General features: G+C 62.9%; 55 protein-coding genes. 11 read left to right on the forward strand and 44 right to left on the reverse strand.

Annotation, left to right across the window (positions count from 1 at the left end):
- Positions 1-22 precede the first annotated feature (22 nt).
- The 3 genes from BKY26_RS00410 to BKY26_RS00420 are packed head-to-tail and all read right to left on the reverse strand — an operon-like array spanning position 23 to position 2,060.
- A complete protein-coding gene (locus BKY26_RS00410; RefSeq protein WP_071688474.1) occupies positions 23-709 on the reverse strand; it encodes a DUF1194 domain-containing protein in 687 nt (228 codons plus the stop codon).
- Positions 706-1,134 carry a VOC family protein gene (locus BKY26_RS00415; protein ID WP_071688426.1) on the reverse strand — a complete coding sequence of 143 codons (429 nt, stop codon included), beginning with the start codon at positions 1,132-1,134 and terminating at the stop codon, positions 706-708. The genes BKY26_RS00410 and BKY26_RS00415 overlap by 4 nt, the downstream gene beginning before the upstream one ends.
- Before the next feature lie 20 nt (positions 1,135-1,154).
- On the reverse strand, positions 1,155-2,060 hold the full coding sequence (locus tag BKY26_RS00420) for a DUF817 domain-containing protein (RefSeq protein WP_071688427.1): 906 nt from the start codon (positions 2,058-2,060) through the stop codon (positions 1,155-1,157).
- Between the two features lie 89 nt (positions 2,061-2,149).
- Here BKY26_RS00420 and thyX point away from each other — a divergent pair, with 89 nt between their 5' ends.
- The 7 genes from thyX to BKY26_RS00455 all read left to right on the forward strand — a co-directional run bounded on the left by thyX (position 2,150) and on the right by BKY26_RS00455 (position 9,512).
- A complete protein-coding gene (gene thyX, locus BKY26_RS00425) occupies positions 2,150-3,055 on the forward strand; it encodes an FAD-dependent thymidylate synthase (RefSeq protein WP_071688428.1) in 906 nt (301 codons plus the stop codon).
- On the forward strand, positions 3,052-4,116 hold the full coding sequence (locus BKY26_RS19930; protein WP_131541729.1) for a hypothetical protein: 1,065 nt from the start codon (positions 3,052-3,054) through the stop codon (positions 4,114-4,116). Before thyX ends, BKY26_RS19930 begins: the two co-directional genes overlap by 4 nt.
- Before the next feature lie 617 nt (positions 4,117-4,733).
- Complete coding sequence (gene serS / locus BKY26_RS00435; RefSeq protein ID WP_071688430.1) at positions 4,734-6,026, forward strand: serine--tRNA ligase; 1,293 nt, start codon at positions 4,734-4,736, stop codon at positions 6,024-6,026.
- Positions 6,019-6,753 carry a hypothetical protein gene (locus tag BKY26_RS00440; RefSeq protein ID WP_131541730.1) on the forward strand — a complete coding sequence of 245 codons (735 nt, stop codon included), beginning with the start codon at positions 6,019-6,021 and terminating at the stop codon, positions 6,751-6,753. Before serS ends, BKY26_RS00440 begins: the two co-directional genes overlap by 8 nt.
- 75 nt (positions 6,754-6,828) lie before the next feature.
- Positions 6,829-7,614 carry a 5'/3'-nucleotidase SurE gene (gene surE, locus BKY26_RS00445; protein WP_071688431.1) on the forward strand — a complete coding sequence of 262 codons (786 nt, stop codon included), beginning with the start codon at positions 6,829-6,831 and terminating at the stop codon, positions 7,612-7,614.
- Positions 7,611-8,252 (forward strand): protein-L-isoaspartate(D-aspartate) O-methyltransferase, encoded by a 642-nt coding sequence (locus BKY26_RS00450; RefSeq protein WP_071688432.1) that lies wholly within the window; start codon positions 7,611-7,613, stop codon positions 8,250-8,252. The genes surE and BKY26_RS00450 overlap by 4 nt, the downstream gene beginning before the upstream one ends.
- Positions 8,253-8,381: 129 nt before the next feature.
- Entirely contained in the window at positions 8,382-9,512 is a 1,131-nt protein-coding gene (locus BKY26_RS00455; RefSeq protein WP_071688433.1) for a peptidoglycan DD-metalloendopeptidase family protein, read from the forward strand.
- Positions 9,513-9,565: 53 nt separating this feature from the next.
- Here BKY26_RS00455 and BKY26_RS00460 read toward each other — a convergent pair whose 3' ends face one another.
- From BKY26_RS00460 to BKY26_RS00485, 6 genes are all read right to left on the reverse strand, one after another.
- A complete protein-coding gene (locus BKY26_RS00460; RefSeq protein ID WP_071688434.1) occupies positions 9,566-10,408 on the reverse strand; it encodes an ATP-binding protein in 843 nt (280 codons plus the stop codon).
- Positions 10,405-11,310, reverse strand: a complete 906-nt coding sequence (gene tatC, locus BKY26_RS00465; protein ID WP_071688435.1) for a twin-arginine translocase subunit TatC — start codon at positions 11,308-11,310, stop codon at positions 10,405-10,407. The genes BKY26_RS00460 and tatC overlap by 4 nt, the downstream gene beginning before the upstream one ends.
- Positions 11,307-11,813 (reverse strand): Sec-independent protein translocase protein TatB, encoded by a 507-nt coding sequence (gene tatB / locus BKY26_RS00470; RefSeq protein ID WP_071688436.1) that lies wholly within the window; start codon positions 11,811-11,813, stop codon positions 11,307-11,309. Before tatB ends, tatC begins: the two co-directional genes overlap by 4 nt.
- A 41-nt stretch (positions 11,814-11,854) precedes the next feature.
- Positions 11,855-12,079: a twin-arginine translocase TatA/TatE family subunit gene (locus tag BKY26_RS00475; RefSeq protein WP_071688437.1), complete on the reverse strand. Its 225-nt coding sequence runs from the start codon at positions 12,077-12,079 to the stop codon at positions 11,855-11,857.
- Positions 12,080-12,221: 142 nt separating this feature from the next.
- Entirely contained in the window at positions 12,222-13,298 is a 1,077-nt protein-coding gene (locus BKY26_RS00480; RefSeq protein ID WP_071688476.1) for an ABC transporter ATP-binding protein, read from the reverse strand.
- A gap of 741 nt (positions 13,299-14,039) precedes the next feature.
- Positions 14,040-14,819: an SDR family oxidoreductase gene (locus BKY26_RS00485; protein WP_071688438.1), complete on the reverse strand. Its 780-nt coding sequence runs from the start codon at positions 14,817-14,819 to the stop codon at positions 14,040-14,042.
- 127 nt (positions 14,820-14,946) lie between these two features.
- On the opposite strand from BKY26_RS00485, the gene BKY26_RS00490 reads away from it, so the two are divergent.
- The 4 genes from BKY26_RS00490 (at position 14,947) to BKY26_RS00505 (ending at position 19,951) form a co-directional block, all read left to right on the forward strand.
- Positions 14,947-15,945: a Hint domain-containing protein gene (locus BKY26_RS00490; protein ID WP_071688439.1), complete on the forward strand. Its 999-nt coding sequence runs from the start codon at positions 14,947-14,949 to the stop codon at positions 15,943-15,945.
- Positions 15,946-16,120: 175 nt separating this feature from the next.
- A complete protein-coding gene (locus BKY26_RS00495; protein ID WP_071688440.1) occupies positions 16,121-17,728 on the forward strand; it encodes a peptide chain release factor 3 in 1,608 nt (535 codons plus the stop codon).
- Positions 17,729-17,797: 69 nt separating this feature from the next.
- Positions 17,798-18,280: a hypothetical protein gene (locus tag BKY26_RS00500; RefSeq protein WP_131541731.1), complete on the forward strand. Its 483-nt coding sequence runs from the start codon at positions 17,798-17,800 to the stop codon at positions 18,278-18,280.
- Positions 18,281-18,436: 156 nt separating this feature from the next.
- Positions 18,437-19,951: a DEAD/DEAH box helicase gene (locus tag BKY26_RS00505; RefSeq protein ID WP_083431260.1), complete on the forward strand. Its 1,515-nt coding sequence runs from the start codon at positions 18,437-18,439 to the stop codon at positions 19,949-19,951.
- Between the two features lie 8 nt (positions 19,952-19,959).
- On the opposite strand, the gene BKY26_RS00510 is transcribed toward BKY26_RS00505, so the two are convergent.
- The 35 genes from BKY26_RS00510 to BKY26_RS00680 all read right to left on the reverse strand — a co-directional run bounded on the left by BKY26_RS00510 (position 19,960) and on the right by BKY26_RS00680 (position 49,091).
- A complete protein-coding gene (locus BKY26_RS00510; protein ID WP_071688442.1) occupies positions 19,960-20,799 on the reverse strand; it encodes a HalD/BesD family halogenase in 840 nt (279 codons plus the stop codon).
- Positions 20,800-20,891: 92 nt separating this feature from the next.
- Positions 20,892-21,278, reverse strand: coding sequence for a hypothetical protein (locus BKY26_RS00515; protein WP_071688443.1), 387 nt, complete (start codon positions 21,276-21,278; stop codon positions 20,892-20,894).
- The gene (locus BKY26_RS00520) at positions 21,278-22,954 is read right to left on the reverse strand and encodes a ribonuclease J (protein WP_071688444.1); all 1,677 of its coding nucleotides are present in this window, start codon (positions 22,952-22,954) and stop codon (positions 21,278-21,280) included. Before BKY26_RS00520 ends, BKY26_RS00515 begins: the two co-directional genes overlap by 1 nt.
- Positions 22,951-23,730, reverse strand: a complete 780-nt coding sequence (locus BKY26_RS00525) for a type III pantothenate kinase (protein ID WP_071688445.1) — start codon at positions 23,728-23,730, stop codon at positions 22,951-22,953. The genes BKY26_RS00520 and BKY26_RS00525 overlap by 4 nt, the downstream gene beginning before the upstream one ends.
- A 19-nt stretch (positions 23,731-23,749) precedes the next feature.
- Positions 23,750-24,499, reverse strand: coding sequence for a biotin--[acetyl-CoA-carboxylase] ligase (locus tag BKY26_RS00530; RefSeq protein WP_071688446.1), 750 nt, complete (start codon positions 24,497-24,499; stop codon positions 23,750-23,752).
- A 3-nt stretch (positions 24,500-24,502) separates the two neighbouring features.
- Positions 24,503-25,939: an NADH-quinone oxidoreductase subunit NuoN gene (gene nuoN / locus BKY26_RS00535; RefSeq protein WP_071688447.1), complete on the reverse strand. Its 1,437-nt coding sequence runs from the start codon at positions 25,937-25,939 to the stop codon at positions 24,503-24,505.
- Positions 25,940-25,948: 9 nt separating this feature from the next.
- Positions 25,949-27,493 (reverse strand): NADH-quinone oxidoreductase subunit M, encoded by a 1,545-nt coding sequence (locus tag BKY26_RS00540; protein ID WP_071688448.1) that lies wholly within the window; start codon positions 27,491-27,493, stop codon positions 25,949-25,951.
- A gap of 10 nt (positions 27,494-27,503) precedes the next feature.
- On the reverse strand, positions 27,504-29,693 hold the full coding sequence (nuoL, locus tag BKY26_RS00545) for an NADH-quinone oxidoreductase subunit L (RefSeq protein ID WP_071688449.1): 2,190 nt from the start codon (positions 29,691-29,693) through the stop codon (positions 27,504-27,506).
- 6 nt (positions 29,694-29,699) lie between these two features.
- On the reverse strand, positions 29,700-30,008 hold the full coding sequence (nuoK, locus tag BKY26_RS00550; protein WP_071688450.1) for an NADH-quinone oxidoreductase subunit NuoK: 309 nt from the start codon (positions 30,006-30,008) through the stop codon (positions 29,700-29,702).
- 177 nt (positions 30,009-30,185) lie between these two features.
- Positions 30,186-30,794 (reverse strand): NADH-quinone oxidoreductase subunit J, encoded by a 609-nt coding sequence (locus BKY26_RS00555; RefSeq protein ID WP_071688477.1) that lies wholly within the window; start codon positions 30,792-30,794, stop codon positions 30,186-30,188.
- Between the two features lie 10 nt (positions 30,795-30,804).
- Positions 30,805-31,218, reverse strand: a complete 414-nt coding sequence (locus BKY26_RS00560; protein ID WP_071688451.1) for a carboxymuconolactone decarboxylase family protein — start codon at positions 31,216-31,218, stop codon at positions 30,805-30,807.
- Positions 31,215-31,709 (reverse strand): NADH-quinone oxidoreductase subunit NuoI, encoded by a 495-nt coding sequence (gene nuoI / locus BKY26_RS00565; RefSeq protein WP_071688452.1) that lies wholly within the window; start codon positions 31,707-31,709, stop codon positions 31,215-31,217. The genes BKY26_RS00560 and nuoI overlap by 4 nt, the downstream gene beginning before the upstream one ends.
- 3 nt (positions 31,710-31,712) lie before the next feature.
- A complete protein-coding gene (gene nuoH / locus BKY26_RS00570; protein ID WP_071688453.1) occupies positions 31,713-32,750 on the reverse strand; it encodes an NADH-quinone oxidoreductase subunit NuoH in 1,038 nt (345 codons plus the stop codon).
- 6 nt (positions 32,751-32,756) lie between these two features.
- Complete coding sequence (locus BKY26_RS00575; protein WP_071688478.1) at positions 32,757-33,128, reverse strand: hypothetical protein; 372 nt, start codon at positions 33,126-33,128, stop codon at positions 32,757-32,759.
- Positions 33,129-33,178: 50 nt separating this feature from the next.
- On the reverse strand, positions 33,179-35,188 hold the full coding sequence (gene nuoG / locus BKY26_RS00580) for an NADH-quinone oxidoreductase subunit NuoG (RefSeq protein WP_071688454.1): 2,010 nt from the start codon (positions 35,186-35,188) through the stop codon (positions 33,179-33,181).
- 242 nt (positions 35,189-35,430) lie between these two features.
- Positions 35,431-35,805, reverse strand: a complete 375-nt coding sequence (locus tag BKY26_RS00585) for a DUF5333 domain-containing protein (protein WP_131541732.1) — start codon at positions 35,803-35,805, stop codon at positions 35,431-35,433.
- Positions 35,806-35,955: 150 nt separating this feature from the next.
- Positions 35,956-36,249 (reverse strand): hypothetical protein, encoded by a 294-nt coding sequence (locus BKY26_RS00590; protein ID WP_127560873.1) that lies wholly within the window; start codon positions 36,247-36,249, stop codon positions 35,956-35,958.
- Between the two features lie 130 nt (positions 36,250-36,379).
- Positions 36,380-36,916: a hypothetical protein gene (locus tag BKY26_RS00595; RefSeq protein ID WP_131541733.1), complete on the reverse strand. Its 537-nt coding sequence runs from the start codon at positions 36,914-36,916 to the stop codon at positions 36,380-36,382.
- Positions 36,917-37,489 (reverse strand): hypothetical protein, encoded by a 573-nt coding sequence (locus tag BKY26_RS00600; protein ID WP_071688458.1) that lies wholly within the window; start codon positions 37,487-37,489, stop codon positions 36,917-36,919.
- Positions 37,490-37,575: 86 nt separating this feature from the next.
- Positions 37,576-38,010, reverse strand: a complete 435-nt coding sequence (locus BKY26_RS00605; protein ID WP_071688459.1) for a DUF3291 domain-containing protein — start codon at positions 38,008-38,010, stop codon at positions 37,576-37,578.
- A gap of 2 nt (positions 38,011-38,012) precedes the next feature.
- Positions 38,013-39,311: an NADH-quinone oxidoreductase subunit NuoF gene (gene nuoF, locus BKY26_RS00610; protein ID WP_071688460.1), complete on the reverse strand. Its 1,299-nt coding sequence runs from the start codon at positions 39,309-39,311 to the stop codon at positions 38,013-38,015.
- Positions 39,312-39,313: 2 nt separating this feature from the next.
- On the reverse strand, positions 39,314-39,544 hold the full coding sequence (locus tag BKY26_RS00615) for a DUF5337 domain-containing protein (protein ID WP_071688461.1): 231 nt from the start codon (positions 39,542-39,544) through the stop codon (positions 39,314-39,316).
- A 154-nt stretch (positions 39,545-39,698) separates the two neighbouring features.
- Complete coding sequence (locus BKY26_RS20470; protein WP_071688462.1) at positions 39,699-40,295, reverse strand: hypothetical protein; 597 nt, start codon at positions 40,293-40,295, stop codon at positions 39,699-39,701.
- A gap of 42 nt (positions 40,296-40,337) precedes the next feature.
- Positions 40,338-41,108: an NADH-quinone oxidoreductase subunit E gene (locus BKY26_RS00625; RefSeq protein ID WP_071688463.1), complete on the reverse strand. Its 771-nt coding sequence runs from the start codon at positions 41,106-41,108 to the stop codon at positions 40,338-40,340.
- A gap of 79 nt (positions 41,109-41,187) precedes the next feature.
- Positions 41,188-41,886, reverse strand: coding sequence for a class I SAM-dependent methyltransferase (locus BKY26_RS00630; protein WP_071688464.1), 699 nt, complete (start codon positions 41,884-41,886; stop codon positions 41,188-41,190).
- Positions 41,887-41,997: 111 nt separating this feature from the next.
- Positions 41,998-43,068: an NADH-quinone oxidoreductase subunit NuoE gene (gene nuoE, locus BKY26_RS00635; protein ID WP_071688465.1), complete on the reverse strand. Its 1,071-nt coding sequence runs from the start codon at positions 43,066-43,068 to the stop codon at positions 41,998-42,000.
- Positions 43,068-43,436 (reverse strand): hypothetical protein, encoded by a 369-nt coding sequence (locus BKY26_RS00640; RefSeq protein ID WP_071688466.1) that lies wholly within the window; start codon positions 43,434-43,436, stop codon positions 43,068-43,070. The genes nuoE and BKY26_RS00640 overlap by 1 nt, the downstream gene beginning before the upstream one ends.
- Positions 43,433-44,656: an NADH-quinone oxidoreductase subunit D gene (locus tag BKY26_RS00645; protein ID WP_071688467.1), complete on the reverse strand. Its 1,224-nt coding sequence runs from the start codon at positions 44,654-44,656 to the stop codon at positions 43,433-43,435. Before BKY26_RS00645 ends, BKY26_RS00640 begins: the two co-directional genes overlap by 4 nt.
- On the reverse strand, positions 44,653-45,522 hold the full coding sequence (locus tag BKY26_RS00650; protein WP_071688468.1) for a sulfotransferase family protein: 870 nt from the start codon (positions 45,520-45,522) through the stop codon (positions 44,653-44,655). The genes BKY26_RS00645 and BKY26_RS00650 overlap by 4 nt, the downstream gene beginning before the upstream one ends.
- Positions 45,523-45,530: 8 nt before the next feature.
- On the reverse strand, positions 45,531-46,145 hold the full coding sequence (locus BKY26_RS00655; protein ID WP_071688469.1) for an NADH-quinone oxidoreductase subunit C: 615 nt from the start codon (positions 46,143-46,145) through the stop codon (positions 45,531-45,533).
- A 30-nt stretch (positions 46,146-46,175) separates the two neighbouring features.
- Positions 46,176-46,700: a NuoB/complex I 20 kDa subunit family protein gene (locus BKY26_RS00660; RefSeq protein ID WP_071688479.1), complete on the reverse strand. Its 525-nt coding sequence runs from the start codon at positions 46,698-46,700 to the stop codon at positions 46,176-46,178.
- On the reverse strand, positions 46,700-47,065 hold the full coding sequence (locus BKY26_RS00665; protein ID WP_071688470.1) for an NADH-quinone oxidoreductase subunit A: 366 nt from the start codon (positions 47,063-47,065) through the stop codon (positions 46,700-46,702). The genes BKY26_RS00660 and BKY26_RS00665 overlap by 1 nt, the downstream gene beginning before the upstream one ends.
- 231 nt (positions 47,066-47,296) lie before the next feature.
- Entirely contained in the window at positions 47,297-48,160 is an 864-nt protein-coding gene (sigJ, locus tag BKY26_RS00670; RefSeq protein ID WP_227434855.1) for an RNA polymerase sigma factor SigJ, read from the reverse strand.
- A gap of 5 nt (positions 48,161-48,165) precedes the next feature.
- Positions 48,166-48,708, reverse strand: a complete 543-nt coding sequence (locus BKY26_RS00675) for a hypothetical protein (protein WP_071688472.1) — start codon at positions 48,706-48,708, stop codon at positions 48,166-48,168.
- Positions 48,705-49,091, reverse strand: a complete 387-nt coding sequence (locus BKY26_RS00680) for a hypothetical protein (RefSeq protein WP_071688473.1) — start codon at positions 49,089-49,091, stop codon at positions 48,705-48,707. Before BKY26_RS00680 ends, BKY26_RS00675 begins: the two co-directional genes overlap by 4 nt.
- Positions 49,092-49,346: the final 255 nt, after the last annotated feature.

Raw genomic sequence — 49,346 nt, forward strand, 5'->3', positions numbered from 1 at the left:
GTTTGAAACCAAGCTGAAAGGATCAGGGATCGAGCGCGCCGAGCACCATCACCCGCAGCTCGCGTTCCAGCTTGCGGCGCATGGCGGCTTCGAATTCCTGGTGATTGAGCGCGTGTTCCACGAAGGCCCCCGGGCCCCGGATGATCTCCTCTGCGAAATATTGCTCGATCTGTCGACTGGCCCCGCCGATGGCCAGCCCGTTCACGGTGACGCCATCCAGCGGAAAATGCTGGTAGGCCAGCGCCGGGGCGAAGCCATCGTTGTTCTGTCCGTCCCCCGCCACGTCCAGGGTCTGGAAAAGGCAAGGCGGGGCGCGCTCGAACATCGTGGCGGCGAAACCGATCGCGTAGCCGATGGCCGTTGGGAACTCTCCGGTCGTGCGCGGGGTTGTCTGCAATTCCTCCACGATCTCCAGCACCTGCGCGCGGGACGTCACCAGCCGCCAGTCAGAGATCACGTCCTGCTGGAAGCGCCCGGACCATTCATAGATCGCCAGCGCCACCGGGCCCGGCCCGTTCAGAAGCGGGTCGAGCACTTCGGGCGCCAGAAGCGCAGCTGCCAGCCCGTTGCGCTGGATCTGATGTTCGGCGTCATCGACCGACGCCGAGACATCCAGCGCCAGCAAAAGCGCCAGCCGACAGGTCTGCTGCGCGGCAGCCGGGCCCGAAAGCAGCGCCGTGACCAGCGCCAGGAGGGCGGCGCGGATCACCAATGCCCGGTATTGCCCATGCTGGCCCAGGGTTCCGCCGGGGGCAGCGCCTCGCCGTTTTGCAACAGTTCCACCGACACATTGTCAGGCGACCGGACGAAGGCCATGCGCCCATCGCGGGGCGGGCGGTTGATCACCACGCCATTGTCCATCAGGTGCTGGCACATTTCGTAGATATTATCGACCCCATAGGCGAGATGGCCGAAATGGCGGCTGTCCGAGGGCAGTCCATCATCGCCGTCCCAGTTATAGGTCAGCTCCAGCGGGCATTCCGGTTGTCCCGGCGCTGCCATGAACACATTGGTGAACCGGCCTTCCTCGCTGTCCCAACGTCGTATCTCGGTCAGCCCGAAAAGCGCGTAGAAGGCCATGCTGGCCTCCAGGTCTTTCACGCGGACCATGGTGTGTAGATATTTGAGAGCCATTCCAACTTCCCTGTTTCATCTCAGGGAATGGTAGCGCGGCCAGTGTCACTTGTCGCGTGGGGACCGCGATAAATTTCTCGTGGGGCGGGGCGCACCGGATGCGGCTTCAGCTCATCGCGCATGATGAGGGTCACGGTCACGAAGCTCACGTACAGCAGCAGGTACCACGACCCCAGCTTGCCAAGCGATACCATGTCGAACTGCCCCTGCCCCGCATAGGCCCAGGTGCGCGTGACGGTGCCGATATTCTCGGCGATCCAGATGAACACCGCCGCCAGCCCCGCCGCCACCGGCAGGGGCATCCAGCGCGGATCGGTGCCGGGGAAGAACCAGATGCGGGTGCGCCAGAACAGCAGCACGGTGGCGAGGAACAACCCCATGCGGATATCGGGCAGGAAATGGTGGGCGAAGAAGTTGCCATAGATGGCGCCCGCCAGCAGCAGCGTCGTCCAGAACGGCGGGTAAGGCGCGAATTCCATGTGGAAAATCCGGATCACGCGGGCGATGTAGCTGCCCACGCTGGCATACATGAAACCTGAGAAGAGCGGCACGCCCCCCAGTTCGAAAATCCCCTGTTCCGGGTAGTCCCACGACCCCTGCGCCAGCTTGAAGATCTCCATCACCGTGCCGGTCAGGTGGAAGAGCGCGATCACCTTCACCTCCTCCCATTCCTCCAGCCGCATCCAGACGAACGCCACCTGCGTTGCCACCGCGAAGAGGAACAGCGCATCGTATCGCGCCAGCGCCCAGTCCTCCTGCCACACGGCCTTGGTGCCGATAATGGCGACCAGGAACAGGATGCCGAACATCGCGGCCCATCCCTGTTTCAGCACGAACATGATGAATTCCGCCGCGTAAGGGTGCAGACGCGCCCGCGCCCAATCCCCCATGCGGCGTTCCAGGAAAGCGGTTCCGCGATCTGCCATGCTCAAAATGCCCCTTTATCTTGCGGTCCTGCGCCCCGGTGGGGCAAAATATGGGAAACGTGCGATTCCCCGAAGAAGAAAGAAAAACGATGCCGCTCAGCGACGATCAATTGGCCGATATCACCGCAGCCCGCGAAAATGCGCAACCCACTTTGCGCGCGGTGGCCCCGGGGATGGAGAAGCACCTTTATACCGCGCAGCCGGTTCTCGACCATGGCTTCGTGCGGGTGGTGGATTACATGGGCGACGATGCGGCCATCGTGCAGGCGGCGCGCGTCAGCTACGGCGCCGGGACGAAAAAAGCCCGTGATGACAGTGGCTTGATCCGCTATCTCATGCGCCACTGGCACTCCACCCCGTTCGAGATGTGCGAGATCAAGCTGCATGTCAAACTGCCCGTCTTCGTCGCGCGCCAGTGGATCCGCCACCGCACCGCCAACGTCAACGAATACTCCGCCCGCTACTCGATCCTGGATCGGGAGTTCTACATCCCCGCCCCCGACGCGCTCGCCGCGCAATCGACCGTCAACAACCAAGGCCGGGGCGACGTGCTGCAGGGGGAGGAGGCCGAGCGCGTGCTGCGCATCCTCAAGGACGATTCGACCCGCGCCTATGACAATTACCAGTCGATGTTGTCCCAGGACGGCCAGCAGGGTCTGGCGCGAGAACTCGCCCGCATGAACCTGCCCGCCAATGTCTACACGCAATGGTACTGGAAGACCGACCTGCACAACCTCTTCCACTTCCTGCGCCTGCGCGCCGATGCCCATGCGCAATATGAAATCCGCGTCTATGCCGTGGCGATTGCCGAGATGGTGAAAGACTGGGTCCCCGCCGCCTATGGCGCGTTCGAGGATTACCGGATGGGCGGGGTGAACCTCAGCGGCAAGGGCGTCGAGGTGATCAAACGGCGGCTCGCCGGCGAAGCGGTGACGCAGGAGACGTCTGGGATGAGTGCCGGGGAATGGCGGGAGTTTGTGGAGGTGTTTGGGTGAGGTGGGAAAAATCAAGAGTTCCAGAGCTATACTCGCGCTTTGAGGGCTTTATATACCAAATATTGCAATCGGAGGCCTCTGACAGATTCGAGATATTCAAAGAGTCACTAAATGATGATAGATTTCGAGCCGACTTCACTGTCAGAAATCTTAAAGTTTCTATACCTGTCGAAGTGAAAATTAGCGCTTCGGATTCCGGTGCAACGCGGCAAATCAGAAATGCCGCTAGGCATGTAGTTGGGCTACTCAAAAATGAAACGGAGGTTGGAATTGTCATTATCAACTCCAGACTGCCACTGAGAGCCAAAGAACAGCTCAAGGCTGAATTTCCGCATATTGTAGTTATTGATTTAAGCAATCTACTCTGGATCGTTGAGGGCACGGAGTTAGAAGATGAGCTTCTGGAAATCGCTCAAGAGATAGCCCCATTTTCAGAAGCCCAAGGCAGGGGCAACGAAATTCCTCCTGAGGAGCTCTTTTCGCTTGGCTTGCTTAACAGAAGAACTGAGCAGCCTGTTCTTGCTAATAGGAGAGATTCAGTTTCGTGTAGCGAGTTCAAGAATCTCAAAACTGGGCGTGAGGCTGCGAAGAGTTACGAGGATCTCTGTGAACGGGCGTTGAAAAATGTTTTCCGAGAACACCTAAGCGTTTGGTCGAAGCAGCAAAGATCAGACACTGGCATGTCCATTAACGATCTTGTGGTGCGAATAAACTCGAATCATGATTTTTGGGAAATACTTAGAGATCATTTTTCTTCTATTTATGTTGTTTTCGAATTCAAAAACTATAGAGCTCAGCTTGGGCAAGATCAAATCTTTTCCACTGAAAGGTATCTCTTCAAGACCGCGATGAGAGGGGTTGCAATAATAATTTCCAGAAAGGGATTCTCTGAGAACGCTGCGAAAGCCGCACGAGGTTCACTGAGAGAGCATGGGAAATTGATTATGGATGTCTGTGACGATGATCTCTGCGAAATGTTGCGTTTAGCTGAAGCGGGTGATGACCCGGTGATCGTCCTTTCGCGAAAGCTAGATGAAATGTTGGTTAGGATCGAACGCTAGTTGAAGCTAGCGTATGATGAGCAGTTCTGCCCACCCTCCTCCCCCCCTCAATCCCCTCCCCGCGCGGAATAAAGGCGAAGCCGCCGCGCCATCGCCGACGCGCCCCCACGCGGAGGCGATTTGGCTGCCACCTGCGCAGACGATTGAGGTCGCCCAGACTTGGCCGGGATAAAGCGCTCGGATCAGCGGTTGGATCGCCCCCGCGCGCGTCGTCTATGGCGCTTGGGGGTGCGTCGCGCGCCATCGCGTTCGGGGGGCTTACGCCGCGCCACTGGCGCGACGGTCCCCCCTCACCGCCCCCATGCGGAGGCGATTTGGCTGACACCTGCGCGGACGATTGAGGCCGTCCAGACTTGGCCGGGATAAAGCGCTCGGATCAGCGGTTGGTTCGCCCCCGCGCGCGTCGGCGATGGCGCTCCCCCTGTCACCCCTGCGCAGGCGAGCCTCCCCCCTTTCGCGGGCAGGACACCCCGCCCCAAACCCCCGATCTGTCTGTACGGGGGGTGCATGAGGGGTGTACGGGGGGTGTACGCATGGCGCCCCCCTCATTTCAGGGTTCAAACCCGCCCCGGTTTCGGGCATAGAACCTGCGAAACGCCCGCCGAAAGAGGCCCAGAATGCACGATATCCGCGCCATCCGAGACAACCCCGCCGCTTTTGATACCGCCATGGCCCGCCGTGGCCTGCCCGCGCAATCGCCCGCCATTCTAGCGCTGGATGAAGAGCGCCGTGCCTGCATTTCTGCGGCGGAATCCGCGCAGGCCGAGCGCAATGCGGCCTCCAAGGATGTGGGGAAGGCCAAGGCCTCTGGCGATGAGGCGGAGTTCGAACGGCTCCGCGCCTTAGTCGCTGAAAAGAAAGACGAAATCGCGCGGCTGGAGGAGGATGCCAAGGCCAAGGACGCGGCCCTGAAGGCGCTGTTGGAGGCGCTGCCGAACCTCCCCCATGAGGATGTGCCGGACGGAACGGACGAGGCCGACAACGTGGAGATCCATCGTTGGGGCACGCCCAAGGAATTCGCGTTTTCCCCCAAGGAGCACTACGAGCTTGCCGCCACCCAGGACGGCATGGATTTCGAGACGGCCGCCAAACTTTCCGGCTCCCGCTTCGTGATGCTGTCGGGCGGCGTCGCCCGCTTGCACCGGGCGCTCGCGCAATTTATGCTGGATATTCATACGGTTGAGAACGGTCTGACCGAAGTGAACCCGCCCGTTCTGGTGCTGTCGGACACCATGTATGGCACCGGTCAGCTGCCCAAATTCGGCGAAGACAGCTATCAAACCCGCGAAGGCTGGTGGCTGATCCCGACCTCTGAGGTGCCGCTCACCAATATCGTTGCCGGGCATATCGTCGAGGAAAGCTACCTGCCCCGCCGCTACACCGCGCATTCGCTCTGCTTTCGCTCGGAAGCCGGCAGCGCGGGCCGCGACACCTCGGGCATGCTGCGCCAGCACCAGTTCGAGAAGGTGGAGATGGTGTCGATCACCCATCCCGATCATTCCCGCGCGGAACTGGACCGGATGACCGATTGCGCGCAGGGCGTTCTGGAACGGCTTGGCCTGCCCTACCGTACCGTGGTGCTCTGCACCGGCGATATGGGCGCGGGCGCGCGGCGGACCCATGATATCGAGGTCTGGCTGCCGGGCCAGAACACCTATCGCGAGATCAGCTCCTGTTCCGTCTGCGGCGATTTCCAGGCGCGTCGGATGAATGCGCGCTTCCGCCCCACGGGCGGCGGCAAGCCGGAGTTCGTCCATACGCTGAACGGGTCCGGCGTGGCCGTGGGGCGCTGCCTGATCGCGGTGTTGGAAAACGGTCAGCAGGAGGACGGATCGGTCGATCTGCCCGAGGCACTGCACCCCTATCTGGGCGGCAAGACCCGGCTGGCCAAGGATGGCACCCTTGTCTGATCCTGCGCCAAGCGACGGCGGCACGCCCCAGATGAAGGCCATTGCGGTCGTCTGCGGCGCACTGGCCTTCGCGGCGGGGTCGGCCATGTCTTCGGGCTTTGGCGGGTTCGATCCGGCGGCTTTCCCCTATCCGGTCGAAGACCTGCCGCTCACCCCTGCGGGCTATGCGTTCTCGATCTGGGGTGTGATCTTTATCACGTTGATCCTGAACGCCTTTTACGGGCTGATCAAACGCGACACGGATGCAGAATGGGACGCCACGCGCTGGCCGCTCTTCGTCACACAAGCCATTGGCGCGGCCTGGATCGGGATTGCGCAGGTCTCTCCCGTCATGGCCACGATCACCATCTGGATCATGCTTGGCGGCGCGCTGCTGGCGTTGCGTGCGGGCCTGAAAACGGCAGAGACATGGTGGATGCACCTCCCGCTTGCCCTACTGGCTGGCTGGCTGACGGCAGCGTCCTGGGTGGCGCTGACGACCAGTGTCGTGGGCTTCACCGCCCTGACCCCGGCGGTCGGCAGTTGGATCGGCCTTGCAGGCGCGCTGCTCACCGCCATGGCGGTGCTACGCGTGATGCCGCAACCCGCCTATGCAATCGCAGCCATCTGGGCTTTGGTCGGCGTGATCGTTGCCAATCTGGGCGGCTCTACGGCCTTCGTGGCGGCCACCGGCGCAGGCGTGGCCCTGCTGGTGTGGGAGGCCCTGCGGGGCATCCGGACAGCCTGAACCCCTTTGCGCCCCTTTACCGGACCTGCCCCCTCGGCTAACAGGGCGTATCGGCAGGTTTTCAAAGGCGGTTTCATGCGCATTCTCATCACCAATGACGACGGCATCAACGCCCCCGGCCTCAAGGTGATGGAGGCCATCGCACGCGAGATCGCGGGCCCGGAGGGAGAGGTCTGGACCGTCGCGCCTGCCTTCGAGCAATCTGGCGTCGGCCACTGCATCAGCTATGTGCACCCCACGATGATTTCCCGCCTCGGGGCCAACCGCTACGCTGCGGAAGGCACGCCCGCCGATTGCGTTCTGGCGGGGCTGCATGACGTGATGAAGGACAGCCGCCCCGACCTGGTGTTGTCGGGGGTTAACCGGGGCAACAACGCCGCTGAAAACGTCTTGTATTCCGGCACCATAGGCGCAGCCATGGAGGCGGCCTTGCAAGGCGTGCCCTCGGTCGCGCTGTCGCAGTATTTTGGACCTGACAACCTGCAACTGGATGATCCGTTCGAGGCGGCGCTGCAGCACGGGGCCGCCACCATTCGCGCGCTTCTGGATCATGGGCACTGGGACGAGGAAGATTATCGCACTTTCTACAACGTCAATTTCCCGCCCGTCCCGGCCAGCCAGGTCAAGGGCCGCCGCGTGGTGCGTCAGGGCTTTCGGCGGGGCACGCATTTTTCCGCACAGCCGCACAGCGCCCCGAATGGCCGCCGCTTCCTGTGGATCACCGGGGGCAGTCAGCATAACCCGACCGCGCCGGACAGCGACGCACAGGCCAATCTCGACGGCTATATCTCGGTCACGCCGCTGCGCGCCGACCTGACGGCCCATGACCTGCTGGCCGATCTGAAGGCGCGGCTCGAATGACCTGGGATGCCGAGCAGAAAATGCAGTTCCTGTTCCACCTTCGTCAGAAGGGGGTGACGGACTCGCGCACGCTCGGTGCCATGGAGAAGGTGGATCGCGGGCTGTTTGTGAAGGGCCATTTCGAAGATCGCGCCTATGACGACATGCCCCTGCCGATCAGTTCCGGCCAGACGATCAGCCAGCCCTCGGTTGTCGGGATGATGACGCAGGCGCTGAAGGTCGAACCGCGCGACAAGGTGTTAGAGGTCGGGACCGGGTCGGGCTATCAGGCTGCAATCCTCAGCCACCTTGCGCGCCGGGTCTACACGGTGGATCGCCACCGCCGCCTGACGCGGGACTCGGAAAAGCTGTTTCATTCCATGGGCTTGAACAACATCACCGTGATCACTGGCGATGGCAGTTTTGGCCTGCCAGAACAGGCGCCCTTTGACCGGATCATCGTGACCGCCGCCGCCGAAGACCCGCCGGGGCCGCTGCTGGCACAACTGAAAGAGGGCGGAATCATGGTGCTGCCCGTGGGCCAGTCGGACGCGGTGCAGAGCCTGATCAAGGTCACCAAGACCGCGCAAGGTCTGCATTATGACGAGCTCTGCCCGGTGCGCTTCGTTCCGCTGATCGAGGGCATGGCGCAGGACTGAACGGCCTTGGGGCTGGAATCCCAAGGCGATTCGCGTGTAAAACCCTGCAAAAGCCGCGGGACCATTGCCGCGGCAAGACCCCGTGTCCAAGGGGCTTTTGAACCAGACAGAATTGAGGTTGCAGTGCCGATGACCAGATTTCCCATGCTCGCCCTGGGCCTGACCCTGCCGCTTCTGGCGGCCTGCAACACGCCGGGTGGCTTCGACTTCGATTTCCGAAACAACGGCATCAACGCCGCCGCGCCCGTCCGCGAGGCGGCCACCGCCGCCCGCCCTGAACCCGATCAGTTCGGGCTGATCACCTACCCCACCTATCAGGTGGTCGTCGCCAACCGGGGCGACAGCCTGAGCACGGTGGCCAACCGGATCGGCATGGATGCCGGCGAACTGGCGCGCTTCAATGGCCGCAACGAGACCGACATCCTGCGCGATGGCGAGGTCTTGGCCCTGCCCCGCCGGATCACCCCGCCGGGGGCGTCCGCCAGCACCACCGATATCACCTCCATCGCCTCGGCGGCTATCGACCGGGCGGATGCGGATGCACCGGCGGCACCTTCTGCGCCCGTGCTGCAGGTTCAGGGCGGGGCCGAACCCGTCCGCCACCGCGTGGCGCGCGGGGAAACCGCCTATTCCGTCTCGCGGCTTTATGGCGTGTCTGTGCGGTCGCTTGCGGATTGGAACGGGCTGGGGCCGGAACTGACAGTGCGCGAGGGCCAGTTCCTGATCATCCCGATCGTGCTGGAAGAGGCATCGGACTCCCCTGACGGCAATAGCCCCGGCAATTCCACCACGCCGGTGCCGCCATCGGCGTCAGAGCCGCTGCCGGAGGCGATCTCGACCGCGGAACTGCCCGAGGCCCCGGCATTGGATGCGCCCACCCCGACGCCCGAGGAAACGGCGGCGGCCAATTCGGAACCGCAGATGCAGCGCCCGGTGCCCGGCCAGATCCTGCGCCCCTACAGCGCCCGGAACGAAGGCATCGACCTGTCTGCCTCTGCCGGAACGCCGGTTCGTGCGGCTGCGGCGGGTGAAGTGGCGGCCATCACCCGCGACACCGATCAGGTGCCGATCCTGGTGCTGCGCCACCCCGGCAACCTGCTGACGGTCTATGCCAATATCGACAATATTCGCGTGGAACGGGGCGACACGGTCTCGCGGGGCCAGACCATTGCGGATGTGGGCGAAGGCGACCCCGCCTTCCTGCATTTCGAGGTTCGGCAAGGGTTCGAGTCAGTCGATCCGACCCCCTATATCGAATAACGAAAACGGGCACCCACTGGGTGCCGTTTTCTTTTTCGGTCAGTGGGTTGCGATCAGATCCTGACGCCCCTGCGTCCGGCCAGATCGGTGAAATACTGCCACGCCACCCGGCCCGACCGCGCGCCGCGCGTGGCCTGCCATTCGATGGCCTCGGCGCGCAGGGTTTCATCGTCGATCTCGACCCCATACGCGTCGCAATAGCCCCGGATCATCGCCAGATAGGCATCCTGATCGCAAGGATGGAAGCCAAGCCACAGACCGAAGCGGTCCGACAGCGACACCTTTTCCTCTACCGCCTCGGACGGATTGATGGCGCTGGAACGTTCATTCTCGATCATATCGCGCGGCATCAGGTGGCGGCGGTTCGACGTGGCGTAGAAGATCACGTTGTCGGGCCGCCCCTCGACCCCGCCATCCAGCACCGCCTTGAGCGACTTATAGTGCTGGTCGTCATGGCTGAAGCTGAGGTCATCGCAAAAGAGAATGATCCGCACGGGTGCCTTGCGCAGAATGGCCAGCAAGCGCCCGATCGACGGCAGGTCTTCGCGCTGCACCTCGACCAGTTTCAGATCCGGGAAATTCGCTTCAATCGCACCGTGCACCGCCTTGACGAGAGAGGATTTTCCCATCCCCCGAGACCCCCAGAGAAGGGCGTTATTGGCGGGCAGACCATCTGCGAACTGGCGGGTGTTTTCCATCAGGATATCGCGCGCCCGGTTGATCCCAAGAAGCAACGAGAGATCCACGCGGTTGACGGTCTCGACCGGGTCCAGCCGATCCGGGTCGGCGTGCCAGACAAAGGCGGTCGCGGCGGACCAGTCCGGCGCTGCGGCGGGCGCGGGGCGCAGACGTTCCAGCGCCTCGGCGATCCGTTTCAGGTCGCCGTTATCGCTCATTTCGAGCTATCCTCGGCTTCAGTTTCGGCAGAGGTGTCGGCCTCCTCCTCCTCATCGTCCACCCAAAGCCCCTCGGCCCGCAGGTCCTTCTCGCGCTTACGCTCCACCAGCTTCACCAACTGGATCGAGATCTCATAAAGCCCGTAGACAACGACAAAGAGAATGAGCTGCGTGATGACATCGGGCGGCGTCACGAGTGCGGCCAGAACCAGAATTCCCACCACAGCATATTTCCGAACGTTTCCAAGCCCTTCGGCCGAGACCAGCCCGGCCTTGCCCATCAGGGTCAGCAGCACTGGCAGCTGGAAACAGATGCCGAAGGCGAAGATGAACTTCAGCTCCAGATCGAGCGATTCCTTGACCGAGCCCAGGAAGATGGTCTGCAACTCTTCGTTCGAGCCGGGTTCGACGCCGGATTCCATCCCCGTGATCAGCGAGGTCAGCGCCGGGATCACGTCGGAAAACCCGATGAAGAACCGCATCGCCAGCGGCGTCACCACGAAATGGGCGAAGGCCGCACCTGCGAGGAACAACAGGGGCGAGGCAATCAGGAAGGGAAGAAATGCATTCTTTTCCGTCTTGTAGAGCCCCGGCGCCACGAAACGCCACATCTGGTAGGCAATGACCGGGAAGGCCAGGCCAAAGCCCACGACGACCGACACCCGGATCAGGGTAAAGAATTTTTCCTGCGGGGCCGTGAAGATCAGCCGCGGGTCTTCCCCCCGCTCCAACAGGATCGTGCGGATCGGTTGGAACAGAAATTCCAGGATCGGTTCTGCCACGGTGAAACAGGCCACCATGGCGATCACGAAGGCCAGCACCGACCAGATCAGGCGGGTCCGAAGCTCTGCCAGATGCTCGATCAGCGGAGCGGAGCTGTCTTCGATCTCGTCTTTTTTCATGTGTCGGCGGTTCCGGTGCGGGTCTCTGCCGGGGGCGGCAGGTCATCATCTGCGATGGCGGCTGCGTCCTCGGCGGCCTCGGCGGCGGCACTGGCGCGTGCGGCGGCCCGTTCCTGAGCGGCAGCAACGCGCGCCTCGGCCTCCTGTCGGCGCTGTTGCGCCAGTTTCTCGGTCTCGGTCAGGGGCCGGTCGGCTTCTGCCTCGTCATTCAGCGCAGATCCGGCGGCTTTCTTCACCGCCTCCATGCCCATCTTGCGGGGGCTGGTCACCTTGCGCAGGTCGCGGGTGATGTCGGTCGCCTTCTTGAGATCCTTGGCCATTTCGTCGAGCCCGGTCTCGCTGGCGGCGGCGTTCATGGTGGTCTGGAACTCGCGTGCCATGCCACGGATGCGCCCGGTCACCTGACCGAGCGTTCTGAACATCTTGGGAAGGTCCTTGGGCCCCACGACGATCAACGCCACGATGCCCACGACCATCAGTTCCCACATGCCGATGTCAAACATGGCAGTCCCTCAACCCGACTGTGCCGATCCCATGCAGGGGATCAGGCGTTTTCACGATCGCGTTCGGGGGTCACGTCGCGGGCCGCTTCGCCATCTTCATTGGCCGCGTTCTCGATTTCCTCGGTGCCGTCGCGGACGCCGCGCTTGAATGCGGTGATGCCTTTGCCCACTTCGCCCATGAGGCCCGCGATCTTGCCACGGCCAAACAGCACGAGGACAACAACCGCGATCAGCAGAAGGCCCGGCAGGCCAATATTGTTGAGCATGTCAGTCTCCCTTGTCCGGGGCGGTCATGACCCGCCTCCGTGAGTGTCACCGCATATACCTATGGATTCTGCGGGCCGGATCAAAGCCCCAATCTGTCACATGCAGGCAGAAAACAGCCGAAAGATGCGGCAATCGCCCGGATCACTTGGCAAAAACAAAACAACGGTCACGCCGGATCGTCAGCCAAAGCGCCATTCCGGGCTTGGGCAGGAAGACCGCGGGGACCGTTGCCTTGAGGATCTGGTTGTTGAAATCCATGCGGAATTCCACAAGGCTTTCATGCCCCATGAAGCGGGCCCGTTCGACCACGCCGCGCGCAGGCGCTCCGTCCAGGGGGGTTGGGTTCGGACCGCGTCCGCCCCGATCGAAGTCGATCTTGACGTGTTGCGGGCGGAAGATGATTTCGACCTCGGTGCCATCAGGGTGACCGGGGGCAAGGAACTGGCCGAAAGCGGTGTCGGTCAAGGCACCCTGAACGGTGCCGGTGATCACGTTGATATCGGAGAAAAACGCCGCGGCATCGCGGTCGCAGGGGGCGTTGTAGATGTTATAGGGCGCGCCCTGCTGAACGATCCGCCCGCCACGCATCAGCGCGATCTGGTCGGCCATCCGCATCGCCTCTTCCGGTTCGTGGGTGACCAGAACGACGGCGGTGCCCTCTTCCTTCAGCAGCTCCAGCGTTTCATCGCGGATGCCGTCGCGCAGGCGGTTGTCGAGCCCCGAGAAGGGCTCATCCATCAGCATCACGCCGGGACGCGGGGCGAGGGCACGGGCGAGGGCCACGCGCTGCTGTTCGCCGCCCGACAACATGTGCGGGGCCTTGTCGCCGTAGCCTTTGAGATCGACGCGGGCGAGCAGTTCCTCGACACGTTTGGCCTTGTCGGTTTTCGTGCCGGTCAGACCGAACGCGATATTCTGCGCCACGCTGAGATGCGGGAACAGCGCGAAGTCCTGAAAGATCAGCCCGACCCCCCGTGCCTCTGGCGGCAGGTGCAATGCGCCATCCGCGAGAACACGTCCATCGACGGAAACGCTGCCAGAGCTTTGCCGCTCGATCCCGGCAATGACCCGGAGCGTTGTTGTCTTGCCGCACCCTGATGGCCCGAGCAGGCACATGACTTCGCCCGGCGCCACCCGCAGCGAGACATCCCGCAAGACCGTCCGCCCCGCGAAATCACAGGACAGGTTCTGAACGGCCAGTCTGGGGGGCTGTTGCACGGGCGCAATTCCGATCAATTGTCTCGGATTTCGCAGCTATCAGCCCCGCACGCATGTTTCAAGCTCCCGTCAGGCGGGCATGTTGACGCCTTGTCCGGGAATGCGTGCTCGATCGGGATTAAGGTATTGTTTCAGCTTCCCCGCATATCATTATGGAATCCGGTACTGAATCCAGACTATGCACAGGGTTATCCACAGAAAATCAATGGATCGAAACAGCACTCGGCCCTCTCTTTCTGCACGGGACGGCCCTGCTGGCGCTTGCAGGCGGGCGAGAGCCGCTGAAAGGGTCCTATCCTTGGGATTCCGCCCAAAGAATCCCATTTATGATCAAAAATTTATTCGGATCTCAGGTCAAGAGCTGGCGAGAAGGCACAAAATCACCTCTTCCACGGCAGAATATCGTGATTCTGGAATCTTTTTGCTGAGTCAGGCTTTGATTGCACAACTTGAGTCCGTGAATCTGGAATCCATTTTCTGACAGTTTGACCGCCAGAACAAGCCTACCTGCCCGTATCCTCGGCAAAGACTCGTTGTGGTGTGCTAATTTGAGTCAATTTCACACATACAGGTGATCCACCGAAGACAACCCCGCGCGCCTTCAGTGTGTCACCAGATTGATCTGTTTGGGAAAGACAAGCCCTCCCGTCTCGCTGAGACGAGAGAAACTTGTTCGGAATCAGGATGTTATAGGCGGAGTCTCACACGAGACCCTGTCCGGAATCGACGAATTCGACGCCTCTACAGCGTCGCATTCGTCGAACCGCCGTCCAGAAGGATGTTCTGACCGACCATATAGCCCGCGTATTGAGAGCACAGGAACGCACAGGTCGCCCCGAACTCCTCTGCCGTGCCATAGCGCCCGGCCGGGATCGTCGCGGCGCGGCGGTCCATGGCCTCTTCCAGCGTGATGCCATCCTGTGCAGCGGCCGCCGTATCGAGCGATACGGCCCGGTCGGTCGCATGAATGCCCGGCAGAAGGTTGTTGATGATCACGCCTTTGCCGGCCACCTGCCGAGACGTCCCCGCAACATAGCCGGTCAGCCCGGCGCGAGCCGAGTTCGACAGGCCCAGAACCGCAATCGGAGCCTTCACGGATTGCGAGGTGATGTTCACCACCCTGCCCCATCCACGCGCCATCATCCCCGGCATCAGCGCTTTCATCAGGGCAATCGGGGTCAGCATGTTTGCGTCGAGCGCCCTGATGAAATCCTCACGCTCCCAGTCCTGCCAGCTGCCCGGCGGCGGACCGCCTGCGTTGTTGACGAGAATATCGACGTCACCGGCAGCTGCCAGCACCTTGGCCCGGCCCTCTTCGGTGGTGATGTCAGCGGCGATAGCGATCACCTCTACCCCATGGGCAGCGCGAATATCCTCTGCCGCCTTTTCCAGCGCCCCAGCCCCACGCGCGTTCATCACCAGGTTGACGCCATTGGCCGCCAGCATCTCGGCACAGCCACGTCCAAGCCCCTTGGACGAGGCGCAGACCAATGCGCGCTTGCCAGAAATTCCCAGATCCATGATCCTTTTCCCCGTCATTCATGTTTCGTTAACCAGTGCCTTACCATGCTGATATCGGCCCTGCCACCTTCTGACCGCTTGACGGTTCGCCCTGCTCGGGACTAGCCAAGGCGCAAAGGAATTCGTGATGTCCCGTCGTACCGCCCAGTTCAGCTTTCCCACCTATACCGCCAGCGACCTGATCGTGCATTGGGGGGCCAATGAGGGCGATCCGATTGGTGGCCTGCAGGACGTCGTGCCCGGCGACAGCTATCGCCTGTCCCGTGACGCGCAACCGCGGGCTCTGGCAATCTGGGATGGGCCGGAGGGCACCGAAGTGGCGGACGGCTCCGGCGTCGGGCAACCCGGCGACAAGGTTCTGCTGGAGGTCTGCCACAGCATGATGGCCCCCGAAGGCACCTTCGTGGAACTGCTGATCCTGACCGTGACCGGCGACGAAGACACCGCCCGCCATTTCCTGCCACTGGCCCCGATGACCCCGCGCGGGGAATACGAGCTTGTCGCATCAGAACCCGCATTGGCCGCGCAGCGGCTGGCCGATATCGCCAGCGTCAGTTTCATCGCGGGGACGCGGTTGACGATGGCCAATGGGCGGCAGGTGCCGGTGGAGGAGTTGCAGGCGGGCGACCGTTTGCTGACCCGAGATCACGGCCCGCAGGAAGTACGCTGGATCGGCCAACAGGTGCAGCGGGCCACCGGCGCCCTGGCCCCGATCCGAATCCGGGAAGGCACGCTCAACACCGCCAATGACCTGCGGCTTTTCCCGCATCATCGGCTGTTCATCTGGCAGCGCAGCGACGAGCTTGGGACGGGCCGGGCAGAGGTGCTGGTCAAGGCCGCGCATCTGGTCAATGGCGACACGGTGCGGCGCGAGGAAGGGGGCTTCATCGAAAGCTACCAGATCCTCTTTGGCGCGCATGAGATCATATATGCCGAGGGTGTCGCGGTCGAAAGCCTGCTGGTCACACCCCAGACCCGCGCCGCCCTGCCCGACGATGTGGAGACCGAACAGACCGATGCCGACCGCCTGCTGGCGGCCGATATCGAGGTCGATGACAAGGCGCTCACAGAGGCCGGGGACCCCGCCGAACGCCTGACCCGGGCCAGTCGCGGACAGTCGGATTAGGCGGGTCCGGTCGTCCTGTGTCTTCGTCGTGCGGCGCAGCCTGTGGGTGGGCAGGGCCCTGGAAACTCGACCGCCTGTCAAGGACCGGTGATCACGACGGACAACGCCCGAGGGCATTCTGCCCGAGCCCCGGATTTCCTTGCCAATCCGCATGGCTGCGCCTATACGCGCGGCCATGCTGGACACGCCCACGAACCGCCCCGACCTGCCGCCCGAAATCGCCCGCCGCCGGACCTTTGCGATCATCTCGCATCCCGATGCGGGCAAGACCACGCTGACGGAAAAATTCCTCCTCTACGGGGGCGCCATCCAGATGGCCGGACAGGTGCGCGCAAAGGGCGAGGCGCGGCGGACGCGCTCGGACTTCATGCAGATGGAAAAGGACCGGGGCATTTCGGTTTCGGCCTCGGCCATGTCCTTCGACTACGGCAAATACCGCTTCAACCTGGTGGACACGCCCGGTCACTCGGACTTTTCCGAGGACACCTACCGGACGCTCACCGCCGTTGACGCCGCGATCATGGTGATCGACGGGGCAAAGGGCGTGGAAAGCCAGACGCAGAAGCTGTTCGAGGTGTGCCGGTTGCGCGACCTGCCGATCCTGACCTTCTGCAACAAGATGGACCGCGAAAGCCGCGACGTCTTTGATATCATCGACGAGATTCAGGAAAACCTGGCCATTGACGTGACCCCCGCCAGCTGGCCGATTGGCATGGGCCGCGATTTCCTCGGCTGCTATGACCTGCTGCGTGACCGGCTGGAACTGATGGACCGCGCCGACCGCAACAAGGTGGCGGAGTCGATCAAGATCGAGGGGCTGGACGATCCGCTGCTGGAAGAACACATCCCCGCCGACCTGCTGGAGAAGCTGCGCGAAGAGGTGGAGATGGCGCGCGAGCTGCTGCCGCCGCTCGACAAGCAGAGCTTCCTCGAAGGACACCTGACGCCGATCTGGTTCGGGTCTGCCATCAACAGCTTCGGCGTAAAAGAGCTGATGGACGGCATCGCGGGCTACGGCCCCGAACCCCAGGTCCAGACTGCCACCCCGCGCGAGGTCGCGCCGGAGGAAAATAAGGTCACCGGCTTCGTCTTCAAGGTGCAGGCCAATATGGACCCCAAGCACCGCGACCGGGTGGCTTTCGTGCGGCTGGCCTCTGGCCATTTCCAACGCGGCATGAAGATGACCCATGTGCGGTCCAAGAAACCGATGGCCATTTCCAGCCCAGTGCTGTTCCTGGCAAGCGACCGGGAACTGGCGGAAGAGGCATGGGCGGGCGACATCATCGGCATCCCCAACCATGGACAACTGCGAATCGGGGACGCGCTGACCGAGGGTGAAGCGCTGCGCTTCACCGGCATCCCCTCCTTCGCACCGGAACTGTTGCAGACCTGTCGCGCGGGCGATCCCCTCAAGGCCAAGCATCTGGACAAGGCGCTGATGCAGTTTGCCGAGGAAGGCGCGGCCAAGATCTTCAAACCGACTTTCGGGTCGGGCTTCATCGTCGGCGTCGTCGGCGCGCTGCAATTCGAGGTGCTGGCCAGCCGGATCGAGCTGGAATACGGGCTGCCGGTGCGGTTCGAACCCTCTCAGTTCACCTCGGCCCGGTGGGTGCAGGGCGAGCGTCTGGCGGTGGAGAAATTCGCCGCCGCCAACAAGCAGCATATGGCCACAGACAATGACGGCGACCCGGTTTTCCTGACCCGCCTGCAATGGGATATCGACCGCGTGGGCCGGGATTACCCGGATGTGAAGCTGACGGCGACGAAGGAAATGATGGTCTGACCGGGGTGAAGAGTAACCGCTAAACCCCTGTTAATCTTCTGTTTACCTTTTGATGCGCATCTTGGCCGGATGTACCGGTATCTAGTGATTTGCGTGGGCCTCGCCGCCTGCGTAACTGCGGGCGGCGAGTTCGCCTCACCAGTCACGGGGATTACCGGTACATACTCCCGACAGGTCGTGATTTCGGACCATCCGCACCATGTACTCTATGGCCATGTGGTGGTGCTGACCGATGACAACGCTGCGCCGGTCCGGGCATTGGTGATCAGCCACAGGCGCGACGGGGTGCACCGGTTGCGCATCTCCGGGGCGTATCACTCGGGCCGCGAACTGCCCTTTCGGCGGCTCGATCACCGGCTCGGCTGCACGCATGGGCATTGCCGAAACGACGCGCTCGGCTTCATCGCGCTTGGCCCCGGTATGATCGAGCGCGCAACGCGCGAAGGGTTCAGCGCCCATCTGCTCGGCCCCTATGGCCGCATCGGGATTCACGCCCCGGCCGCGTTGTTCCGCGATATGACGACCCGTTCGCCACAACCGGACACGCCATAACCCCGCAAATCGGCTTGGATTTGACCATTTCGGCGTTTTGTTTTATGTGCATTCGCAGCATCGCGACACGCGCGATGTCCGAACCGCGGAGCGCGATGTGGCAGATGCGCTCCATTCACATGACGCGGGCAAATGACCCCGCCAGACTGGACGCATATGACGAAATTCTCTGATCTCAACCTTAATCCCAAGGTTCTCAAGGCCGTTGAAGAGGCAGGCTATACCGAGCCCACCCCGATTCAGGCCGGCGCCATCCCCCCCGCCCTCGAAGGGCGCGACGTGTTGGGGATCGCGCAAACAGGCACCGGCAAGACCGCCAGTTTTACCCTGCCGATGATCACCGCACTGGCCCGTGGCCGCGCCCGCGCCCGGATGCCGCGCAGCCTGGTGCTGTGCCCGACGCGCGAACTGGCCGCGCAGGTGGCCGAAAACTTCGACACCTATGCCAAGTATGTGAAGCTGACCAAAGCGCTGCTGATCGGCGGTGTCAGCTTCAAGGAACAGGATGCGCTGATCGACAAGGGCGTTGACGTGCTGATCGCCACGCCGGGCCGCCTGCTGGACCATTTCGAGCGCGGCAAGCTGATCCTGTCGGATGTGAAAGTGATGGTGGTCGATGAGGCCGACCGGATGCTCGATATGGGCTTCATCCCCGATATCGAGCGCATCTTCGGCCTGACGCCCTTTACCCGGCAGACGCTCTTCTTCTCGGCCACCATGGCGCCGGAGATCGAGCGGATCACCAATACGTTCCTGTCGAACCCGGAACGGATCGAGGTGGCGCGTCAGTCCACCACATCGGACACGATCACCCAGAAGCTGGTGGAGTTCAAACCCACCCGCCGCGATCAGACCGCCAAGCAGAAACGCGAGATGCTGCGGGCGATCATCAATGCCGAGGGCGAGGGCTGCACCAACGCGATCATCTTCTGTAACCGCAAGGTGGATGTGGATATCGTCGCCAAATCCCTGAAAAAGCACGGCTATAACGCCGAGCCCATTCATGGCGACCTGGACCAGTCGCACCGGATGCGCACGCTGGACGGGTTCCGCGACGGCTCGATCAAGTTCCTCGTGGCCTCCGACGTGGCGGCCCGTGGCCTCGACATTCCGAATGTGAGCCATGTGTTCAACTATGACGTGCCCGGCCATGCCGAGGACTATGTTCACCGGATCGGCCGCACCGGGCGCGCGGGCCGCAAGGGTACCACGGTCATGATGGCCATTCCCGCCGATGACAAGCTGCTGGCGGCAATTGAAACGCTGATCGGTCAGCCGGTCCCGCGGGCCGAGGCCCCCTGGCAGCCCAAGGACACGCGTCGCACGTCCTCTGAGGAGGACACGACCGAGGACAAGCCCAAGCGCGGGCGTGGCCGGTCCCGCAGCCGCAAGGCGGATGATGCCCCCAAGGAGCAGCCGGTCGAGGAAGCACAGGCAGAGGCCCCGGCATCGTCCGAACGCAGCGAGCCGCGCCGCAAATCCGAACCCCGGCAGCGGTCCGGCGGTGGCGGGCGTCGCGGTGGCAATCAGGTCGTCGGCATGGGCGATCACATGCCCGACTTCATCGCGCTCAGCTTTGCAGAGCGTCGTGGAGAGGCTGCAAAGCCCGCTGAAGCCACGGAAACACCTGCCGAGGATGGCAACGGCGACGAAAGCGAGTCCGCCGCCTGAGGCGCCTCTCAGTCGATCAGCGCATCCCCCCGCTGCCCGGCCCGTTCGTGATGGATGGGCAGCGTGCGCCCATAAAGCTGGCGGGTGCGTTCCGGCGCGCCCACCATGTCGGGCTGATCCACATAGGAAAAGATCGCCACATAGCGCGGGCGGCTGCCCCTTAGCGGCGCGACCCGGTGCAGGGAATAGCGCCCCTTGAACAATTGCAGGTCACCGGGTTCGAGGGTCAGCACCGTCACCCGGTCTGACGTGCCGTTCAGAACGCGGGACACCTCGTCGAAATTCTCGTCCGTTTCGCGGATCATCGGGGCGTATTCAAAGGCCCCGCCCCCTTCCGCATTCTGAATGGCCAGCGTCACGGTGAAATTGTTGGTGTCGAAATGCCAGGGGAAGCCATTGCCCTCGCCCGCCGCGTTCACGATCACATCTGCCAGCGGGTCGGCATAGCGGTAGAACCTGGTTTCCTGAAGGCAGTCGCGGATGAAATCGTCAAACCCCGAGCTGTCGTGGATGGTGCGCAGCGGACCGGACTTGGCAAAGTTATCCGCCGGGATGAAGGCGTTGGAACGGTCAAAGAACTGCCGGCGCGGGTCATCCTCGGGCAGGCTTGGGTCATCGGCGGTGAAATAGGCATTGGTGCGGTTGTAGCTGCGGTGGCCCTTGTCGGCGACGCTGTCGGCCTCTTCCGCCAGGGCCGCCACGCCCGCAGGCGTCAGGAACCCCTTGATGACCGCGCAGCCGTCCTGCGCCAGATCGGCGCGCACCTTGGCCAGCACCGCGTCGCGGGCGGGGCCATGCTCGTGGATCGGATAGCGTTCCCGGTCGATCAGATCATCTGCAGTCCACATGGCGTCCTCCCATAGCCGTTTCGGTCAGGAAACGTCGGGGACAGCCCGCAGTCTAACCCTTTTCCGACCGGCGGTAGGTCGCGTTCCCGCCGTCAGGGCGCGTGGAAGCCGTGGTCGGAAGCCTGTGCGATGGCATTGTCGAAATCCGGCACTTCCGCGCGCAGCTCCGTGCAAAGACGGCCAAGATCCTCGGCCCCAAGAATGCGGGGCAGGATGGCCCCCGCGATCTCTGGCGCGAGGCTCTGTCCCACGCGGGGGCCAAGCGATTGCAGCCGTGCGTGTAGCGCGCCAAAGATGATCCAGGCGCGCGCCGGGTCGGCACGCAGGGCCGCAACGTCGTATTCGGTCAGGGGAAGGCGAATGGAAAACTCCGCATGGCCGCTGGCCACCGGCAGGCTCAGCCAGCTGTTTCCGTTTTCATGCAGCATGGCGGGGGGCCACCCGGACAATCCGGGAAGGCGTTCCACCCGAAGGGCCATCAGCCCGCCATCAGGCGCGAGATGATGGTCGTGACCTCTGGCTTGCGGCCGATTTCCGACACGCAGACCTGCCGGACGACGCGTTTCACCTCGTCCTGCAGCTTGTCGTCATGCATGACCATCTTGTGGGTCAGGCGCGGGAACATCTCGGCCAGTTGGTCCTCGATCATCTCCGACAGGCTCTGATTGCCCACCATCTCGGGCAGGCCCCGCAATTCGACCCAGCAATCCTCCAACGGCTCGTCTTCCTCGTCGATGATCAGCGCCACGATCACGAGGCCATTGAGCGCCAGTTTCATCCGGTCGCGCACCACCCCATCAAGCGCCCCGATCACGCGGGAGCCATCGAGATAGGCCCGCGTCACGTCCACATGTTCGACGATGCCGGGTTTGTTGCCCGACAGGTCCACCATGGAGCCATTGGGCGCCAGAACCGGGGTCATGCCGCCTGCCGCCCCCACCTTGCAGTGTTCCCGCAGATGGCGGTGTTCGCCGTGATTGGGGACCAGGATCTGCGGCTTCAGCAGCCCGTGCATCCGTTCAAGATCGGGGCGATTGGCGTGGCCCGAGACGTGGTAGAACCCGGATTGTTCATCGACAATATCGACACCGATTTCCGACAACGCATTCTGGATGCGTCCCACGGACACCTCGTTGCCCGGAATGGTCTTGGAGGAGAAGAGGAACGTATCGCCCTCTTTCAGCTCATGCCCCAGATACTTGCCGCGCGAAAGCGCCGCCGACGCCGCCCGCCGTTCGCCCTGGCTGCCGGTCACGATCAGCATCAGGTTTTCACGCGGCACCTGCGTGGCCTCCTCGGGGCTGATGGTCGAGGGGAAGTCGGTCAGCACGCCGGTTTCCACAGCGACGGTCACCATCCGCTTCATCGCCCGGCCCATCAGGCAGACAGACCGGCCAGCCGCACGACCTGCCTCGGCCAGCGTCTTCACCCGCGCGATGTTGGAGGCGAAGGTAGTCGCCACGACCATGCCGCGCGCCTCTGCCACCAGCTTGGTGATCGGCTCTGGCAGGTCGCTTTCACTGCGGCCCGCGTGACGGGAAAACACATTGGTGGAATCGCAGATCAGCGCCCGGACGCCGGTCTTGCCGATCTCTTCCCACATCGCGGGGTCAAAGGGTTCTCCCACGCGCGGATCGGGGTCGATCTTGAAGTCGCCCGAATGCACGACACGGCCCTCGGGGCTGTCGATGACAAGCGCGGACGCCTCGGGGATGGAATGGGAGGTCGGCGCAAAACCCACGGTAAAGGGACCTGCCTGCACGGTCTCGGGCCAGACCGGCGCAACCTGCACCATGGCCGGATCCTGCCCGGCCTCTTCCATCTTGCGGGTGGCGATGGCGGCGGTGAAGGGCCGCGCAAAGACCGGCACCTTGCGAAAATGGCGGTAGAGATGGCCAAGCGCGCCGACATGGTCTTCATGCGCGTGGGTGATGAAGATGCCATCCAGCCTGTCCGCGCGTTCCGCGATCCAGGCGATATCGGGCAGGATCAGATCGACACCGGGGGTGCCATCCATATCGGGGAAACTCACCCCCACATCGACGAGGATGAACCGCTCATCCCCCTGCGGCCCGTAGCCATAGAGGTAGCAATTCATCCCGATCTCCCCCGCGCCGCCGAGGGGAAGGTAGATCAGTCGAGGGGAGGAGGTCATATCTGCCCGTTATCCTTGTTGTATTTGTGGATCACGGTCAGCCCGTGGATCGTCAGGTCGTCTTCGATCAGGTCAAATAGCACATCCCCCTGCGAGAACAATGGCGCAAGCCCGCCGGTGCCGATGATCCGCATGGGTTTTTCATACTCCGCGCAGATCCGGTCACAGATCCCGCGCACAAGGCCGACATAGCCCCAGAAGATGCCGGATTGCATACAGGCCACGGTATTGGTGCCAATGACGTTTTGCGGCTTGGTCACGTCCACATGGGGCAGCGCGGCGGCGGCGTGGTGCAGGGCCTCCAGGCTCAGGTTCACACCCGGTGCAATGACGCCCCCCACATATGCCCCGTCGCTGGCCACCACGTCAAAAGTGGTGGCGGTGCCGAAATCGACGACGATCAAATCACCACCATGTCGGTCGAAGGCGGCAGCGGCATTGACCAGCCTGTCGGGCCCCACCTGCGTGCCCGCATCTACGCGCGGCGGGTTTGGCAGCAGGCAATCTGGTTTGCCGACCACCAGCGGGCGGCAGTCGAAATAGCGATCACAGAGAACGCGCAGGTTGAACACCACGCGCGGCACGGTGGAGGAAATAATGCAATCGGTGATTGTCACATCGAGCTTCTTGTGGGCCATCAGCGTGGACAACCAGACGAAATACTGGTCCGCCGTGCGCTGATGTTCCGTCGTGGTGCGGAAGGTGGCCAGCATCTGCCGCCCGTCCCAGATGGAAAAAACGGTGTTGGTGTTGCCGGTGTCGATGGCCAGAAGCATGGGCGTTGCCCCCTTTTGGTCAGAAAAAGATGTCGGCAGCCGGAATCGCCCGCTGCCCCTTGGGCGTCGTCAGGATCAGGTTACCGGTGTCGTCGATGGTCTCAAAGCGCCCGGTCATCGTCTCGGCGGTGGTGCGGGCGGTGATGGTCTCGCCCAAGCGCGCAGCCTCCTGCAACCAGGCGGTACGGATGGGGGCAAAGCCGTAGGTGGTGAATTGCTGCTCATACCGGGCATAGGCGACGGCCAGCAGGTCGAGGAACTCTTCGGGGCTGACACGAATACCGGTTTCCGACAGCAGGCTGACGGGCGGAACCGCGCCCTCTTCCACCTGATCGGCTCCGGGGGCAGCCACAAGGTTCACGCCGATCCCGATGATCAGATGCGTGACCCCCTGCCCCGATCCAACGCTTTCCAGCAGAATGCCCGCAACCTTGCCGCCATTCAGCAGCACGTCATTGGGCCATTTGAGCTTGAACGCCTCCGCCCGCCCCGTCGCCGCGACAAAGGCATCGCGCAGGGCCAGAGCTGCCACGAAGCTGCGCAGCGCCACCTGATCGGGGGCTTCCTTCGGTTGCAACACCAGCGAGGCGAAGAAATTCCCCTTGGGAGAGGACCAGGCCCGGCCCCTGCGGCCATGACCTGCGGTCTGCTCCAGCGCCAGCACCCATTCAGGCCCGGCCAGTGAGGGCGCAATCCGCGCGCCCTCGGCCATGGTGCTATCGACCGTTTGCAGAACCCTGCGGCCGACGCCCTCGGGCCAGCCAGTCATGGCTTAGCGGACCAGCGTCGCGGCGGCGGCTTCGGCCAGGCTGTCCACACCGAAGAGGTTGAACACCCCAAGCAGCATGATCGCGGCAGCGGCCATCAGACCGGCATAGGCCAGCGGGCTCATCTTGCCGTCGATGCCTTCACGCTCCTCGCCGAAATACATGAAGTAGACGATACGCAGGTAGTAGAAGGCACCGATGACCGACGCGACCACACCCAGGATCGCTACCAGGTTCAGGCCCGCGTCCACGGCGGCCAGAAGCACCGCGTATTTGCCGAAGAAGCCCACCATCGGCGGCACACCGGCAAGGCTGAACATCAGGATGAGGATTGCAGCGGCCTTGATCGGCTCTTTCGTCGAGAAGGCGTTGAGGGACGAGATATTGGTGACGTGGCGGCCATCCTTCTGCATCGACAGGATGAAGGCGAAGGTGCCCACGTTCATCGTAACGTAGATCGCCATGTAGATCAGCATGGCGCTGACACCCTGCTCGGTCCCGGCGGCCAGACCCATCAGGGCAAAGCCCATATGAGAGATCGAGGAATAAGCCATCAGGCGCTTGATATCGGTCTGGCCAATCGCGGCAATGGCGCCGAGGAACATGGACAGAACCGCCAGCAGGGCGATGATCTGTTGCCAGTCGCTGACAACGCTGCCAAAGGCATCATGGGCCAGGCGGGCAAGCAGGCCCATGGCGGCCATCTTGGGCGCGGTGGCAAAGAAGGCGGTGACCGGGGTGGGCGAGCCTTCGTAGACATCCGGCGTCCACATGTGGAAGGGCGCGGCAGAGACCTTGAAGGCCAGACCCGCCACCATGAAGGCCAGACCGAAGATCAGGCCAAGCGATGCGCCACCCTCGACCGCCGCGACGATACCGGCGAAATCGGCGGTGCCGGCAAAACCATAGGTCAGCGACGCGCCATAAAGCAGGATGCCCGAGGAAAGAGCGCCGAGGACGAAGTATTTCAGGCCCGCTTCCGTCGAGCGCACGCTGTCGCGGCGCATGGCGGCAACGACGTAGAGCGACAGGGATTGCAGCTCCAGCCCCATGTAAAGCGTCATCAGGTTGCCCGAGGACACCATGACCATCATGCCGACCGTCGCCAGCACGATCAGCATCGGATATTCGAACCGCAGCAGGTCGTCGCGCTGCATGAAATCCTTGCCAATGAGCAGGATCGCGGCAGCCGACAGCAGGATCACCACCTTGGCGAAGCGCGCAAAGCCGTCATTGATGAACATGCCGTCAAACGCGACCTGGCTGCCCTCACCCGTCAGGCCGATATAGATGCCCATCAGCGCCAGCAGCGCGGCAGTCAGCCAGACCAGAACCGGGGCCATGCCGTCCTTGGAGGTGTAGACCGCAGCGATCAGCCCCAGCATCGCGAAGACGGACAGGATGATCTCGGGCAGGAGAATGGCGATATCGGACGCAAACATCTCGGGACCTCAGTGGCTGGCGGCGATGGCGGTGTCGGACAGGGTCTGCCCGACGGCCAGGTCGTAATGGTGGACAAGGTTCTCGACCGAGGGGCCGATCACGTCGAGGGCGAGGCTCGGGTAGACGCCCAGAAGCAGGGTCATCACGATGAGCGGCGCAAAGATCATGCGTTCACGCGGGGTCATGTCGGTGATGGACTTGAGGCTTTCCTTGATCAGGTCGCCAAAGACCACCCGGCGGTAAAGCCACAGCGCATAGGCTGCCGACAGGATCACACCGGTCGCGGCGAAGACCGCGATCCAGGTGTTGACCTGAAAGACACCCATCAGCGTCAGGAATTCACCCACGAAGCCCGACGTGCCGGGCAGCCCGACATTGGCCATGGTGAACAGCATGAAGACCAGTGCATAGGCGGGCATCCGGTTCACGAGGCCGCCATAGGCGTCGATCTCGCGCGTGTGCATCCGGTCATAGATGACGCCAACGCAAAGGAAGAGCGCGCCGGACACGAAACCGTGGCTGATCATCTGAAAGATCGCGCCATCAACACCCTGCTGGTTGGCCGCGAAGATGCCCATGGTGACGTAGCCCATATGGGCGACCGACGAATAGGCGATGAGCTTCTTCATGTCCTCCTGCACCATCGCAACGAGCGAGGTGTAGATGATGGCGATCACTGACAGCCACATGACGAACTCTGCCATCAGGTCAGAGGCGACAGGGAACATCGGCAGGCTGAACCGCAAGAAGCCATAGCCGCCCATCTTCAGCAGGATCGCGGCCAGAACGACCGAGCCCGCCGTGGGCGCCTGAACGTGTGCATCGGGCAACCAGGTGTGAACCGGCCACATCGGCATTTTCACGGCGAAGCTGGCGAAGAAGGCGATCCACAGGATCGTCTGCAAGCCGCCGACGATATGCCAGCCCATGATCGAGATCGTGTCAGAGCTGAACTGGTGGGTCAGCAGCGTCGGGATATCCGTCGTGCCCGCATCCACATACATCGCGATCATCGCGACCAGCATCAGCACCGAGCCGAGGAAGGTGTAAAGGAAGAACTTGAACGCGGCATAGATCCGGTTCTGACCGCCCCAGATGCCGATGATCAGGAACATCGGGATAAGGCCCGCCTCGAAGAACAGGTAGAAAAGGACCAGATCAAGCGCCACGAAAACGCCGATCATCAGGCTTTCCAGAACCAAGAGCGCGATCATGTATTCCTTGACGCGATGCTCCACCTCCCAGCACGACCAGATGACAAGCGGCATCAGGAAGGTGGTCAGCATCACGAACAGAACCGAGATGCCATCGACTCCGACCTTGTAGGTCAGGCCAAGCATCCATTCGCCTTCTTCCACCAGCTGGAAGCCGGGGTTGGAGGCGTCAAATTCCAGCAGGATGAACAGCGAGATCACGAAGGTCGCAAGCGTTGCGGCCAGCGCCAGGTATTTCGCGTTCTTCTTGCCGCCTTCGGACTTGCCATCCGGGATCAGCGCGAAAAGCGCAGCCACCAGGGGAAGAAAGGTAACGATGGAGAGAAGATTGTCTTGCATGTCTCTGCTCTCAGCCCCCGAAGCTCAAGGTTGCGATGGTGATCAGCACCGCGATGCCCAGAACCATCGCGAAGGCATAGTGGAAGAGGTACCCGGACTGCGCCCGGCCCGCGAGCCGCGTGAAGAAGGGGATGATCCCCATGGCCAGCCCGTTGATGCCGCCGTCGATGATATTGCCATCGCCGCGCTTCCACAGGGTCCGGCCGATCCAGGCGGCGGGGATGACGAAGATCCAGTTGTAGATCTCGTCGAAATACCACTTGTTCAGCAGGAACTGATAGGCAGGCTGGAACAGCTCGGCGGTGCGCGCAGGCAGGGTCGGGCGGACGATGTAGAACAGGGTCGCGGTGACAAAGCCGATGATCATGGCGACGAAGGGCGCCAGCTTGACCCATTTCGGCACGCTATGCGCGTCATTCAGCACGTGGTTATCCGGTGCCATGTGAATGGCGCCCTCGCCCGCGTGTCCGGTAAAGACGTAATGCGCTTCGCCATGGCCGTCATCCGCGGCTGCGTGGCTGTCCTCGGTTGCGTGGCTATCTGCGGCCTCGGCTGCATGGGCGTCATTTTCGCCATGCCCGTCGGTTGCCGCTTCGCCATGACCATCCGTCGCCATAGCTTCCTCGCCATGACCGGCCTCATCCGCATGACCTTCAACCGCGTAAGGAACGCCGAAGAAGCGGCCCACGGAATCGGTATGGCCGAAGAACTGGTTGTACCAGATCGCGCCCGAGAAGACCGCGCCCAAGGCCAGAGCCGCTAGCGGGATCAGCATCACCTTGGGGCTTTCATGGGCATGCTCATGCGCATGCTTGTCGCCGCGCGGCTTGCCATAGAAGGTCAGATAGATCAGGCGCCAGGAATAGAAGCTGGTGAAGCAGGCCGCGACGACCAGCATCCAGAAGGCGTAGGTCCCCAGACCACCGCCGAAGGCAAAGGCGCTCTCGATCACCGCATCCTTGGAGGCGAAGCCCGCAAAGCCGATCCAGCCCGTCAGCGGGATGCCGACGCCGGTGATGGCCAGCGTGCCGATCATCATGGCGGCAAAGGTGAAGGGGATCTTCTTCCTCAGCCCGCCATAGTTGCGCATGTCCTGCTCGTGATGCATCGCGTGGATGACCGAGCCCGCGCCAAGGAACAGCATTGCCTTGAAGAAGGCGTGGGTGAAGAGGTGGAACATCGCAACCGAGTAGACGCCGACGCCCGCCGCCACGAACATGTAGCCAAGCTGGGAACAGGTCGAATAGGCGATGACGCGCTTGATGTCGTTCTGCACGAGGCCCACGGTCGCTGCGAAGAAGGCGGTCGCGGCCCCGATGATCACGATGAAGTTGGTCGCATAGGGCGCGTATTCCATGATCGGCGACATGCGGCAGACCAGGAAGACACCCGCCGTCACCATGGTCGCGGCGTGGATCAGCGCCGACACCGGCGTCGGACCTTCCATCGCGTCCGGCAGCCAGGTGTGCAGGAACAGCTGCGCCGATTTCCCCATAGCGCCGATGAAGAGCAGCATGCCGATGGTGTTCGCGGCGTTCAGCTCACGCCCCATGAAGCTGATGGTCTGCTCCGCCAGATGCGGGCCTTCCGCAAGGATCACCGAGAAGTTGATGCTGTCGGTCAGCTTGTAGATCGCGAAGATGCCAAGCAGGAAGGCAAAGTCACCCACGCGGTTGACGATAAACGCCTTCATGGCAGCAGCGCCCGCGCTCGGCTTGCGGAAATAGAAGCCGATCAGCAGGTAGGACGCCACGCCCACGCCTTCCCAACCGAAGAACAGTTGCAGCAGGTTGTCGGCGGTCACCAGCGACAGCATCGCAAAGGTGAAGAAGGACAGGTAGGCGAAGAACCGGGGGCGATAGCTCTCGCCCTCGCGGAAATGCTCGTCATGGGCCATGTAGCCGAAGGAGTATAGATGCACGAGCGCCGAGACGGTGGTGATCACGATCAGCATGATCGCGGTCAGGCGGTCGATGCGCACCGACCAGCTGGTGTCCAGCGTGCCAGACGCGATCCAGGTGAAGAGATCGCGGGTATAGGTCTCGCCGTCGAAGCCCAGGAACACGAACCAGCTGAGGATACAAGACAGGAACAGCGCGCCGGTTGCCACCCAACAGGCCGCCGTTTCCCCGATCAGACGCCAGGAAAAGCCGCAGATGATTGCGCCGACGAGCGGGAGGAAGAGAAGGAAGGTTTCCATGTCGGCTCAGCCCTTCATAACGTTGACGTCTTCCACGGCGATGGTGCCGCGGTTGCGGAAGAAGCAGACGAGGATAGCCAGACCAATCGCGGCCTCGGCGGCGGCGACGGTCAGCACGAAGAGCGTAAAGATCTGCCCCGTCAGATCGCCCAGATAGGCGGAGAAGGCGACGAGGTTGATGTTGACCGCAAGCAGCATAAGTTCGATCGACATCAGGATGACGATCACGTTCTTGCGGTTCAGGAAAATCCCGAAAATCCCGATGACGAACAGCGCTGCCGCCACCGTCAGGTAATGTTCCAGTGCGATACTCATCTCGTCCCTCCGGGGCCTGCGCCCCTTGGTTATTCAATCGCGCCCGCACCTTTGCCGGTGCGGCCAGAGTTCTTTTTGACCGGTCTCAGCTCCGGTCGGTTTCGCCCCGTTTGCGGGACGTTGTGTAAACTGCGGCGGCCAGGGCAACGGCAATGGCCACCCAACCCCACCAAGCCATCAGAGCCCCTGCCCCGGCTTCACGTCCTTCAGTTCCATCGCCTTGGCCGGATCGCGGTACATCTGCGCCAGCACGTTCTGGCGCTTGACGTCGGTGCGGTGGCGCAGGGTCAGCACGATCGCGCCGATCATGGCGACCAGCAGGATCAGGCCCGCCAGCTGGAACAGAAGGAAGTAGTGGTCATAGATCACGGCGCCCAAAGCGGCGGTGTTATGCGCGGCGCCTTCGGGCGTGGCGTTGGGGGTCGCCAACAGGTCAACGCCCTCGGCAGTGGCCCAGGGACCAAACGCCATGGACAGCTGGATCAGGATGATCACGCCGATCAGCCCCGCCATGGGGATGTATTTGGCCATCTCCGCCTTCAGCTCGGCGAAATCCACATCTAGCATCATGACGACGAAGAGGAACAGCACCGCCACCGCGCCCACATAGACGATCACCAGCAGCATCGCCACGAACTCCGCCCCGATGAGGACGAAGAGCCCGGCAGAGCTGAGGAAGGCCAGGATCAGCCACAGCACCGAATGGACGGGGTTGCGGCTGACCACCACGAAGAGGCCGGCCACCACCGTGGTGATGGCGAAGAGGTAAAAGGTGAAATCGGCGATACCCATGGGGTTACTCCTCGGTTCCGTCGATGGCCTGACGGGCAAGCTCCATCGCCTTGGTCATGGCGGGGACACCCCCGAACATGGCGGCCTGCGCGATGGTTTCGGCAATTTCCTGTTTCGATGCCCCGGCCTCCAGCGCGTGGCGCACGGTCAGGCGGATCTGCGGTTCGGCCACGGCGCCCTGGATGGTCAGGCCCTGAAGCGTCAGCAGCAGGCGGGTCTTGGCATCCAGCCCATCGGGGTTGAACTGCTTGCCCATGAACGCTTCCATCATCTCGGCAGGCATGGTCGGCCAGAGCTTTTCAAAGCCCTGCGGCGTGAATTGCGCCATGGCAGGATTGACCTGCTTGACCCAATCCTTGGCCATGTCCTGCGTCTGCGCCATCAGCGCCGCGAAGGGGTTTTGCGGGGCTTTGGTCATCGGTAGGGGGCATCCAGTTCAAGGTTGCGGGCGATCTCGGCTTCCCAACGGGCGCCGTTTTCCAGCAGCTTTTCCTTGTTGTAGAACAGCTCTTCGCGGGTCTCGGTGGCGAATTCGAAATTAGGGCCTTCGACAATCGCATCCACCGGGCAGGCTTCCTGGCAGAAGCCGCAATAGATGCACTTGGTCATGTCGATGTCGTAGCGGGTGGTCCGGCGGCTGCCGTCCTCGCGCGGTTCGGCGTCGATGGTGATGGCCTGCGCCGGGCAGATCGCTTCGCAGAGCTTACAGGCGATGCAGCGTTCTTCCCCGTTGGGGTAGCGGCGCAGCGCGTGTTCCCCCCGGAAGCGGACCGAGAGCGGGCCTTTCTCGTGCGGATAGTTCACCGTCGCCTTGGGCGCGAAGAAATACTTCAGCCCCAGTTGGAAGCCTTTGACGAAATCCGCCAGCAGGAAGTATTTCGCGGCGCGGGTGTAGTCGATCTGCGTCATCAATCAGCCCCCGATCATCCAGCGGGCATAGGCGCCGCCAAAGAGTTCGAATTTTGCCAGGAAGGCCACGATCACGACCCAACCCAGAGACAGCGGCAGGAACACTTTCCAACCGATCCGCATCAGCTGGTCATAGCGGTAGCGCGGCGTGATTGCCTTCACCATGGCGAAGATGAAGAAGAAGAAGGCCATCTTGCCAACCATCCACAGCACGCCGTCGGGCAGGCCCGGAATGGGGCTGAGCCAACCGCCGAAGAACAGCAGCGTGACAAGCGCACACATCAGGAAGATGGCGATGTATTCCCCGGCCATGAACAGCAGGAAGGGCGTCGCCGAGTATTCCACCTGATAGCCCGCGACCAGCTCCGATTCCGCTTCCGGCAGGTCGAAGGGCGGGCGGTTGGTTTCGGCCAGGGCCGAGATGAAGAACAGGAACACCATCGGGAAATGCGGCAGCCAGTACCAGCTGAAGAAGCCGTAAGACCCGTCCTGCGCGCGCACGATGTCAGAGAAGTTCAGCGAGCCTGTGGTGATCACCACACCGATGATGATCAGGCCGATCGAGACTTCGTAGGAAATCATCTGCGCGGCAGAGCGCAGCGAACCGAGGAAAGGATATTTGGAGTTCGACGCCCATCCGCCCATGATCACGCCGTACACTTCCAAAGAGGAAACAGCGAAGACATAGAGAATGGCAACGTTCAGATCCGCCAGAACCCAACCATCGTTGAAGGGGATCACCGCCCAGGCAATCATCGCCAGAACGAAGCTGGTCAGCGGTGCCAGGATGAACACGGGCTTGTCAGCGCCCGCCGGGATCACCACTTCCTTGATGACGTATTTCAGCGCGTCGGCCACCGATTGCAGCAGGCCGAAGACCCCCACCACGTTGGGGCCCTTGCGCATCTGGACCGCCGCCCAGATCTTCCGGTCGCCATAGACCAGGAAGAGAAGCGAGATCATCACGAATGCGATCACCGCAAGACACTGCGCGATAATAATCAGCGCGATGCCGGGAGTGGTTGTAAAGAATTCAGCCATCTGTCCTCACACCGTCGGTATGCCTTGCTCGGCGCAGTCGGCGACCACCACTTCGGCGTCTATCGTCTGCACCCCCCGGGGGAGCGCCGGTGACACGGTGTAAACCGCATCTGCGTGCCAAAGGCCAGCCTCTTCCTGCACATTTGTGCGGACATGTCGCGCAAATCCGTAGCCCCGGATCAGCGTGTACTGAGCTGCTGCACATTCGGCATAGGCCGCCACGTCCTCTCGCCCCCTTGCACCGCGCATCTCCACGCGGAAATTCACCAGATCTTCATCCAGGAGACGGGTTTCGACCCCCAGATACTCAAACAGCGCCGGATGCCGGTCCTGCGTGGCCGCCGGATCGGGCGTACAGCCCGCCAGCGCCAGAACCATGGCACCGCCACCCACGAAGGGCCGGAGCGTTCCGCCGCCCGGCACCCCGATTATTCCGCCGCAATCGCGGCCTCGGACCGCGCCTTTGCCGCAGCACTCAGCTCGGCCATCACGGCCGACGCGCGGGCAATCGGGTTGGTCAGATAGAAGTCCTTCACCGCAGGCACGAAATCGGCCTCGGCCGGTGCACGCAATTCCAGCGGTGCGATCTCGTTCATCGGCACTTCGTCGATCATCGCCAGATGCGGAACCTCGGCCACCATCGCGTTGCGCAACTGCACAAGCGAGTCGTAGGGCAGCGCCGCGCCTAGTTCTGCCGACAGTGCGCGCAGGATCGCCCAGTTTTCCTTGGCCTCACCGGGCGCAAAGCCCGCGCGAAGCGCCAGTTGCGGACGGCCTTCGGTGTTGACGAAGAGCCCCTGTTCCTCGGTATAGGCCGCGCCCGGCAGGATCACGTCGGCGCGATGCGCGCCCCGGTCGCCATGGCTGCCCTGATAGATCACGAAGGGACCATCGGCGATGTCCACCTCATCGGCTCCGAGGTTGTAGATCACCTCTGCCCCGTCGATGGCCGCAGGCAGACCGCCCTCGGTCACCGCGCCCACATCCATTGCGCCGACGCGAGAGGCTGCCGTGTGCAGCACCATCAGCTTCGCACCGCAGCCTTCGACATAGGCCAAGGCCTGGCTCAGCACCGCTTCGCCATCGGCCTCGCGCAGCGCGCCCTGACCGACAATCACGATCGTGTCGGGCTTGGCTTCGACCTTGGCGACCAGATCGGTCAGCGCTTTCCGGTCGGACCCGAAGTGGTAGTAGTCATAGGTCAGGTCGGCCTTGGGGCCGATCAGCCCGATCCGCGCACCGTTGATCCACGCCTTGCGGATGCGGGCGTTCAGAACCGGCGCTTCGTCGCGCGGGTTGGTGCCGATCAGCAGGATGGTCTTGGCGCTGTCGATATCCTCGACCATCGCGGTGCCCGCATAGGCGCCCCGGTTTCCGGCGGGAAGTTTCGCCCCATCGGTGCGGCATTCGACATTGCCGCCCTGCCCTTCGATCAGCCCTTTCAGCGCGAACGCGGCCTCGACCGGGGCCAGATCGCCCACCAGACCGGCCACTTTCTTGCCTTTCATGGCAGCGGCGGCAGCAGACAGCGCCTCGGGCCAGCTGGCTTTGCGCAGCTTGCCATTCTCGCGGATGTAAGGCGTGTCCAGACGCTGGCGGCGCAGCCCGTCCCAGATGAAGCGGGTCTTGTCGGAAATCCATTCCTCGTTCACGCCGTCATGGTTGCGCGGCAGGATGCGCATGACTTCACGGCCCTTGGTATCCACACGGATGTTCGAGCCAAGCGCGTCCATCACGTCGATGGTTTCGGTCTTGGTCAGTTCCCACGGACGGGCGGTGAAGGCGTAGGGCTTCGACGTCAGCGCGCCGACCGGGCAGAGGTCGATGATATTGCCCTGAAGGTTCGAATCGAGCGTCTCATTGAGGTAGCTGGTGATCTCGCTATCCTCGCCACGCCCGGTCTGGCCCATCTGCCAGATGCCCGCGACCTCGGTCGTGAAGCGCACGCAGCGGGTGCAGGAAATGCAGCGGGTCATGGCGGTGGACACGAGCGGACCAAGGTTCAGCTCTTCGGAGGCGCGCTTGGGCTCGCGGTAACGCGAGAAGTCCACGCCGTAAGCCATCGCCTGATCCTGCAGGTCGCATTCGCCGCCCTGATCGCAGATCGGGCAGTCCAGCGGATGGTTGATCAGCAGGAATTCCATCACCCCTTCGCGGGCCTTCTTGACCATGGGGGAGTTCGTCTTGACCACCGGCGGCTGGCCTTCGGGGCCGGGGCGCAGGTCGCGCACCTGCATGGCGCAGGAAGCGGCGGGTTTCGGCGGGCCGCCCACGACCTCCACCAGACACATGCGGCAGTTGCCGGCAATCGACAGACGTTCGTGATAACAGAACCGCGGAACCTCGACTCCGGCCTCTTCACAGGCCTGAATCAATGTCATCGCAGGATCCACCTCGATCTCTTTGTCGTCGATGATGATTTTGCGTAGATCGGTCATGCTTCACCCTTGCGCGTCGCTTGGCTCCGGTTGGCGGCGTGTCTACCGCAAGCCCCGCCCGGATTCACGCGGAAAATTGCCGTGCCACCCTAGTGCCGCGATTGACGCGCTTTTGCAACGTGATGGCGGCATTTTTCAAGCCGATAACCCGGTATACAACGGTATATGACCGCGCCCAATGCGCGCATGCCCGCCATTTGGGGGCGGGCATGGGCTTGAAGCATGAAATTGGAAAGAAAAGGTTACCGCAAAAGGCGGCCAATCTGACTGTTTGCGGCGATTTCTTCTTCGCCGACGGTGCAATATCCTTCGCGTTGATCGGGCGATGCGTTGCGTTCTGCCAATCGCGCATCGGCAATCGCGCGCACGCGCTGCTGCTCGTCTTCGTTGAAGACAAAATCCTCGATCTCCGAACGGGTGAAGCCAAGTTCGGTCGCCCGCCCGACAAGGCTGTTGATGAACCCGAGCGCACGCAACCGCCGGGCGGAAATCGAGTCGCAGCGATTATGGATGTGGCGTGCGATGGCAAAGGCCACCAACCCCTCGCTCAGCACCGGGTCATTGCGCAGCACATCCCAATCATCGGCGCGCGCCGGCTGCGCCAAAAACAGGCACATAACGAGAAGGGGAAAACATCGAGACATATTGCAAAATCCTTGGTTGGCGTCGTCGGACCCTGCGCCAAAATGGGGTCATTGCGGTCTGACATTCAATATCAGGCGATTGCTATCCGCCTGAATCGGCCCGTTCCCGCCGGTTCACCCCGCTCAGATCCGCACGCCCCAATAGGCGATGATCAGGTAGATGATCAGCGCCACGAACGCGATCCCGAGCGTCGTGTAAATTGCCGCTTCCAATTTTTCCGGCGTGTTCAGCACCATCATGACCATGCCGGCCAGCATCACCCCGATCACCGTGCCGAGTATGGAGCCGCCAATACCCCAGGTATATCCCAGCCAGATGCCAAGCGCCGCGAAGGACACGAATACGGCGACCACCCATACCCGGTAGACACCGACCAAGACCGGCCTGCCGCCGTCATATGCACGTTGATCTGTCACTGCCGCCTCCACAGAGGAACCCACTCGCCCCGTTTTCGGGTGCCATTTGGATACAGTCTACCCTTTCGGATAGGATTCATCAACGCTTTCAAGGGGCCGCAGAACGCTTCATGGGCAGATGGGACACAGGTCAGTAGCAGAACCCGAGGGGGTCCTCGTCGATGATCCGGTCCACCGTGTCCCGGAACCGCGTGGAGTACAGCGACGGATCATAGTCGTCGCCAAGGTAGAACCCGCAGTGAAAGGCGATCTGGATTTCCGCGATGGCCACCCACGCGTCGACCTCGGGGACATGGGCGAATACCTCTTCGAAGGTCTGGCTCATCAGATTGACATACCAGAAATAGCGCTCGTTCTCGATCGGGGTCGCGTCCTGTTCCAGAAGGTCGGGCCGCGACAGCTCGGGGTTGTTCATCGAGATGATCAGGAACTCGCGATAGGCCGCCCGCGCGCCGCGTTCATTCTCGATCCGCCATTGCTGGTTGAACTGCCAGAACGCCACCAGACCGGCGATCACCGCCAGAAGGATGCGCGACAGGTCCGCGAAAGACGCAATGCCGTTGCGTTCCCGGGTCAGCCACCCTTTGCGCGAAGGGGTGGGTTCCGTGTCTGCCATCTCGTCCTCCCGTTTGCGCGCGTCCTCGGCCCGATGCCGTGGCGCTGTCATTTACTCCGAGGCAGGCGGCCAGACCGGATAGGCAAAGAACGCCAGGTCGATCCCGTCGGAAATGGCATCCTCCGAGATGCTTTCCCAGGTGTCGCTCGGCTCCACCAGAACGAACAGCGCCAGCGTCCCGCGATGGTCCTCGCTGCGCATGAAGGTGCCCTGCATCTCGATATCGACGGATTCCAGCGGCGTCATGCCAAAGTCGAACCCGTCCCCGGTGGCGTTGTCATTGGCCGTTGCAACGATCAGCGCCTGCACCGGTTCGTCAAAGGTGATGGAAAAGTTGCTGCCAACGTGAATCGCGTCATGCGGCATCGGCAGATCGTTGAATTCCTGATCTTCCCCATCATTGGAAAAACCGGTGAAGACGGACGATCCCCGCTCGCCGGTCAGCGTGTAGGCGATGCCGTTCGAATGCCCGGAGGCCGAGGCGCGGAAATTGGTGCGTACAAGGTCGCCATATTCCTCAAGCGAGAAAGTCATTTCGCCTCCGATCAGATCTTCAAGGGTTTGAGCCTGCGCCAGACCGGTCAGGGCGAGCGAAATGCCGATGGCGAGAGAAATGGGTTTCATGAAATGGCCTCCGTCAGAATAATAGTCGGGACAAACCCTAGCGGCCTATTGCACATATAATCAAGGACTTGATTGGCAGCGCCCGGTCACGCCTTCGAAACGGCGTTCCACCCGAACGCGTCTGCGGTCTCTCCGTACTGGCGCAGCTGGTCCAGCTTGGCCAATGCCTCCGCCAGATCCGGGCGGTGCCCTTCCGGCACCCACCACATCACCAAATGGGCCTCGTCCATCGGTGTGAACCAGTCCGCCCGGCGGGTCACGAAATGCTTGTGCAGCGTGTTCCAGACATAGAAGCGCAAGCTGTCAACGCTGTCCCACACGGTCAGGTTCACCAGGATGCGCGGGTCGCCGTCCACCTCTTCGGGGACGACGCCCCCAAAGGCGGTTTCGTATTTCCAGACAAACCCGTCGGACCGTTCCGCGATGCGGTTCAGCATGTCGATCCCGCGGTTGAAATCGGCCATGCGGGGATCGTCCAGTTCATAGGCCATGCGGCCGATATTGAACTGGGCCAGATGCATCCCTATTCGGCGGCAACCGCGCTGACGCGTCCGGCTTTCTGCGCCTTGATCCGGTCCTCGATCTCATCACGGAAGTTGCGGATCAGGCCCTGGATCGGCCAGGCCGCCGCATCGCCAAGGGCGCAGATCGTGTGGCCTTCCACCTGCTTGGTGACCTGGAACAGCATGTCGATCTCTTCCAGCTCCGCCTCGCCACGCACAAGGCGATCCATCACGCGCATCATCCAGCCGGTGCCCTCACGGCAGGGCGTGCACTGACCGCAGCTTTCGTGCTTGTAGAACTTCGACAGGCGCCAGATCGCCTTCACAATGTCGGTGGACTTGTCCATCACGATGACCGCCGCCGTGCCCAGACCCGATTGCAGGTCGTTGCGCAGGTAGTCGAAATCCATGATCGCGTCGCGCATATTCTCGCCGCGCACGCACGGCACGGAGGAGCCGCCGGGGATCACCGCCAGCAGGTTGTCCCAGCCACCGCGAATGCCGCCGCAATGTTTTTCAATCAGCTCCTCGAAGCTGATCGACATTGCTTCTTCCACCACGCAAGGATTGTTCACATGGCCCGAGATCGCAAAGAGCTTGGTGCCCGCATTGTTCGGGCGGCCAAAGCCCGCGAACCAGTCCGCGCCCCGGCGCAGGATGGTCGGCACCACGGCGATGGATTCCACGTTGTTCACGGTCGAGGGGCAGCCGTAAAGGCCCGCTCCCGCCGGGAAGGGCGGCTTCATCCGGGGCATACCCTTCTTGCCTTCGAGGCTTTCGATCAGCGCGGTTTCCTCACCACAGATATAGGCCCCTGCCCCGTGGTGCAGGTACAAATCGAAATCGAAGCCCGATCCGGCGGCGTTCTTGCCCAAAAGACCCGCGTCATAGGCCTCGTCAATCGCGGCCTGCAGCGCCTCGCGCTCGCGGATATATTCGCCGCGGATATAGATGTAGCTGACATGCGCGCCCATGGCGAAGCTGGCGATCAGCGCGCCCTCGATCAACGTATGGGGATCATTGCGCATGATCTCCCGGTCCTTGCAGGTGCCGGGCTCGGACTCATCGGCGTTGATCACCAGGTAGGACGGGCGGCCATCGCTTTCCTTGGGCATGAAGGACCATTTCAGACCGGTCGGGAAGCCTGCGCCGCCGCGCCCGCGCAGGCCGGAGGCCTTCATGATCTCGACGATCTTGTCGCGGCCAAGACCGATCAGGTCCTTGGTGCCGTCCCAGTGGCCGCGCGCCTTGGCGCCCGCGAGGGTGCGGTCATGCATGCCATAGATATTCGTAAAGATCCGGTCTTTGTCCTGAAGCATCCTCAGTCCCTTTCTGCGCGGCGGGCTTGCCAGACCTGATACGTCACGATCAGGGCCCAGACCAGAGCCGCAATTGCCGCAAGGTCGAACAGAAACACATAGCGCACGGGCAGGCCCAACTGTCCACCCACAAGCTGCGCCCCCATCCACAAGATCATCGTCACGGCCATAACGACAGCGGCGATGCGGGCCTTGCGGGCCTGGGGGGAAACAGTCCGGGGGGCATCGGGCATTTGGCCTGGCCTCGGGTCGCTAGCGGTTTGGCCCGGTTTACGGCAGAGCGGCGGGGATTGTCCACTGTTCGGCGGCGCAAATCGCAAGCGGACAACGGAAAAACGCGCCGGACGGGCCGACGCGTTTGGTTTTTGCCGCGATATGGCGGCGGGATCAGACGAATTCGCCTGCGCCCGTGACCAGATCGAACCGCGCACAGCTGCGCTTGAAGCCCGGCAGATGCTCGTCCAGCCAGTCGATTCCGGCCGCGTCCAGAGCGGCCACCTGATCGAAATGGTAAATCCCGATCTCGTTCAGGCCCGCCTCCAGTTTGGCGCCGATGCCCTTGACCAGTTTCAGGTCGTCGGCCACGCCACCGCGCGGCTCGTCCAGCAGATGCGGATTGGGGGTGGCAGCTTCCGGGGCCGCGGCGGGGGTGTCTTCCTCGACCATGACCGGATCCGGTTCCGGCTCTGCCACGGCAGGCTCCGGCTCGGCCTCGACCACGGTCAGAACCGGCGCCTCAGCAACGGGTGCCTCGGCAACCGGGGCCTCGGCTACGGCCTCGGCGACCGGTGCCTCATCGGTATTTCCGGGCGTGTCGTCAAAGGCACGGACCATGGCGGACCAGAACACCTGCGGCGCGGTCAGGCCCAAAGACCAGCTCTGCACCGCAGCATTTCCGTAGAAGGCGGCCGAGTAGTTCGCGGCCGCAATCAGGTTGTTACGGGCCGCGACAGATCCCAGCCAGATGTCTTCTGCAAGTTTCATGTCGGTTGTCCTCTTGGATGATCAAACGCATCCTCCCAGAGGTCAATATACATCCCCGTCGTCAACTTTTCTTGAGAAATCCGTCTCTCCACCTGCGGCCAATAGCCCTGCCTGCGCAACCCAGTCATCGCGGGTCACACGGCCCCGGAAGCCTTGCAGATTGTCGTCCATCCAGGCCACCTCGGCAGGCCCCCAGGCGGCGATCTGGTCGAAGTGATAGATACCGAGCGAGTGCAGCAATTGCTCCAGTTTCGGCCCCACGCCCTTGATCTTCTTCAGGTCATCCGGTCCGCCTTCGCGCGCGGCCTCCATGGCGGCGGGCTGTGCGGCGGGGGCCTCTTCCTCGATCGGTTCCGGCGCGGAGGCGACTGGCGTCGGGGTTTCCTCGGGGTCTGGCGTCGCCTCCGGTTCCGGCTCTGCCGCCGGTTCCGGTTCAGATGCCGGTTCCGGTTCAGATGCCGCTTCGGGTTCGGGTGCGGCTTCGGGTTCAGGCTCTGGAACGCTTTCCGCGACGGGTTCCGGGGCGGCTTCCGGCTCCGGGGCGGCAGCCGGTGCCGGTGCGGGCGGCGCTGTCGGGGTTGGCGCGGGCGAAGATGCCGGCGTCGAGGCAGACGCCCCTGCCCCGCTCTCGACACACAAAACCATGCGCAGCACGATGGTCAAAAGCACCGCCACCACGAGACCGAGGATCAGCGCCATCAAGAGGCCCCACCCGGCGGCGAATTTCAGGATCAGGAACAGCAAGACCCCAAGGACGACCCCGGCAATCAGGCAGTTCGTATGGCAGCTGGTGCTGTCATTCTGTGCAGACATAACAATTCCCCTGTTTCCCAATTGCGGCAAGTAGACACCAGCCGCCCCCGATCTGTGAAGGATTTTCTTGGAAAAGGGGTTACGACTTGCGTTTTGCGGCCCGCAAGCGGCGCTGAAACGTCTTGACCCGCTTGTTATAGTGCCAATCGCACACGTAAGAGGCCGCACGGGGATGGATGCGATGCTCGGCCAGGGCCGGGCTGATCTCCACCCCGTCTTTCACGTAGAGCAGCACATTCTGCATCAGCCAGGGCAGCACGGACTCGAACGCCCCCATGCGGCGGCGGATCGGATCGTAGCACCCATAGCCGCGATCCTGGAACATCGCCGCCCATTCGCCCTGGAACCGCAGATTGATATGCCCGGCCCCGCCCTGCCCCGGAACGCCGGCGGAAAACAGCACTACATCCGACAAGGCACAGAGATCATCAACGAACCCCTCCGACCGCTCCGGCGAGAGATGCTCCGCCACTTCGATCGTGGCCGCGAGGTCATAGCGCTTGCGCGCCGTGTAGGTCTGATTGAGATCGGCTGTCTGCCGGTAGGATTTCGCGATGACACTATCGTCCGGTGCCAGCCAATCGCCATCCACCCCCTTGATCGTCGCGCCCCGCGCCTTGCAGGATTTCAGAAAGAACCCAAGCCCGCAGCCAAGGTCGATGACCGATTTCGGCTGCACATAGGTCCAGAGGATTTCAGCCATGAGATCGGCATTGGCCTGACGCCGTTCGGACTGCTCCACATGGCCCTTGAACATGGTTTCATAGTCATGAATCACGTCGGCCTCCTGTGACTGCCATCCATCCCGACGCCTGCGACAGGGCCCCTTGCCCTTACAGCGCGCGCCGCAAGGGTGCCGGGTTCCGGCCGCTCGTCAAAGGGCAGAGGATCAGGACCCGGCCAGTTCGCTGGCCTGTGCGACCCAATTGTCACGCTCGATCCGGCCCTTGAACTTGAGGCGCGCATCGACCCAGGCGATCTCGGACGGACCCCAGGCGGCGATCTGGTCGAAATGCCAGAAGCCCATGGAATTGAGCAGCTCTTCAAGCTTCGGCCCGACGCCGGAAATCTTCTTCAGGTCATCCGCCTCGCGGCCGTCACGCGGGGCGCTCAGCAGTTCGGGCTCAGACTCCTCGACCTCTGCCGGGGTCTCGGCCTGGGTTTGCGGGGTTGCGGCGGGTTGCGGTGCGGGTGCGGGTTCCGCTGCCGGGGCGGGCGTAGCCGGGGCTGCGCTGGCGGCCTCGGCACCGGATTGCTTGCCCCAGGGGGCCAACAGCGGCACTTCGGTGCCGTCGATCCGCTTGACGGTGTCGCCGATATCTGTGGCCAGACGGGCCGAGGCATTCAGGCTGTCTCGCCCGGCTTCATGATCCTTGAGCGAGGTCAGACCGGACAGCGGCTCCGACGCATAACGCCCGTTCTGCGGGCCGGGGGTGGGCACGCGGCCCGCAGCCAGTTCGTCCAGAATCCAGCCGAATTTCTCGGCGGTCAGATCCTCGTAGTAATCCTTGCCGATCTGCACCATCGGCGCGTTCGCGCAGGCGCCCAGGCATTCCACCTCTTCCCAGCTGAAATTGCCATCCGCCGACAGCTCATGCGCATTGGCGGCGATCTTGTCCTTGCAGACGGCAATCAGGTCTTCGGCGCCGCAGATCATGCACGACGTGGTGCCGCAGACCTGCACATGGGCAATCGCGCCCACGGGCTGCAACTGGAACATGAAATAGAAGGTCGCCACTTCCAGCGTGCGGATATAGGTCATGCCAAGCATGTCGGACACCGCTTCGATCGCGGGCCGCGTCAGCCAGCCTTCCTGTTCCTGCGCCCGCCACAGCAGGGGGATCACCGCCGATTGCGCGCGGCCTTCGGGGTATTTGGTGATCTGCGCCTCGGCCCATGCCTGGTTGGCGGGGGTGAAGGCAAAGCTTTCGGGCTGGTCGTGGTAGAGGCGGCGAAGCATTAGCTGGCTCCTTCGGTCACACGGGCGGCGGTGGCGATGGCCAAAGCCACCGACGACAGCACACCCGAGATCGTGTGTTTCATATGCGGATGCCCGGCGCGGGCGTAGATCAGGCCATCGGCAAAGCCCATGAAGGCACAGACGGCGAAAAGGGCGATAAGGACGTTGAGATCCCCGTAAATCGTGAAGACAAGCGCCAGCACCGCGAAGGCGGTGTAGCGGTCGGCCATCACGGTTGGCAGCTTCTCAAGACGATGCGTGGTCTGTTCCAACCCCTTGTCGGGATCGGTCCAGAACGCCCAGGCCAGCAGGGCCAGGATCAGGACGGTGACACCGCCGCAGATCGTCGTGAGAAGCGACAGGGTCAACGGTCGATCTCTCCGAACACCACGTCCATCGTGCCGATGATCGCGGCCACGTCGGCCAGCTGGTGGCCGCCCGCGACATGATCCATCGCTTGCAGGTGCAGGTATCCCGGCGCGCGGATCTTGGCCTTGTAGGGCTTGTTGCTGCCATCGGCCACGAGGTAGACGCCGAACTCCCCTTTGGGGGCCTCGACCGCCGCATAGACCTCGCCTGCCGGAACGTGGAAGCCCTCGGTATAGAGCTTGAAGTGGTGAATGAGCGCCTCCATCGAGGTCTTCATATCCCCACGCTTCGGCGGCGTGATCTTGCCGCGTGCCAGCACGTCGCCTTGGCCCTCCGGCGCGCGCAGCTTGGCAATCGCCTGGTGGATGATGTGCACCGACTGGCGCATCTCTTCCATGCGCACGAGGTAGCGGTCATAGCAGTCGCCGTTCTTGCCCACGGGGATCTGGAACTCGAACTCGTCATAGCATTCATAGGGCTGCGCGCGGCGCAGGTCCCAGGCGAGGCCCGATCCGCGCACCATCACACCCGAGAACCCCCAATCGAGAATCTCCTGCTCGCTCACCACACCGATATCGGCATTGCGCTGCTTGAAGATGCGGTTCTCGGTCAGCAGCCCGTCGATATCGTCGAGCTTGGCGGGGAATTCATTGGCCCAGGTCTCGATATCGTCCAGCAGTTCCGGCGGCAGATCCTGATGGACGCCACCGGGGCGGAAATAGGCCGCGTGCAGGCGGGCGCCACAGGCGCGTTCATAGAAGACCATGAGCTTCTCACGCTCTTCGAAGCCCCAGAGCGGCGGCGTCAGCGCGCCCACATCCATGGCCTGCGTAGTGACGTTCAGCAGGTGGTTCAGAACCCGGCCAATCTCGGAATAAAGGACGCGGATCAGCGACGCGCGACGCGGCACTTCCACGCCGGTCAGCTTCTCGATGGCCAGACACCAGGCATGTTCCTGGTTCATCGGCGCGACGTAATCGAGCCGGTCGAAATAGGGCAGGTTCTGCAGGTAAGTGCGCGATTCCATCAGCTTTTCGGTCCCGCGATGCAGCAGGCCGATATGCGGGTCGCACCGCTCGACGATCTCGCCATCCAGCTCCAGCACCAGCCGCAGCACGCCGTGGGCCGCCGGGTGCTGAGGCCCGAAGTTGATGTTGAAATTCCGGATCTTCTGTTCGCCTGTCAGGGCGTCTTCGAAGCCTTTGCCGCCATCCATCATGCCAGCGCCTCCATGTTATCCGTCCAGCGGGCGGGCAGCGACCCCATCCGGGTCTCTACCGCCGCGTATTGAGGGGCAAGCCACGCCATCGCGCGGGCGCGCTGCGCCTCGGTCATCGTCAGGTCTTCCCCGGCCAGAACCCGCGCCTCGGTATTGGCGGGCCGCTCGGCAATGCCGAGAAAGCCGCACATCCGGGCCAGCGTGTCGGGCTGGAACAGGGTTTCGTAAAAGGCCGTGAACACCTTTGCCGGGTCCACCGCCGCATTCAGTCGCGCCAGCGTGCCCGCGTAATCGCAGCGCGCTGCCATGGTCCGGTCTTCGCCGCCAAGCACCTTGTCCAGAAGCGCCCCTGCGGTCGCGGCCAGATCTCCGCCCTTGCGGGTCGCGGCCATGCGGATGTTGGACCACAACCGGTCCAGCGGATCGCGCATCAGGAAGACAAAGCGCGTGACCGGGGCCAGTGCGGCCATACACGACAGGCTGGCCTCGGACAGCGTTGCATAGGCCGGGGTGATGTCGCCCACCACGCGCGCCGCGCCCGCATTGTGATTGAGGAACGCCAGATAGCCCGCATCGTTCCGCCCTTCGCGGATCACATTGAGCCAGCCGGTATAGGCCCAGACCTCGCGTTGCAGCCGCTTGTCCAGCCGTGCGTCGCCCGTCGGCAGGCGGTCCTTGCGGCGCTTGCGTTCGCGGGTCATGCGGTTCACCTGCCGGTCGAATTTGCCCGTCTCGCAGGTATCAAAATAATGCAGTTCTTTAACGGCCGGCAGGCGCACCTCGGGATGTGCGGCAAGATAGCGGTAAAGCCAGGTCGTCCCCGCCTTTGCCGCGCCGATCCCGAAGAGGAGTGTCGCCTGTGCCATGACCGTGATCAGCCTTTCGCGGCCTCGGGTTTCTCGTCGCCGGGCAGGATATACTCGGCACCTTCCCATGGGCTCATGAAATCGAATTGGCGATAGTCCTGCACCAGCTTCACCGGCTCATAGACCACGCGCTTCAGCGCCTCGTCATAGCGCAGTTCGGTATAGCCCGTGGTCGGGAAGTCCTTGCGCAGCGGATAGCCGCGGAAGCCATAGTCGGTGAGGATGCGGCGCAGGTCCGGGTGGCCGGAAAAGAGCACGCCGTACATGTCGAACACTTCCCGCTCGAACCAATTGGCCGCCGGGAAAACGCCGGTGATCGAGGGCACCATGTCATCCTCGCGGATCTGGGTTTTCACCCGGATGCGGTGGTTCTGGTACATCGAGAGGAAATGCCAGACCATGTCGAAACGCTTGTCGCGGCTCGGGTAATCCACGGCGGTAATATCCACCAGCGTGGAAAAGCGGCAGGCGGTGTCGGTCTTCAGGAACTCCATGAAGGCCGGGATCGAGGCCAGCGTGATCTCCACCGTCAGCTCGCCATGGGCAATCTCGGTGCCGATGACCGCGTCGCCCTGCTTGAGGGTGATCAGGTCGGCCAGTTCGCGAAGGGCGTCTTCACTCATGCGTCGTCTCCTCGGTCAGCGCGGGCGCGCTTAGCGGGTAATGGTGCCGGTGCGGCGGATTTTGCGCTGCAGCTGAAGCAGGCCGTAAAGCAGCGCCTCTGCCGTCGGCGGGCAGCCGGGCACGTAAAGGTCCACGGGCACGATCCGGTCACAGCCGCGCACAACGGAATAGCTGTAGTGGTAATAGCCACCGCCATTGGCGCAGGAGCCCATGGAGATCACGTAGCGCGGCTCCGGCATCTGGTCGTAGACCTTGCGCAGCGCGGGCGCCATCTTGTTGGTCAGCGTGCCCGCCACGATCATCACGTCCGACTGACGCGGAGAGGCGCGCGGCGCGATCCCGAAACGCTCGGCGTCATAACGCGGCATCGAGGTGTGCATCATTTCCACGGCGCAGCAGGCCAGACCGAAGGTCATCCAGTGCAAGCTGCCCGTCCGCGCCCAATTGATCAGGTCATCGGCAGTGGTCAGCAGAAAGCCCTTGTCCTGAAGCTCCGCGTTCAGGGCGCGGGTGGCAACGTCCTTGTCCACACCGGCGGTGTTGGCGCTGGTCATCACTCCCATTCGAGGGCCCCCTTCTTCCATTCATAGGCAAAGCCGATGGTCAGCACGGCCAGGAAAATCATCATCGACCAGAAGCCCAGCATCGACATTTCCGGGAAGGCCACGCCCCATGGGAAGAGGAAGGCAATCTCCAGGTCGAAGATGATGAACAGGATCGACACGAGGTAGAATCGCACGTCGAATTTCATCCGCGCATCGTCGAAGGCGTTGAACCCGCATTCATAGGCCGAGACCTTTTCGGGGTCCGGGTTGCGCACGGCCAGAATGACGGCGGCAAGGATAAGGACAATCCCAAGCCCGATGGCAAGGGCGAGAAAGATCAGAACGGGCGCATAATCCCTGAGCAGGTCTTCCAAGGCTGGCTCCTTCGGCTCGCGGGCGCCACGGCGTCTGTGGCGCGAGGGTCATCCCCCGCGAGACGCTATTGCGCGCGGGGACTGTCCGCTGTTTATGCCCGTGCCGCGCGGGGGTCAACCGAAGCAAAGCGCCACAGGGGCGCTTGAGGCAGGAAAAATCACCGCAGGCGGGAACATGGACTGGATGGGCGGCCGGCCCGACGCGGTGCAATGCCCAGGCTGCACCGGCATTCAATTGACCAGGTCAAGTTTGTCAGGGTTCACGAGAATGTATATCCAGGCGATCTTGCCGCCGCGATCGGGCACCAGCGTAGTCACCGAGTCCAGCAGCCCATGCCGCAATCGCAACAGGGCGGGCCGCGCATTGACCATTGCAAAGCGCATCGTCCAGCCATCTTCCCGCCGCGCCCTGTCGAGCAGCGCCGCGAAGACCTGCAAGATTTCCGCCCCGCCCACCAGTGGCCGCCGCGCGGCGCGGCGCTTGGCCCCGCCATCGGAAATGGCCACCGTCTGCGGCGTCATCAAGGCCAGTGCCGCTGCATGATCCTCGGCCATGACGGCGCGAAAGAACCGCTCGCTCAGTGCGGCCACCTCTTCGGGCGTGGCGTCGAAGCGCGGCCCGCTGTCCTGCAGCTTCTTCTGTGACCGGCTGACCAGCTGGCGGCAGGCGGCCTCGGTCGTATCCAGGGCGGCGGCAATCTCGCCATAGGTCGCGTCGAAGGCTTCGCGCAGGATGAAGGCCGCCCGCTCCCGCGCGTTCAGCCGCTCCATCGCCCAAAGAAGCGCCAGCTCGCATTCCTGCGCCAGTTCGAACCGGGGCACCGGCGCGCCCTCCGGCGAGGGCATGACCGGTTCCGGCAACCAGGGCCCCACATAGGTCTCCCGCCGCGCCTGCGCCTTGCGCAGCGCATCGATGGCGATATTCGTGGCCACCCGGCGCAGCCAGGCCGCAGGGTTGTCGATCCGCTCACGGTCGGCAGCCGCCCATCTCAACCAGGTCTCCTGAACGACATCCTCCGCCCCCGACCGTTCCCCCAGCATCCGGTAGCAAAGCGAGGTCAGCACGGGCCGTTCACCCTCGAAAATATCGGTCATGATCGTCATTGCCGATGCACCACCCCGATCATCTCCTCGCCGATCCGGACCCGGGCACAGGTTCCGCCATATCCCAGCCCTCGTTTCAGCACAGGGTATACCCTGCCGCCAGAGGCCGCAAAGGCGCAGGCGATGACGGCTTCCGCCCCGAAACGTCCCTCTATCTCTCCACGCAGCGCATCGAGCTCCGGCGCATCGGCAATGGCGGCGCGGGCAAAGCGAAAGCCGAGCCCGGCGGCCCCGGCATCGCCATCCTGCCCCTGCAGGCAAAACGCCAGATCCCGTCCAGCCACACCGGCCTCCAGTGCCATATCCACGACCAGTTGAACGCAAGGCCCGCAATCGCCCTCCAGCGTCGACCCAAGAAGGGCACCTCCCCAGACATCCCGCGCCGCAGCCGGCCCGCGAAACTGCGTGTAGAGCGGCAATAGCGCCAGCCTGACTCCGGCAACGGTCGAGTGCCGCGTCACGTAGTCCATATATTCCGCATCGTACTGGTAACGGGCGCCAAAGCGGCGGATGGCATACCTGAGAATCGCCTTGATCATACCGGTCCCTCCGCGCGGGTCAGTGTTGCAGCGGCCCAAAGCGCCAGAACCGCGGGCAGCTGAATACCCAGAAGATTGGTCAGCGCAATATTGTCGCCCGGCAGCCCCCGCGCGGCCCAGATCCAGAGGTGATAAAGCGCATGGCACACCAGCCAGCCCGCCCCGCAGAACGCGGCCGAACGGTCTGCGCGCCAGCCGGACCAGAGGAGTGCACCCCCAGAGGTCAGGAAAACGAGCCCCACATCCCGCGCAAAATGCAGGTTGAGCGGCCCGGTCCCCATCACGCCGGGAACGGTCTCGTACCAGAGTGCGGTATCCCCCCATATGAACGCGGCATTGCCGAGGCAATAGGCCCCGATGGCCAGTAACACGGATGTCTGCATCATGCCCTCCTGATCGCAGTGACTGATGCCATGACGTCCGGCACCCGCGATTTGTGACAACCGCGCCCCTCAAGACCGCCGATTGTCTTTCAGCTTGGTCCAAATACCTCGGGGGAGTCGCCAAAGGCGACGGGGGCAGAGCCCCCTGCACCGGTGGAATGCTCTTGAGAAGAGCATTGGGCCCGGATCGGGCCAGAGGCCCCGATCCGCACCTTCAACCTCAGGATCGCGGCCCGTCAGGGCCGCGCGGGTCGA

This window comes from Nioella sediminis (genome assembly GCF_001879695.1).
Taxonomy (GTDB): Bacteria; Pseudomonadota; Alphaproteobacteria; order Rhodobacterales; family Rhodobacteraceae; genus Nioella; species Nioella sediminis.

What these genes read in the sequence shown, in the direction of transcription:
- BKY26_RS00415 (WP_071688426.1), bottom strand. Translation starts at nt 1,134, where the DNA reads ATGGCTCTCAAATATCTACACACCATGGTCCGCGTGAAAGACCTGGAG.
- BKY26_RS00420 (WP_071688427.1), bottom strand. Translation starts at nt 2,060, where the DNA reads ATGGCAGATCGCGGAACCGCTTTCCTGGAACGCCGCATGGGGGATTGG.
- thyX (WP_071688428.1), top strand. Translation starts at nt 2,150, where the DNA reads ATGCCGCTCAGCGACGATCAATTGGCCGATATCACCGCAGCCCGCGAA.
- serS (WP_071688430.1), top strand. Translation starts at nt 4,734, where the DNA reads ATGCACGATATCCGCGCCATCCGAGACAACCCCGCCGCTTTTGATACC.
- surE (WP_071688431.1), top strand. Translation starts at nt 6,829, where the DNA reads ATGCGCATTCTCATCACCAATGACGACGGCATCAACGCCCCCGGCCTC.
- BKY26_RS00450 (WP_071688432.1), top strand. Translation starts at nt 7,611, where the DNA reads ATGACCTGGGATGCCGAGCAGAAAATGCAGTTCCTGTTCCACCTTCGT.
- BKY26_RS00455 (WP_071688433.1), top strand. Translation starts at nt 8,382, where the DNA reads ATGACCAGATTTCCCATGCTCGCCCTGGGCCTGACCCTGCCGCTTCTG.
- BKY26_RS00460 (WP_071688434.1), bottom strand. Translation starts at nt 10,408, where the DNA reads ATGAGCGATAACGGCGACCTGAAACGGATCGCCGAGGCGCTGGAACGT.
- tatC (WP_071688435.1), bottom strand. Translation starts at nt 11,310, where the DNA reads ATGAAAAAAGACGAGATCGAAGACAGCTCCGCTCCGCTGATCGAGCAT.
- tatB (WP_071688436.1), bottom strand. Translation starts at nt 11,813, where the DNA reads ATGTTTGACATCGGCATGTGGGAACTGATGGTCGTGGGCATCGTGGCG.
- BKY26_RS00475 (WP_071688437.1), bottom strand. Translation starts at nt 12,079, where the DNA reads ATGCTCAACAATATTGGCCTGCCGGGCCTTCTGCTGATCGCGGTTGTT.
- BKY26_RS00485 (WP_071688438.1), bottom strand. Translation starts at nt 14,819, where the DNA reads ATGGATCTGGGAATTTCTGGCAAGCGCGCATTGGTCTGCGCCTCGTCC.
- BKY26_RS00490 (WP_071688439.1), top strand. Translation starts at nt 14,947, where the DNA reads ATGTCCCGTCGTACCGCCCAGTTCAGCTTTCCCACCTATACCGCCAGC.
- BKY26_RS00495 (WP_071688440.1), top strand. Translation starts at nt 16,121, where the DNA reads ATGCTGGACACGCCCACGAACCGCCCCGACCTGCCGCCCGAAATCGCC.
- BKY26_RS00500 (WP_131541731.1), top strand. Translation starts at nt 17,798, where the DNA reads ATGTACCGGTATCTAGTGATTTGCGTGGGCCTCGCCGCCTGCGTAACT.
- BKY26_RS00505 (WP_083431260.1), top strand. Translation starts at nt 18,437, where the DNA reads ATGACGAAATTCTCTGATCTCAACCTTAATCCCAAGGTTCTCAAGGCC.
- BKY26_RS00510 (WP_071688442.1), bottom strand. Translation starts at nt 20,799, where the DNA reads ATGTGGACTGCAGATGATCTGATCGACCGGGAACGCTATCCGATCCAC.
- BKY26_RS00515 (WP_071688443.1), bottom strand. Translation starts at nt 21,278, where the DNA reads ATGGCCCTTCGGGTGGAACGCCTTCCCGGATTGTCCGGGTGGCCCCCC.
- BKY26_RS00520 (WP_071688444.1), bottom strand. Translation starts at nt 22,954, where the DNA reads ATGACCTCCTCCCCTCGACTGATCTACCTTCCCCTCGGCGGCGCGGGG.
- BKY26_RS00525 (WP_071688445.1), bottom strand. Translation starts at nt 23,730, where the DNA reads ATGCTTCTGGCCATCGACACCGGCAACACCAACACCGTTTTTTCCATC.
- BKY26_RS00530 (WP_071688446.1), bottom strand. Translation starts at nt 24,499, where the DNA reads ATGACTGGCTGGCCCGAGGGCGTCGGCCGCAGGGTTCTGCAAACGGTC.
- nuoN (WP_071688447.1), bottom strand. Translation starts at nt 25,939, where the DNA reads ATGTTTGCGTCCGATATCGCCATTCTCCTGCCCGAGATCATCCTGTCC.
- BKY26_RS00540 (WP_071688448.1), bottom strand. Translation starts at nt 27,493, where the DNA reads ATGCAAGACAATCTTCTCTCCATCGTTACCTTTCTTCCCCTGGTGGCT.
- nuoL (WP_071688449.1), bottom strand. Translation starts at nt 29,693, where the DNA reads ATGGAAACCTTCCTTCTCTTCCTCCCGCTCGTCGGCGCAATCATCTGC.
- nuoK (WP_071688450.1), bottom strand. Translation starts at nt 30,008, where the DNA reads ATGAGTATCGCACTGGAACATTACCTGACGGTGGCGGCAGCGCTGTTC.
- BKY26_RS00560 (WP_071688451.1), bottom strand. Translation starts at nt 31,218, where the DNA reads ATGACCAAAGCCCCGCAAAACCCCTTCGCGGCGCTGATGGCGCAGACG.
- nuoI (WP_071688452.1), bottom strand. Translation starts at nt 31,709, where the DNA reads ATGACGCAGATCGACTACACCCGCGCCGCGAAATACTTCCTGCTGGCG.
- nuoH (WP_071688453.1), bottom strand. Translation starts at nt 32,750, where the DNA reads ATGGCTGAATTCTTTACAACCACTCCCGGCATCGCGCTGATTATTATC.
- BKY26_RS00575 (WP_071688478.1), bottom strand. Translation starts at nt 33,128, where the DNA reads ATGGTTCTGGCGCTGGCGGGCTGTACGCCCGATCCGGCGGCCACGCAG.
- nuoG (WP_071688454.1), bottom strand. Translation starts at nt 35,188, where the DNA reads ATGACCGATCTACGCAAAATCATCATCGACGACAAAGAGATCGAGGTG.
- BKY26_RS00585 (WP_131541732.1), bottom strand. Translation starts at nt 35,805, where the DNA reads ATGTGCCTGTTTTTGGCGCAGCCGGCGCGCGCCGATGATTGGGATGTG.
- BKY26_RS00595 (WP_131541733.1), bottom strand. Translation starts at nt 36,916, where the DNA reads ATGACAGCGCCACGGCATCGGGCCGAGGACGCGCGCAAACGGGAGGAC.
- BKY26_RS00600 (WP_071688458.1), bottom strand. Translation starts at nt 37,489, where the DNA reads ATGAAACCCATTTCTCTCGCCATCGGCATTTCGCTCGCCCTGACCGGT.
- BKY26_RS00605 (WP_071688459.1), bottom strand. Translation starts at nt 38,010, where the DNA reads ATGCATCTGGCCCAGTTCAATATCGGCCGCATGGCCTATGAACTGGAC.
- nuoF (WP_071688460.1), bottom strand. Translation starts at nt 39,311, where the DNA reads ATGCTTCAGGACAAAGACCGGATCTTTACGAATATCTATGGCATGCAT.
- BKY26_RS00615 (WP_071688461.1), bottom strand. Translation starts at nt 39,544, where the DNA reads ATGCCCGATGCCCCCCGGACTGTTTCCCCCCAGGCCCGCAAGGCCCGC.
- BKY26_RS20470 (WP_071688462.1), bottom strand. Translation starts at nt 40,295, where the DNA reads ATGAAACTTGCAGAAGACATCTGGCTGGGATCTGTCGCGGCCCGTAAC.
- BKY26_RS00625 (WP_071688463.1), bottom strand. Translation starts at nt 41,108, where the DNA reads ATGTCTGCACAGAATGACAGCACCAGCTGCCATACGAACTGCCTGATT.
- nuoE (WP_071688465.1), bottom strand. Translation starts at nt 43,068, where the DNA reads ATGCTTCGCCGCCTCTACCACGACCAGCCCGAAAGCTTTGCCTTCACC.
- BKY26_RS00645 (WP_071688467.1), bottom strand. Translation starts at nt 44,656, where the DNA reads ATGATGGATGGCGGCAAAGGCTTCGAAGACGCCCTGACAGGCGAACAG.
- BKY26_RS00650 (WP_071688468.1), bottom strand. Translation starts at nt 45,522, where the DNA reads ATGGCACAGGCGACACTCCTCTTCGGGATCGGCGCGGCAAAGGCGGGG.
- BKY26_RS00655 (WP_071688469.1), bottom strand. Translation starts at nt 46,145, where the DNA reads ATGAGTGAAGACGCCCTTCGCGAACTGGCCGACCTGATCACCCTCAAG.
- BKY26_RS00660 (WP_071688479.1), bottom strand. Translation starts at nt 46,700, where the DNA reads ATGACCAGCGCCAACACCGCCGGTGTGGACAAGGACGTTGCCACCCGC.
- sigJ (WP_227434855.1), bottom strand. Translation starts at nt 48,160, where the DNA reads ATGACCGATATTTTCGAGGGTGAACGGCCCGTGCTGACCTCGCTTTGC.
- BKY26_RS00675 (WP_071688472.1), bottom strand. Translation starts at nt 48,708, where the DNA reads ATGATCAAGGCGATTCTCAGGTATGCCATCCGCCGCTTTGGCGCCCGT.
- BKY26_RS00680 (WP_071688473.1), bottom strand. Translation starts at nt 49,091, where the DNA reads ATGCAGACATCCGTGTTACTGGCCATCGGGGCCTATTGCCTCGGCAAT.